The sequence below is a fragment of the Rhizobium sp. FG96 genome, assembly GCF_057808655.1.
Genome location: NZ_JBMDIL010000022.1, coordinates 1 through 56,085, shown reverse-complemented (window position 1 = coordinate 56,085; position 56,085 = coordinate 1). Strand labels below are relative to the sequence as shown.

The window sequence follows — 56,085 nt, the reverse complement described above, 5'->3', positions numbered from 1 at the left end:
GCGAGGTGGCGGATCGGAGCGCACGCGCTTATCTGTCGAGATGATGTCCAGAATCAGCCTCTTGACCATGTTGCCGTCAGCGTCATTCCCGATCGCGACGGACATCTCCTGGCGTCTGTCCTTTTCCCTGCTATGGTTTATGATGGGTGTGTTCCATAGCGTCGAATTCGGAGCGAGCAGGTACAGGCCGTCAGCGTTTCTGAGCTCCGTTGCAAAGAGGCCGATCTCTCGAACCAGGCCCTTCACACTGGACGTCTCGATGTATTCGCCTACGCGGAACGGCCGTAGTACTAGCAGCATGATCCCGGCCGCGATGTTTTGCAGCGTACCCTGGAGCGCCAGTCCGATTGCCAAGCCTGCGGCGCCGAGAGCGGCGACGATGGATGCTGTCTGCACCCCGAACTGGCCGAGAACCATGACGAACACCAAGATCAGCAATCCGTAGTGAAGAACGCTCTCAAAGAAACGAGCGAGCGTTTCATCAATCCCGTGGATTCGAGATAGACCCTTATAGGCCCATCGGCTTAAGAAGCCGGAGAGAATCCAGCCGCCGACCAGAAGGACAACTGCGCCTGCCAAAGCCAATCCGTAGTGAATGAGCAATGCTCCGATCTGCGCTAGCGCTGTTGGATTAGAAGCAACGGCCTCCGTGGTATGATTTTCCATGCAAATGTCCTGTCTTTGGAAGCTGACGGTATCGTCCTCCATTCAGCAATGTCGGCATAGCGTGGCTGGTTCCATCAAAACAGCGGCTTGCGGTACCGCGCGTTGAAGCGCCGAGGCAAAAGCGGGGTGCTTCTTTGGACTGACCCCCTGACATACATGCAAAGCAGCCAGATGCTTGACGGCGGAAACGACGCTGTTCGAAGAGCGCGTACCCAGTCCATGCTTTGATCATGTCACGCCCTTGTCACGCGACATCGCCGCGCTTTTGAGCATGATGTGGTGAGCACACTGTTTTTGGAACCGGACATGAAGCTTTCGAAAATGACCGAAGTTTATCAGCGCGGCGGCCGCGAAGAACTGATCATCGCCATAGAAATCTTTTCGGCCACAACAAAGGCAGAGATGCTTTTTGACCTGGATACCAGCCCCGCGAACAACGCCCTTCGAAGGCGTTACCCGATCCCGGCTGAGCCGCAACCGAGCGTCGAGGATTATTGTTATTAATATCTTCAAGATTGACCTGGTCGCGTCCGTCTTCACGGCGACAAATAGACCTCTCAAAAACTAATCGCCTAACGACATACCGCCGGCGGTCGGCCCCTGCCTTGCCAGGGCTCGTTTTCCGGCCATCAGGCCGCATATAAAATTGGCCAGGGGTTGCAGGACGTATTTGTTCCCGTTATGTTCCGGCTTTCCGGAGCGCCTGCGTTTGAAATCCTCCATATCGCTTCACCGAGATCAGAGACGGCTGGCAGAGACGAAAATGCGTGCGCTCTCGCACGACAATCCATTACGCGCGAAGTATGCGGCCTGGATCGCGGACCTGGTCGGGCGGGAAGCCACCGCTGCCGACAGCGCCTTGGCCAGTTTGGCTGGAAACACGGCGCCGATGCAAAACGCGGCGGCAGCGCCTGAATCGGTCGTGAGAGTCGAAGTTCCCGCAACGGAAACATCGGGGACTTCCAACCATGAGATGACATCGCTAACCGTTGCAGAGGCTTGCCGCAAGGCTCGGCGTGAGAACCAGCTTCTCCGGCAAATGCTGGCGCGGTACGACCGGTCTTAGCGACCCTAAGGCCGGTCATGCGAACCGGCCACCGCAATGACGTGGCGTATGGACATTTCGTTCAGGCCCGCTGCCAGGACGCCAGGAAGCGGCATCGTGATGCCGCCGGATGTCGCGTCTACGGGGGCGGCGTATCCTAGCGTGGGCCATTAGATCCTTCTTTCGATGCCTGTTGGGACGCTTTCTTCAGCCCACGAGCCGCTTCCTTGGCAAGCTCCTCCCGGTTCCGATCGGCAACTGCGGGATCGCTTCGCTCAGCATCGCTCGTCTTGTCGTTTTCCTTGCTCATGAGTCTTCCCTTGGGTGATTGGGGAAGCGGCGGTCTGCCTTGGAAGAGCAATGGCCGTCGCTGCTGACCTAAGCACGCCGCCGACCTTTAGTTCCCAGATTTGAGGCCGGTATGGGCAAGGTAAGACAATAGGCAATCAAAGCTTCCGAGCCGCTGCGGTTCCTGAAAATCCGAAGAGCTCAGGACTTCCGGAACGCGCCATTCACGTCCTTCGGCGCAGCTTCAGACCTTGTCGCCTCTGGTCCGGTTCGTTTCGAGGGTGCAGATCCACTGCTCGATCACAATGCCGTCGGCAAAGCTGGTGCCAATATCGCTAGTTCGTGGGCGGCATCGAGGTCACGGCACCTCTTGTCGGAAGCCCCCACGCTCCCATCTTCGGCGTGAGGCACGGGGGTGAGTGATGGAAAGTTGGCTTGGCAGTGTTGGCGTCCATATCGATCTTCTGCGTAATCTCGGTGTCCTCGTGGTCGCATACGCCCTAGCTCTTCCGATCGCATGGGACCGGGAACGCAACGAGCGAAGCGCCGGGCTTAGGACCTTCCCTCTCGTTGCACTTGCGGCCTGTGGCTTCATCCAGGCCGCTGAGACGGTCACCCGCGAAAATGCGAGGCCACAGCGCGCATTGTCGAGGGCATTATCAATGGCGTGGGTTTCATTGGCGGAGGTGCAATTCTGGTGGGCAAGGCCAGCATTAGGGGAACTGCAACAGCCGCCAGCCTGTGGGCAACGGGTGCAATCGGCGCGGCAGTTGGGCTGGGCGCCTATGAGACTGCGGTCGTGCTCTCTATTGCGACCTTCGCGACATTGCGCTTCATGACGAGCTTCAAGGTGGACGACAGGGACGCAGTCAAAATACCGAAGGACCAGCAGGACGGATAGAGTGTTCGCAAGTCGCGACTAAAGTATCCGTGTTGATCAAGCCATCTTCGGGACCCATTTCTGTTTTTTTCGCAGCAGTGCGTTAGCCAATACGATGAGCTTACGCATGATCGCGGTTATGGCGACCTTTGGCGCTTTTCCTGCGGTTTTGAGTTGGTCGTATTTGACGCTGAGATCCGGGTTGAAGCGGCAGGCAACGAGGGCCGGCATGTACGATCCGCTCTACATCCTTTGTGCCGATCCACCGGACAATGGCGGCAAATCCCTTGCGGTCATTGGCAACCTTCAGCGTTTGGCCGTCCGGCAGGCTGTGCAGATCGATATGGTCTTTCGAGATGTCCGCGCCGATGGTAATGTCAGTCATCTTTTCTGATCTCCCATGCTTGTCATCCGAGCCCGAAGCTCGGGTATCCGTTCAGGACGATTGGAAAAGATGGGGGCGATCGTACTTTAGTTCGGCCCGGCATTCGCAAGAATGGCGGCCTGCGCGTCCACGATCCGTCCCCCATCGCCGGATGAGGGCGGCTAGCCTCTCCGGCGCTTCTTTATCTCACCAAGAAGCAAGCATAAGACAAGCGCGTCAACGCGCTTCGAGTACCGTCAATAAAACAGGGGCAGCGCGAATACCGGACGCATTAGAGATTCAACTGGGGATTCATTCAGTTCGCTGACCACAAGAGCAACCCTTGGGCGGCGAGATTCCTAGCGATGCCGACCCTGTTTATCGTCCGGTTGGGCTGATGACTTCGGCGCCTTTGTCGTGAAGCTCGGTGCAGCGGATGAGACGAAGATTTCGACCTCAAGTTCTCCGCCGACCGGAAGATGAAAGCGCCCCGCCGAAGCGGGGCTTTTAGTTACTTGCAGTTTGCCTGCTCCTGCGGCGTCATCGTCGACGGATCGTGGTTTGGCGTTGTTGTCGTGTGAGCGCAATTGTCGCTGTCGGACGAACCGTTATTCGTCCCCGAATTCGTCGATGCGCCTGAATTTGTCGTGGAATTGGTGGCATTGGGGTCGAGCGCGTTCCCGTTAGAGCCATTGGCACTGGGGTTGACGGTCCCGTTGTTGCTGGAGCCACTGGTGCCCGTGCCGCTATTCGCGCCAGAGCCAATGGAACCGCTACCCGAGGTGCCGCCGGTAGCGGAGCCGGCGCCACCTGAAGCCTGAGCCATTGCGGATGTTGCAAGCCCGAGCGACAAGACTGATGCGGTGATGATCTTCATAAGCATGATTTTCTCCTTGAGCTTTGTGAAGGACATGGACTTAACCACCGTCAATCGGGCTTGTTCCTGATTTTGGCAGAAAATCCTCAGGATCACAGAAACGTCTCTGAAGCGATCAGGCAGTCCGCCACTTCGATACCGGCGCAGTGCACCTAAAAGCTAACCGGACCGGGCAGTTTTGCGATTGAAGCGATCGCGGGCAGGTGCCGGGTTCACCCTACACACTGTCTCCCAAGCATCAGCAGCCACTCGTGTGAAGCGCGCGATGCAGCCGCGGCGGAAATTGTTCTAAAATAGACCGATAATGGATTATGCTATTCAATTAGAGAGGTTTTTCTGGTTGATTGACGCGGGCGGATACGGGCAGTTTGATGGTGGGGGGCAGGAAGAGCGCGAGTGACGATTTGCTAACGGAAAACCATTCAGATACGACAGCTTCAGAAGAACATCACAGGACTCGCATACATGGCTGATATCGCCGGGATCAAAAAGTCGCTTACGGGCATCGCCGGCTTCGATGATCTGACGCTCGGCGGCCTTCCGACGGGGCGACCGACGCTCGTGTGCGGTACAGCCGGCTGTGGCAAAACATTGTTTGCCTCAACCTTTCTCCTCAACGGAGCTCGCGACTATGACGAGCCTGGCGTCTTCGTCACCTTCGAGGAACGGCCGGTTGATATCGTTAACAATGTCGCGTCGCTCGGCTTCGATGTGCAGAGCTTGATCGACGCCGACAAGCTCTACATCGAGCATATCGTCGTCGATCCATCCGAACTTGAGGAAATCGGCGACTACGATCTTGAAGGTCTCTTCCTGCGCTTGGAACTAGCGATAGACCAGGTCGGCGCAAAACGCATCGTGCTCGACACGATTGAAAGTCTTTTTTCCGCATTTACCAACCCCGCCATTTTGCGCGCGGAAATCCGCCGGCTCTTTGACTGGTTGAAGGACAAAGGCTTGACGACGATCATTACGGGGGAGCGCGGCGACGGGTCACTTACCAGGCAGGGCCTTGAGGAGTATGTTTCGGATTGCGTCATCCTGCTAGACCATCGCGTTCATAACCAAATTTCCACCCGCCGCCTTCGGATCGTCAAATATCGTGGTACCGCCCACGGAACCAACGAAATCCCTTTCCTGATTGATGAAGACGGTTTCAGTGTCCTGCCGGTTAGCACACTCGGCCTGAACCACAAGGTATCGAACGATCGTATTTCATCAGGCGTACCAGATCTCGACGCAATGCTGTCGGGAGGAGGGTTTCACCGGGCAACAAGCATTCTCATTAGCGGTGTTGCAGGCTCGGGCAAGAGCTCATTGTCGGCCGCATTTTGTAACGCCGCCTGTGAGGCCGGCGAGAAAGCCCTCTATTTTTCGTTCGAGGAGTCCGTCGACCAGACCGTCCGTAACATGCGCTCGATCGGCACCGATCTCGCGAAATGGATTGAAGCTGGAAGAATGCACTATATCGCTGTGCGGCCAACCTTTTACAGTCTCGAAATGCACCTTGCCATCATGCTGCGCGAGATCAACAAGTTCGATCCCTCTCTTGTTGTCCTCGATCCGATTTCCGCCTTTGTTGGAAGCGGAGATCCGCTTGAGGTCCAATCGATGCTGTTGCGCATGGTCGATTTCCTCAAGTCGCGCGGTACGACCGCTGTCTTCACGCACCTCATGCATTCCCAGGAAGGGGTCACGGAGACGGACGCCGGCCTATCGTCGCTGATGGACGCTTGGATATTGTTGCTCAATCGCGAGGTCGGCGGTGAATTCAACCGCGAGCTCTATCTGCTCAAGGCCCGCGGGACGGCCCATTCTAATCAGGTCCGTGAATTTGTCATGTCAGACAATGGAATCCAGCTTGTGGCGCCATATATCGGCGATGGAAGGGCGTTGACGGGGTCCCAGAGACAGGCAGAAGAGGCACGGCTTCGGAAGGCGGAGCTTGAGCGTCGGGCGGACGTCATCCGTCGGGCCGATCGGCTGAAGCAGAAACGCCGCAGGACGCTTGCCCAGATTGAGGCTCTTCAGGCAGAACTTGACGCCGACGAGGCCGAATTGAATTTCGACGCTGAGGCCGAGCGGGTCTATCTCGACCAAGCTGCTTCGGATAGGTCTGATATGGAGAAAAGCCGCCGCGTGGCGGAATGACGATGGAAGATATGGAAGACCAACCTACCGGAACGCCGAAGAAACTCACGCTTTATGTTGCGGGCCAGACCCCGAAGTCGCTGGCTGCGCTCCAGAACCTCGAACGAATCTGCGCCGAGAGCCTTCCAGGCAAGTATGTGATCGAAGTCGTTGATCTTCGAAAGTCGCCGCAGCTTGCGCGTGAGCATGGGATCGTTGCCATTCCGACGCTGGTGCGCGAACTACCAGTTCCTATCCGCAAGATCATCGGCGACCTTTCGAACACGGAGAAGGTCCTGGTCAGCCTTCAGGTGGAAGGCGAATGACGTCTACTACGGTCTCAAAGGCTGAAAGCCTGAATGCCGACCTTCGCCGGCGCCTCGAGGAGGCGGAAGAGGTCATCCGCGCTATCCGCGAGGGGGAAATCGACGCGCTGGTCGTCCGCAATGAAGCGAATGGCGAGGAAGTCTTCACCCTCGAAGGAGGCGTGGAGTCCTATCGCTCTTTCATGGAGGCGATGAACCTCGGCGCTGCGGCTTTCGACAGGTTCGGCAATCTGCTTTACGCCAATAGAGCCCTGACGGACCTTGTCGATGTTGCTCGCGACGCCCTGGACGGGCCGGTGTTGTTCACAGCGCTTGGAGCGAACGGCGCAAAGGCGCTGAGAGACTTGATTTCAGCAGCGCATCCCGCGACGTCGGCCGTCGAGGTCACGCTTGGCAGCGGCGATGGCGCAAGACACCTGCTGATAGCAGCCGGCGAAATGACGCTTGGCACAAATTCCGGTGTTGCCGTCACCTTCACCGATGTTACCGCGCGCATCAACGCCGAAAAGCGTGCCCAGGCTGAGCGGACAGCTCTTGCGATCCTTGCTTCGGCCGTCGAGGCCGTCGTGGTTTGCGACCTCAACGGTGTCGTCACCCACGCCAACGCCTCCGCATCGTCGCTTGCCGGTGCCGATCCGATCGGCTCTACGTTCGACGAGGCATTCGCACTCGATTTTAGAGGAGCGACCGGCTTGATGCAGGGCGGCGATTTTCTTGACGTCGTCGCCAGTGGCCAACCTATTCAGGGCATCGAGGCGATAGCACCGCGCAGCCGTGGCGCAAAGGACGTTCTCGTCAGTGCGTCCGCGCTGATGGTCGGCGAGGGAAGCATTGGGACGGTCGTCACACTCGTCGATCTGTCGCGCCGCAAGGCAGCTGAGAAGCAGCAGCTGCTGCTCATGGGCGAGCTCGATCACCGCGTTAAAAACACGCTGGCACTGGTCGTATCCATTTCTAACCGGACAGCCTCGACCGAGGAGACGATCGATGGTTTTCGGAAGGCATTTTCTGGCCGGATCCACGCACTGGCTGCAACCCACAACGTTCTGGCTGACCGCTCCTGGGCCTCGATCTTTCTTCGCGATATCCTTTCCACCGAGCTGGCACCTTACGTTAACGAGCTCGGCTCGCGACTTGAGATGATCGGCGACGACATCGAAATTCTGCCGCGTGCCGCCATTGCGTTTGGGCTTGTCGTGCATGAGCTCGCGACCAACGCTGTAAAATATGGCGCCCTGGCAATCGAAACCGGCAAGATCGCCGTATCCGTGGCTGCCCGTGACACATATTTTGAGGTTTCATGGAAGGAAATTGGTGGGCCTGCCGTCTCGATGCCAACCCGACGCGGTTTTGGAAACACCGTGATTACACGCAGCCTTCAATACTCGGCCAATGGCGGAGCATCGCTCGATTTTGAGACCGACGGCGTGCGCTGTACGATCAGGATCCCAGTTGAGGACGTGGTGCAAGCTTAGCCACATGCCACCTGACAATCAGGCATGTTTCCACGCTGTCGGCGCTTAGAGGTGGCGGCGGGAGAACCCGAGCGCATAATCCTCATCGCATGCGATGCGCCAGGCACTTTTTGCTTCAAGCCAAGCCCGTCCTGCAAGGGCCTTGCAGCATGAGCGCCGAAGCATATGTTAAACCGATCTTTGGAAATATGGACATGCGATGCAACATCCCGACGGTGCCTGCCTTTGAACGCTTCCGCCAAGGCACGCTTTGCACAGCTGGTATTACCGCGACTTGACGAAGGATTTCGTTTAGCGCGTTGGCTAACGGGAAGCGTGACGGATGCCGAGGACGTCATGCAGGAGGCATGCCTGCGCGCTTACCGTTCCATAGAGACCTATGTGGAAGGCAATACGCGGGCCTGGTTTTTGACGATCGTCCGTAATGCTGCTTACTCCTGGATCGAGAAGAACAGGCCCGATCGCCTGATGTCGATTGAGGACCTCTCGGAAGAAACGAGACTTAAAATCGACACCACCACGTCCATTGCTTCCACTGTGCCGACGCCTGAAGAGGCGCTCCTTGTCAAGGCACAGGCTTCCATGCTTCAGCATGCAATCGACCGACTGCCTGTACACCTGAAAGAGACCTTCGTGCTGAGAGAATACCACGGCCTGACCTATCGCGAGATTGCCGAGGTCAGCAGCCTGCCGATCGGCACGGTCATGTCGAGGCTATCAAAGGCCCGGCAAGTTCTGCTGAGCCAAATAGAGGAGGGCAGCCGTTGACCATCGACAACGAGAGCTGGATTCTTCTCAATTGCTATCATGACGGCGAGCTCTCGCCGGTCGAAGCGCTTGCGATGGAAGAGCGTCTCAGGAGAGAACCCGCACTTGCGGCATCATTTGCCGCTCTGCAGCGTCTGTCGATGCAGGCGACGCGCGACGTTCATCGCGTCCCGGCTCCTGAAAGGATGCGCGCCTCGGTCTTAACGGCGATCGGCGGTGCTGAACCTGATGAACGCACGTCTCCCGCTCGCGCCAAGCCACAGGGCCCGTCCTGGCTCGCAATCGCCGCTTCACTTGTTGTCGGAGCCGCGGGCGGTGCAGCTGCCGGTATTGTCGGCGCGACATATCTCATGACGCCGACGACAGCTGCCGGGACCGAAGAAGGCATCGTATCGGCCCATCTCCGCGCTTTGATCGCACCCCAGCCCTTCGATATTGCGTCATCCGACAATCATGTGGTGAAGCCATGGTTCAACGGTAAGACAACCGTGGCGCCAACTGCTCCTGACTTAGCCGGCGAAGGGTTCCCGTTGGTGGGCGGCCGGATCGACATCATAAGCGGCAAGGCCGTACCGGTGATGGTCTACAAGCGCAGCCGGCACACTATCAGCGTCACCGCAACGGAGGGAAGGGTACGGCAGCCTTCCCCTTCTCAGGCAATTGATGGCACGAACATCCTCTCATTCACGGGAGGCGGGCTGACATATTGGGCGGCGTCCGACCTCAACCCAACCGAACTTAGAAAGTTCACCGAGCTCTACCAGCGGCAACTTTCTGCTGCACGGTAGGATATTTGAAAAAAGTTCGCGTTGGCCGCGAATAAAAGGAGTTTCCCCTGGTTAAATCATCAGTGCTAACCGGGGAGGGGATCATGACTGCGATTGCGGCAGCTGTCATGGCGGGGGCTGCGGCGGGTTTATCAATTGCGATACCGTTCGGCCCAACGAGTTTATATCTAATAGAGCGCACGCTTTGCGACGGCGCACGCGCCGGGGTGGTGACTGGTCTTGGAGTCGCCACCGTACACGTCGCCTATAGCTGTGTTGCGCTTGCCTTGGGGATCTTCACCTACGGAGGCGCCCATGGGGCGGCGTTGATGACCATGCTCTCGGGCCTGGTTTTGACTTACTTTGCCTTACGCACATGGAGGCGGCAAATGCTGCCGATCGAAGTTCCGATCCTGCAATCGGACTTCAGAAAAATGTATTTCGATGCCATCGCGTTTGGTTCGCTCAACCCATTGACACCTGCCTTATGTGCGGCTGCACTGACCGCAATGTCCGGTGCCGTCGCGCCGGGAGGGGGCGTCATTTTCGGTGTCTTTATTGGTTCTCTAATCTGGTGGTCAGCGCTCACCATGGCGGTTTCGGCGATGCGTCAGACGATAGGTCCTGGCACCCTGCGTTTTGCCAACAGGCTCGCGAGTATCCTGCTCGCCGGTCTGGCGATCTCAATGCTTTTCCGCGGCGCTCACGATTTGGCGACAGGCGTTTTCTAGATTCTTGGGCTTTCCAAGTTTGTGTGGAGTTGAATGTGGAACGTGCGATCGCTGCAGAAATCCGCTTTGCCAGAGACAGTCTGACATCGCTTTCCCCTCATGATCGCCGTCGTCTTCTTCGAAACATCGTTGAGGCCCTCGACGCGATCCATGACGCCGCAATGGCAAGCAATCTGATCGCGGATCCGGTCGGTATCGATCAGATCATCATCAGCACGAGCCGATCCATCGCAGAACTTGCGAGGCTGGCCGACCGTGAGTTCGAAGCGGTGATCGAGGAATTCGATAGACTTTTCGCCAAACTGTCGGAAATGCTGCTGGACAAGGCTCCGCCCGCCTCGGCCGAAATTCACTAGCTACTTTGGCAAGGTATTCATACTCTTTGCTGCCCGAAATTCATGGCCCTGCTTTCTCCAGCGCCGGATATCGCAGAACAGAGCCTTCTGCCGACGGAACGCAGCTTGCACGATGTCTGAACGAAAAGACGGTTGTGCCGCCCAATGCTTCTCAAGCAGGATCACGAAATCTTTGAGGGCTCCGTACGATACCGTACGCACCGCGCGTTTGCGATCAGTTTCGGCGCGAACTTAAAACGATTCTTAAAGATGCCATGCCTAAATGCTCCGATAACACGGGGGTGGAAATGCGCGTTGTTCTTCGTTTTGTCGTCCTGCTTTTCCTCTTGCCGGTCTCGGCGATCGCTGGCAGCGATGACTGGAAAGTCGCCAAGGCAACGAGCCAGGTACGCTATACGACGGATCAAATGTCGTGGAAGGACTTAAAGTCGGGCGACATTCTTCCCAATCACGCCTGGATCTCGACGGGGCCTCGCGGAAGGGCACGACTGGTAAGGGGCGTGGAAAGCATCGCCTTTCAGCCTAACACGATGGCCGCAATCACCACCAAGCCAGCCGGCTTTTTTGCACTGCGCAAAACGGAAATCGTTCAGCAGGCGGGCGCCCTTGATCTGGAGATCGAAAGGCGGAGCCTGCCCCATACGACGGTGCAGACGCCCTATCTAGCGGCTGTTGTAAAAGGCACAATCTTCCATGTGAGCGTTGGAAGGTCCAAAGCGTCTGTGTCCGTTGATCGAGGCCTCGTGCAGGTGACCGCCTTCGCGAGCGGCCAGCAAGCCAATGTCGGGCCGCGCCAGAGCGCCATTGTCGACCGAAAGACGGGGATGAAAGTCGATGGTGCTGCCTCGCGCCCATCGATAATAGCCGTTACACCGTCCGTCGCGGTCGTGCCTGCGGTGGGAACGACCACCCTCACCGGCCAGACCGAAGGTTCAGCAGAAGACAAGGAGAAATCGGGCAAGGGATCGCAGGATACGAGCGAGAACACTGCCAACGACAGCGGGGGCAGGTCCGGCAAGGGACACAATGGCTCGACCAATAGCGGAGGCGGTAAAGACAGCAGCTCTGGCCATGAAAGCAACGGTAATGGTGGAGGCAATGGCAACAGTGGCGGCAAGGGCAATAACGGAAACGGCAGCGATAGCGGCAAAGGCAACAACAAGTGAAAAGCTTCGGTGCGACGCTTAGGCGGATCTATGACGCAGTCACTGGCCCGATCGCGCTTCGCGCCGCGCTTATCACCGTCATGCTTGCACTTCCGGTCGTCGCCCCCAGCCTGACCGCGCTAACGGCGCTCAACCAAAGGCTGATCGACAAGCGGTTTCAATGGGCGCCAAGGGAGGCCTCCGGCAAGATTGTATTCATTGCCATCGACAAGCGAACGCTTGACGAGGTCGGCGTCTGGCCTTGGCCTCGTAGCATCTATGCCACGCTTCTGGACAAGTTGACCGCCGCAAATGCAGCAGACATCTTCCTCGATATCGATTTCTCCACCCCCTCCGATGCCGATGACGATAACGCGATCGCATTGGCACTGGAGCGCGCCGGTGGAGGCGTTCTTCTGCCGATCTTCCGCCAGCAGATCGCCGCGGCCTCAGGAGAGACGGTGGTCACCAGGCCCATCCCCCGGCTCCTGTCCAACGCCTGGCCGGTATTTGCGAACGTCTCCACCGACGCCGACGGCGCGGTGCGCAATTTCGATTTAGGCAGCGCCTTCGAGGGCATTTCAACGCCATCTGCAGCTTCGGCTCTCGGCGCAAGCCCGGAGACCTCAGGGCATCGGCTGATCGACTTTTCGATTGAGCCCGGCAGCGTGCCCACTTACTCACTGGCGGATGTTCTTACCGGCAAGGTAGCAGCCGGTCAGCTTGCTGGACGTTCCATTGTCGTCGGCGCCTCTGCGACCGAACTGAAGGATATCTTTCCGGTCCCGGTGCATGGAGTATTGCCGGGACCTCTTATTCATGTTCTCGCAGCCGAGACGCTGATCCAGGCCCGCCTCCTGAGCGAAGTCGATCAAGGGCCATTGGAGCTTCTCCTCGCTGCCGCGCTGATCGTTGCCGTCCTGTCGTCGCGTTCCGTTGGATTGGCCAAGCTTTCGGCGCTCGCCTTGACATTAGGCGCCGTCTGCGAATTGACGGCCTACGCTCTCCAGAAAGATTATGCCATCGTGACAGGGACGACTGTCTCATGGCTTCTGCTCGCGCTCGCAAGCGGTCTCGCGTTGAACGAACGGGTAGATCTCGGTCAGATGATGGCGACGCTTGCAAACATCGACGCCCGCAACGCCCGCCGCCTCATGCGGCGTATCATTGCCGACAGCTCCGATGGAATTGTTGCCTTCGCTGGCGACATGAAAATCGCAGAAATCAGTGAATCTGCCAAATCGATCCTGAGAGTCGGGGCCGGCGCAAACCTGCTGAGCAGCGCAGAGCAGTCGGTGACGGCGGCGATCCGTGATCTTGCTGTTTTATACGAGGCCGATCCCGGCAGGATCCAAAGCACGATCGTAGAGTTTGTCAGACGCAGGGGTGAAAGCGAAACAAACTATGAAGCGGCGATCACCCTTTCTCCGGTCGAGGAGAAGGGATTTCGAGCGGCACCCTCGTTCGGCGGGTGCGTCATTATCCGCGATGTCACCGCCCGCAAAGCATACGAGGCGAAGCTCAAGTCGATGGCCGAGAAGGACGAGCTAACAGGGCTTTTGAATCGCCGCGAGTTCCTCGCACGCCTTGAAGGACGCGGCGGCGTAGTGGCGGTTCTCGATATCGAACGCTTCTCGGACGTGTGCGCGACTTTGGGCCGCGATGTCGGTGACAAGCTCTTGAAGGCCGTAGCTTCCCGGCTCGCCGCCAGCTTCCCAGGCGATCTGCTGGCGCGAATCGATGGCGACCTGTTCGCGATCCTGAGAGCCGGGGATGATGCCGACCCGGCGTCTCAAGCCGATCTTTTGCTGGCTCTTTTCGAGGAGCCTGTCGTCTTCGACGAGATGTCCGCCACCGTTGTCGTCCGGCTCGGCGTAGCACGCACCGAGCTTGTCGATTCGGCGAGTTCTCTGCGCGCAGCCGAATCCGCGCTTGACATCGCTAAGGAAACGTCAGGGCGCTGGTCGATCTATGATCCGGCCGTCGCGCTCCAACAAGCCCGCTCCAGACGTCTCGAAGCCGACATGAGGGGTGCGCTGCGCGAAGGGCAGTTCTTTCTGCTCTACCAGCCTCAGGTGGACCTGGCGATGGGACATTTCGTCGGCGCGGAAGCACTTTTGCGCTGGCGCCACCCTGAACTCGGCATCGTCCCACCGACGGAGTTCATCCCAATTGCAGAGTCTTCCGGGATAATTTGCGATATCGGCCGCTGGGTGCTGATGCAGGCCTGTGCGGACGCCATGCATTGGCCAACGGGTGCTGTATCGGTCAACATCTCGCCAATTCAGTTCGAGCGCGCCGATGTGGAAGGGGAAATTTGCCTTGCTTTGTCCAGGAGTGGGTTGCCGGCGTCACGACTCTGTGTCGAGCTGACCGAATCTGCGTTCCTCGACAATGGCGGCCGATCGCAGGCAAAAATGGCTGCGGTTCGCGCGATCGGTGTTTCCATTGCACTCGACGATTTTGGAACGGGTTATTCCTCTATGAGCTATCTCGCTGATTTGCCGCTCGACAAACTTAAGATCGATCAGTCATTTGTTCGCAGGATGACTGCGGACCACGGGGTCTTCGAGATCGTCAAGGCAATCGTCTCCCTTGCCCATGGGTTGGGACTGGAGATCGTCGCTGAAGGCGTCGAGGGCACGGCTGAACAAGCGCTTCTTCGCGAGCTCCATTGCGCAACCGGTCAAGGCTATCTCTTTGGCAGGCCCCAGCCACCTGATGAGATGCTCGCAGCTTTTGGCTTCGGGCCTGAGCGCAGATCAGCTTAACCTTGGATCGCCATCATCGAACGAGGTTCGTCAACCGACAGCGGCGAGTCGGGCCAGCGGTTTTGCGACGATCGGCAATGACATGAGGCGGCGATACTCCGCTTCCGGAGTGCCATAGGACTCGCCTGCAAACTGAAGCAATTTTGGTCGATCGCGGATTTCGAGGTGACTTCGAGTGGATCGTATGAGCCTTTCTCCTTCTAATACGTGAATTGCTTCCGTCACTGATGGCCTTCTGGCGCCAAGCATGATGGAGAGATATTCGTGAGTGAGGTCAAAGCCGCTCTTGGACGTACGGTCGTCCACCATCAGCAGCCATCGGGCAAGCCGCGTGCGGATGTCGAACCTGCCGTTGGCGAGAGCGGTATGGCTCACTTGTATGCCAAGGCATCGTGCAAACCGACCTGCAAGAAGATCGAGTTCGGGAGCGTCCTTCAGCACGAGCTTGAAATCGTCGGCGGCTATGGCGAGAGCAAAGCCTTCAATCTGATTGACAAGTTCATGCGGCGTGCGCTCATCGCCGAGCGCGATCCCGAAGCCTGTCATCCCCTCCCTGCCGATGAGCCCTGTTTCAATCCTGGCGCCACCGCTCCCGACGGCGATGAGCGAACCGACACAATCGAGCGGGAAGTAGACCCGGCTGATCGTCTGATGGGCAACTTCAAGAACAGCCCCCCTTGGCACGCTCATCCTGCTCAGGAGCGGCAAAAGTTCCTTCAGAGTGTGTGCGGGAAGAAGGGCGAGAAGATCGTTTTGTAGTGCCTCCTCGATCGAGACGGTTCTTTGACGCGCAACGTCCGACAAGACAAGCGCCAAACTCTCGACCTCGACGGGTTTGCGCAACACAATTTTGTCAGCGTGGCGATCGGGTAAGACATCCGGGTCGTAGCCGGTGGCGAAAATGAAAGGGATGCCGAGCCGCTCCAGCCTGTCTGCTATGGGGAAGACCATCTCGCCCGACAGATTGATGTCCAATATAGCGGCATCGAGGTCAGTTGACGCCGCGATCGCCCCCAGAGCCTCTGCAACACCTGGGCATTTCGCAGCGACGATGACATCCATCGCCGCGAGACGCTGTGCTAACTCGCTCACCATGTAATAATCGTCTTCAACCAGGAGAATACGCTTCCCGGTCAGCGCTTCGCGGCAAGTCATGACCCGGCTCCTACTGTTCGAGACTCCTAGATGGGGCAGGATTCATGGCAGGCAAGGATAGTCTGGACATATCTTCGGTTGTGGGGCTCTCCAAGCGGCGTTGCGTGTTGGCAGCCCTGCCAGTTCTGCAGCCCTGAGGTGGTGCATCTTTTTCAAGCAATCAGCGTTTAACCCTGCAAACCCTCAAACCTTGCGACAGGAAAACGATCATGACCGACATTAGAGCCAAGGGGTTCTCGTCTCGCGCGGAACTGGAACAATATCTCGAGGAACTGGAGGATGATGGTGGCCCGAGCGTCTTGGAAGACGACGACGACGAGGTTTTTCGCGCCGCCCGTAAAGAGCTCGCATGGCTTCGTAAGGAAGTCGCAGATCTCCGCGAGCAACTATCCTTTGGACATCTGCGAAGAAATGCGGTGGACGAACGGGAAAATGGCCGTTCCCTGGCGTGGGTTGCAGCGAGCGTTATCATAACCGCCATGCTGGCCAGGCTTGTGAGCCGCAGGGGCTAGAAGATTGTGGGGACCGGCTGAGCCATGGTCGAGGGGCCCATGGGCATGCAACCGGAAGTTTGGCCGTTCCCGACACTGCCAGTGCCATGGTCAATTTCGAAAATCAACATCAGCGGCTGGAACGAGCGCGCGTCCATCGCGTTTCGTCCTAACATAGAAGGAGAAAACACCGATGGATTGGAACCGCGTCGAAGGCAATTGGAAGCAGATGAAGGGCAAGGTCAAGGAACAGTGGGGGAAACTGACTGACGATGATCTTGACGTAATCGATGGAAAGCGCGACCAGCTCGAAGGTAAGATCCAGGAACGCTATGGTTACGAGAAGGATCGTGCCAACAAGGACGTTGACGCCTGGTATGGCCGTCAGACCTGGTAAGAGCTCCAGGACTTTCTAGTCGCCGGCCCTTGTGCCGGCGACTTTTGTTTAGACGATTGGAGCCAGCTGTATCGATAATCATGCTCGTTGCCAGCTGATGTTGCTGCTTTTCCTGCTTCGACGTGTGCAAGTGATCATTTAACTTCGTCGTCAACGCCGTCGACCGCCGTGGCTTTAGCCGTCACAGCCGAACCGTTCGCTGCGATGACGAATTCGATTAGCGCCCGTGACGCATTCGTCGATCGCGTCCGTGGAACGAGTTTGTTGCTACATCGTTTCGTGATCAATTCGGTTGAAACGCACGGAGTTTGATGATGGCACGCGAGAATTTAACTTGCGGGGACGCCGGTTCGACCAGCGCAAGCAAGCCGAAACGCCAATATACCGAGGGCGGCGATCCGAAACATGCGCAAATGCTAACCCGGCCAGACGCGCATGAGACCTCACACATGGATGAGTACACACTAATGATGAAGCAGGCGATGCAGGGTCGCGCCTAGCAGCCCGTGGCGCACGACGAGCGTCAGCTTCTTTGTCCCAATCTCCTGCTACTTAAACGGCGGGAATGCCAGCGAGACGATCGAAGCGAAGTCCGAAATCAATTTTGGGTGGCTCCGCTAAACACGTCGTTCTGGGACAAGTTTCCCGAACTACACTTCCGAGCGTCCTGGTAGTCCTGTCGACCGTTGCCATTGGACATCCTACAACAAATTCGCCCTGAAACGGAGAAACCCATGGCTAACGATACAAATCCAGCCCCAGCTTCAGACCCGGCCACTGCCGAAGTCGTAACAACTCCGCAAAAAAAGAAACGCGCGCCTCGCAAGCCGGCGGTGGTTTCAACGTCCTCACCAGCTGAGAAGACCAGCAGTGCCGCGACCAGCCGCGGCAAAAAGAGATCAGCCGCCAAAGCTGAAGAGGGTAATCCTTTAGCTTTGGCAGCGCCGGCCGGCCGTAAGGGTAAGCCCAAGTCTGAAGCGACCCAGATTGGTGGACGAAAGCGCACGATCTCTGCGACCGCCCGCCCTGTCGCCTCTGCGGATGAGATGGCCGATTTGCTCAAACTCGAAGAAGAGAACCAGGTGCTGCGCAAGCAACTTGGCGACAAGCTCCGGGCTGAAAATGTAGACCTGCGTAAGAAGCTCGGCGTGAAGTAATCGTCATCTGCGCTTGTTCTGGCGCAGCGTCTCACTTAGCAGCCCGGCCGCACCACGGTCCAGGCTGCTTTTCGTTGGAAGAGCGATAAGACCAGTCGTCCAGCCCTCCTTACTCGCAATAGCCGGGCTTAGACGGGTCCATGATCCGCCCAGATGGCAGAGCGGCGTCTGTCTACAGCCAATCACGTAATCCCTGACCCAAGCGAGAGATGGAGATCGGCACGCTTTTATTCGATCCTGCCGTTGTCGCCATCCATTGCCGCGGCAGTTCCTGTGCTCGCATAGCCGTCGCGCCCGTGAGGGGTGGCACGCCGATCCGTTCATGCGCGCATGATGATGCGCAACCTCGTGCGATTGAGCGCAAATCAATCGCGCACCGCCGCACGCGGCCACATCGGCAAACGAACCGCTGCAGGTTCCGGTTCAGGCCATCACCGTTGAACCCTCTCCACATCCAACCGGCTGAACCAAAACCAAAGTCGCGCGTTAGGCGGCTGGACTATTTCTAAAAGGAGATGACAATGAAATCTGCTCTATTCGCTTCCGCAGTGGTCGCTATGGCTTTTTCAGGCTCGGCCGATGCTGCCACAATGCGGCAACACCACGGCTCAAAGCATGTCAAACAGGTCGTCGCTGATCAGCCGAAGGAACGCCTCGGCACGCTCCAGTGTGAGGTGGCTGGAGGCATAGGCATGGTCATCGGCTCGAACCGTAAACTGGAGTGCTCCTTCAAACAGCGATCCGGCAAGATTGAACGGTATGTCGGGACGATTGGAAGGCTGGGTGTCGACGTGGGCGTGACCGGCAAGCGTTATTTGAGCTGGCTGGTCGTCAACACCGTGCCCACGCGTGTCGGCGACGGGGCGCTTGCCGGCAGGTATGTCGGAGCATCAGCCGGAGCGTCGGTCGGACTCGGTCTCGGCGCTAACGCCCTGGTCGGTGGCAGCTCAAAGAACTTCGCTTTGCAGCCAATCAGTGCCGAGGGCGGCGTCGGCCTCAATATCGCGGCTGGGATCGCTCAACTCAAGCTTCAAAAAGCTGGCTGAAGCCCCTGAGAAAGAAGTACTGCGCGCGGCCGCCTGCGCGCAGTTTACCTTTCAATTCTATGCTGCCTTAAATCAAAGACGCTGGAACGCGTTCGGGTCAGCACCGGGTTACCGAGACCTTGCTGCGCCATTTGTTTGAGATATCGGATTTGCAACAACTGTCAGCGTGACTTTTCCTTTAACAGAGCCGTCGATCTGTCCCGCCAGATGGAACCGGAGACTTCAATTCGAGTTAGAGCGAAATGAACGAGATGTTTGCGAAGATCGATGCGATGGATGCGGAGGCGAAACTAGCTTCCGGACTTGTCTACATTCCAGGGCTGGAGAGCGGTATCACGCGAAAGCCTGGGGCCAACGGATTTCTGTATTACCGACCCGACGGGCGTCGGATAACGGAACCTTCCGAAATAGAGCGCCTAAACGCGTTGGCCATCCCTCCCGCTTATACCAACGTCATCATTTCTACCAACCCGCTCTCCCACCTGCAGGCGATCGGAACAGATGCGCGAGGCCGACGGCAGTATCGGTACCATACCGAGTGGCATGCTGAACGTGGGAAAGCAAAATTCGAGCGGCTCGGCGCGTTCGCCGGCAGCCTTCCCGATCTTCGCGAGAGGGTTGATTTCGATCTTCGCTCGCGCGGCCTAAACGTTGACAAAGCGCTTGCAACCGTCGTGTGGATGCTCGACAATCTGTACATCCGCATCGGAAATACCGCCTATGCGCAGATGAATAACTCCTTTGGGCTCACCACGCTACGAAGCCGTCATGTGAAGGTCGAGGGCGGAAGCGTGAAGTTTCGTTTTAAGGGAAAATCCGGCAAGGAATGGAACCTTGCCCATAGTGATCGCCGGATCGCAAATGTTGTCAGAAAGCTGCAAGAGCTTCCAGGGCAACACCTGTTCCAATATGTATGTGATCAAGGCGGATGCCGCCAAATTTCCTCACACGACGTCAACGCATACATCAAGGATATCACCGGCGACGACTTTAGCTCCCGTCAGTTTCGAACATGGGGTGCAACCTGTATGGCGGTGGAGGTTCTGGCATCGCTGGAAGCTGCGACAACGAAGCGGGCGCTCGCACGACAACTCAACGATGCCGTTGATCAGGTTGCTGCCAAACTTGTGAACACCCGTTCGGTCTGCCGCTCATCCTATATTCATCCGGCGGTGTTCGAGGACTTTCAAGCTGGTACGCTTGGAGACGTCCTAAAACTGACGACTAGAAGCGCGCGGCTGCTGCAGTGGATGGATGAGGAAGAAATCAGGGTGGTGAGATGGCTAAAGAGTAGGCAGGGTGGCACGAGGACCAGCGCCTAAGCTGCGATCCACGGCTGGCGACTTTCCCGGCATTGGCGTCCTCTTTGGCTCTACGACACTGTCAACGACCAAGAGTGGTCCCCCGACCATTGTCGGCGCCGTGCCATGCTCTGGCAATTTCGTCCGTGCAGATCACGACCTGAAGGCCAGGCAGGACTTCCTGCCTGACGCCGATGCGCCGTTGCGAGGATCGCGCAGATTCCAGGCCGTTCGGCCCAAGGCCTCCGCAGCCCACGCGCCTGAGGACACTTCCATTTTGCCATCCGGGATGACGTCCCCGAAGGCCTTGCAGGTAAAAGTCACCGGCACTATTTCTTAGGCGATGACGATGCAGGGCAAAGATTGATGGCAAATCCTTATGAAACGCTCGGCGTCTCACAAGACGCGACGCAGAAGGAAATACAGTCCGCATACCGCAAGCTCGCCAAAAAACTGCATCCCGACCTCAATCCGGGTGACGCGTCAGCCGAAGAAAAGTTCAAGGCAGCCTCCGCCGCCTACGCGATCTTAGGGGATGAGGATAAGCGTGCGAGGTTCGATAGGCATGAAATCGACGAGACCGGTGGCGAGCAGGGAAAACGTAGCTACTATCGCGACTATGCATCAGGGGAGCATAGCCGCTCTCGATACCATAATCCCGGTGGGTTTGCCGATTTTGGTGATCGGGACGATATTTTCTCAAGCTTCTTTTCGGGGGCAGGGGGCAGGGGCACCGCACCGTACCCTGGAGACAATACGCACTACCGGCTGGAACTCGAGCTTCGCGAGGCTGCCAATGGCGCAAAGCGCACCGTTTCCCTGCCAGAAGGCGGCACCCTTGAGCTAAAAATCCCGGCAGGGGCTCGCGACGGACAGATCTTGCGCTTGCGGGGAAAGGGCGCCCCTGGGTACAATAACGGACCCGCGGGCGACGCCCTCGTCGAGATCCACGTTCTTCCTGACCGCCAGTTCTCTCTTGAGGGAGATGATGTCAGGATTGAGCTGCCGATTTCACTTCGGGAGGCCGTTCTGGGTGGAAAGGTCGAAGTCGCCACCTTGTCGGGGACGGTGTCCGTGACGGTTCCGCCATATTCCAGTACAGGCAGAAGGCTTCGTCTCAAGGGCAAGGGGTTTCCCAACAAGCACGGTGGCCATGGTGACCAATATGTCGTCCTGAAAATCGCTCTGCCGGCGACACCGGACGCAGAGTTGACGGACTTCATGACCCGGTGGGAAGCTGGTAAATCCCATAACCCGAGGGGCTTATAGGAGGAGGCGATGAACGATCTTGAGTACTGTCGTATCCTGCAAATCGAAAGTTCAACTCTTCAGATGTGGGTGGAGGAGCGATGGATTATCCCCGGCAGTTCTTCGCAAGCCCGTTCCTATGAGGACGTTGACCTTGCGAGAGGGCGTCTGATCCTCGATCTCATCGAAAGCATGGGCGTCAATCACGCCGGCGTTGATGTGGTCATCGAGCTCGTCGACCAGGTGCACAGCCTGCGTGAGCGGATGCGCTTGCTGATGGAAGCGATCGGCAAACAGGATCCTGCGGTCCAAAACGCCCTATGGCAGGCGCTGACCCCAATCCGTTGAGTTGGCGCGGCAATTGCTCAGTCACTCTTGCTCCTGTCGCTCTTATATTCAAACTCCGCACTGGCTGGTCGATCCATGTATCTATGCTTGAAAGCCTCTGCCTTTTCCAAGCGATCGAAGCCAACCGCAACCCAGCGAGATGCAATCATGCTGAAGTTTGCACCGATGACAAAGACATCGGTTTGCGGGAATTCGGCTCCCACATGTCAGCCTGATCAGCGAGCGGCTCGTTGCTGCTCAAGATAAAGGTGAATAGCGCCCGCGCGGCGCTACCAGAGCGGAAAGAGGCTGACGAAAAATCAGATCGGAGTGGCTGGCAGCGTCCGCTTGTGTCCCGAAGCATAATACATTGCCAGGATGCGATCCCTAGAGGTGACGCTGATCTCTCGCCCTTCCAAAAAATCATCGATCTCGTCGTATGTCACCCCGTAGGCATCTTCGTCAGGCTTAAGCGGCGCGTCCGATTCCAGATCGGCCGTTGGTACTTTCAGGACAAGGCTTTCCGGTGCGCCCAAAAACTTGGCGAGTGCCCGAACGCGACGCTTGTTAAGACCAGCCAAGGGGAGCACGTCCGCGGCCCCATCGCCGAACTTTGTATAGAACCCCATCAAAGCTTCTGCAGCATGATCGGTGCCGATAACGAGCCCGCGAGTGGCGCCCGCCAACGCATATTGTGCGATCATACGCTGACGGGCTTTGATGTTCCCCAGGTGGAACTGGTAACGATCGCCATCGACGATCCCCGGAGCGTTGCGACTGATCTCACTCATGATAGCGTCTGACGCCGGCTTGACATCGATTGTAATGACGCGATCGGGTTGAATAGTCGAGAGACAAGCCTGCGCGTCGGACTCATCGGCCTGATCGCCGTACGGGAGCCGAACCGCGATAAACTCCGCCTGATGTCCGCCGCTCCTGAGCCTGGCGACAGATTTTTGCGCCAGAAGACCTGCCGTCAGTGAGTCGACGCCGCCGCTGATCCCAAGCACGAATGACCGACCCGACGCTGCTATGCAGTAGTCTTCCAGAAATGAACATCTCCGTATTACCTCATGTTCCGCATCGAAATGTTCATGCACACCAAGGGCTTCGATGATGGATTTCTGTTCAGGCGACACTAAGCACCTCCGGGCCGAGAAACGACGGGACTTACACATCTTGAGGAGGCAAGCGAACGCTAGTAGCCTGTGCCCGCCGAGTGGGATTGACCAATAACTGCAGGTCGAAACCCTTGAACAATCAGGTGAGCTGATAGTTCCGATTTCATCGTCTTCGAAAAGCCCTCTGTCCAAAATCGCACGAAAAAAGACGCGACGGAACTTCCTCAACGGATCATGGTTCGTCCTGTCCTGGCCACTCGGCACTGTTGGAAACCGGAGGACGCTTGTGACTTGGGTCCATTTGTGCATCGACATGCAGCGAATGTTCGCGGAACCGACGCCATGGCAGGTTCCTTGGATGGCAAAGATTTCTGGCCAAGTTGTCGAGCTGGCCGGACGGTTTGCTGAACGAACCGTCTTCACCCGCTTCTTAACACCGCAACACGGTTCGCAGATGCCCGGAAGGTGGCATGAGTACTATGCCAAATGGGAGTGCATGACACGTGAAAATCTTCCCGACGAACTGCTGAATTTCGTGCCTGAACTGGGATGCTTCGTGCCGCCGGCAAGAGTTTTCACCAAGACCACATATTCGCCATGGGTGAGCGGTCATCTTCACCAAATTCTGACCCACGAACATGTCGACACTGTTGTCATCACCGGCGGTGAAACCGACGTCTGTGTTCTGGCAGCTGTGCTTGGCGCTGTGGACCTTGGATACCATGTAATCATACCGGCTGACGCGGTTTGCAGCGGAGCCGACAACACTCACGATTCAACCCTCGATTTGCTCGGCTCAAGATTCAGTGTTCAAGTCGAGGTGTCCTCGACCGAGCAAATCCTATCCTCAATGCGTTGATGCGAGGTACGGTCGAGAGCTGTGTTGCCGCACGGTCGCGTGAAAGTCCACACGTTGACGAAAGGATCTGTCCTATCGTCGCCGAGCTGGAGCGGACGCCGCTGAGGGTGGGTTCCCATTGACGCGGTGGAACCATCTCCTTCTGAGTCGGCTAGGCCTTACGACAAAGGAAAGTTCAAAATGTTTGTTTCCTCGCCGGTCAAGATCAGAAGCATTGCGATCAGGTTTGACGGGTCGGATCGCTGGCACAAAGCGGTCTCCGTCACAGATCTTGCGGAGCTCCTATTGTCGAGAAGGTGGCCGAGATCATCAGACGACGCGATGTGGCGCACAGCACTCGTCGCCTGCCTCGCTTCCCAACGGAGCGAGGCGAAGGCCGGCAAGGCTCGCAAGGCGTTCATCAAAGCTGCGCTGCGTGCTGCGCTTATCGTCAAGGCCGACACCCGGGTCCATTGATCCTCGCGGCCTTGCGGTACGGCACGTGCGTAGAGACAAGCCGCGCTGATAGCCAGATGCTTGCCGCCACGAACGTGCTCGTTAACCGTGGTCTTGACTTGGACGATCGCATCGCCTTGAGACAGGATCCCCAATGAGGGGTCCGGCACGGAACATCCTGCTCCCTTGTTCATTTCAGAAGCGCTGCAAGCAGTATGGAGGATCAGATGGCTGACGAAAGCGTGACAACATATGTCGACCGCCTCTTGCGCGAAGGGTTTGCCGTGGACGTCACGGAAAATAACGTGATCCTCATTCTAGATCCTGCCGACGCTTCAGGCTTGCTGGATGCGCGCGACCCGGCACGCGGAATCGATTTGACGATGCACAAGGATGCCGTCATTGCCTATCTTAGGCAAATTGGTCGGTCGGTGTAGTCGAAGAGTTGCCGACCGTCGCCGGACAAGCTACCAGTTCTCGTTGTGGGGACCTCGACGGTATCTGGGGTATTTTGAACCTCCACCGCGATAGGAATAGCCATGCTGGACAACCTATTTGATACCAATCGAAACGCGGCTTTAAGAAGACCGACGAACCGGCTGGCGAAACCACCGCGCACGCGAAATTCGCTATCGGCTTGACGAGCTCGGCCTGATAAGCTTTTGCAAGACGACCGGGGAAGGGACGCCACGTGGTGACGCCCCGCTGCGTAATTTTGTTGTCACAACGCTTGGCAATAAGACCTTCTAGTAGCGAGGCACGGAGACGTATCAAGGCGGTGCTTACCGCCACCACTGAACGCCCCGATGGCGTAGATCGGCCAGTTTGTTCCGAAGAAACCGTCAGCAGGTATCGCCGAACCATGAGCCGGCCCACCGTCATGGAGACGGCTGTGAAAATAGAGGGGATCGAAGGGCTTCTCCGGGCTGATGTACAAAAACGTACAATGGGTGGCGGCGACTCAAACGCAGTTTCATATTCTATCGATGCTTTCGATTTTTCAAAACAAGCTACTGGCGCTCTTGCCAGCGGAGGATAGGCTAGCGCTCGCTCCTCTTCTAAAGCGCAGGAAGCTTGCCCGCCACGACCTTCTGTTGAGGGCGCAAGATCATGTGGACAACGTCATCTTCATCGAAGACGGCGTCGTGTCGATTCTCGCCCAGGATCGTCCCGGACTGGACGTTGAAGTTGCAATGATCGGACGGGAGGGCATGATCGGCGCCCAATTGCTCCACGGTGTCTTTACCACTTACATGCCGGTCAAAGTTCGCATTGAAGGATCGGGATACGAGATCGCTGCTCCTGACTTCATCGCATTTTCACGCAAGAGCGCACGGTTTCGAGACCGCATTTGCCGTTATCTTGAATGGCGCCACGTGCAGATGGGAATGATTGCGATGAGCGGGCGCCAAGGTGACATCCCACAAAATATTGCCCGTGTGCTGCTTATGCTACATGATCGCTTGGATGGCGACAGCATCCCCATAACCCATGAAGAGCTTGCGCGCCAAGTTGCCGCTCACCGTCCAGGCGTCACGATAGCCCTGCATCTCCTGGAGGGAGAAAGATTGGTCCGAGCCAATCGTGGCAATATTTTTATCAACGACCGACCGGGCCTGGAAACGCTGGCCGGCGACTTCTACGGCATGCCCGAAAACGCCTGGTTTGAAATATTGTGTGGTCCTTCACCTGGTCCGGTGCTCGCTGACTAAGTCAAGCTGCAATTGCGGCCATTCCCGAGGATGCCCAAGCCGGTCGCTAGCCTCGTTCAAAGGCGTCGCATGGCAGGGAGCTGACAGAAATGACTACCCTATCGTCTTCCTTTCCATCCACGCCATACTAAACGTTATTTCGCCCTAGGAAAAAGGACAGCGCCCCTGGCCCTCACTGCGTCTTGGTTGATCTCCATCTGGCTCAGTCGATCCGTGTCGACAAAATCTTCGCTCTTGCCGCTGATGTCGAACGGGCGGCAGCTCGCGCGCGCTTGTCTCGCTCCCTGCCACTGTGGCCATGCCTGAGCGTCTCTGCCGTCCGGTCTATGTGCTAACCCGTCAGCTATTTCCCCTGAACTGAGCCACGGAATCGATTATAGCTCGTTCTCGGCAATGGATCCAAGACAGACGAGTGATGCAGCAGTTCGATTTTTTTCCAGATGAAAGCGAGGCTTCCGCGCTTGGCCCGCGGCGGCGGCGGGCAGTGAATCGGGCCCCCGCTATGACGAACTGGTTCGCCAACTGGAGGCGACTGGTCGCTATCGCGTCCTCAGCAAGCTAGAGCCGAGACCGATAGCGCCGGATCCACGAGCGGGCTTTCCTATGAGGGGCGTCATCGTTGATGCCGAGACGACTGGGCTTAACCATCGCGAAGACGAAGTGATAGAAATTGGCATCGTCAGCTTTTCATTTGACGCGCTCGGAGCAATCGGCGACGTCACTGACGTCTACGGTGCATTGCACCAGCCGACGAAGCCGATCCCGAACGAAATCACCCGGCTCACCGGAATTACTAACGACATGGTGGCCGGCCACATTGTCGACCCCCATCGACTGCGATCGCTGATCGAGCCCGCGGATCTAATCATTGCGCACTTTGCGGCGTTCGACAGGCCATTTCTGGAAGCTTTTTCGCCTGTATTCCACCGAAAGGCCTGGGCCTGTTCGGTGTCGGAGATTGATTGGGCTGCCCGCGGTTTCGATGGTACCAAGCTCGGATACCTGATCGGGCAGGCGGGCTACTTTCACGAGGCTCATCGAGCGGTCGACGACTGCTTCGCGCTGCTGGAGATCCTTGATCGTGGTCACGGTGAAAGCGACAGTTCGCCTTTTTCGGAACTTTACCGGTCGAGCCAGCGCCAGCGCGCGCGTATCATTGCTGAACACAGTCCGTTCGAGATGAAGGATCAATTGAAGAAGCGTGGCTACAAATGGTCTGACGGAAGTGATGGCGGGCCGAAGTCATGGTGGACCGAAGTCGACGAACAGGCTGTGCAAGAGGAGATCAATTATCTCCGCGCGGAGGTTTACGGGTGGGAAGACGCGGACCCGCTCGTGACATACACGACCGCTTTCGACCGTTATAAATAGAATCCGATATCGAGAGGGCCCACCTGACAGGCGTCAGGACATTGGCGGCGGCTATCCGGTCGCTCACAATCCAAAAAAATGCAACCGGATAGCCACCATCGGACGGATGGTGACTCGGATATTGATGATGGCTAATGCTGTCCGGCTGGAGCCGACAGGAGCACTCTAACGGCCCCAAAAAGTCCATTGCATGCGCGGGCGGTCCGAAACAAAAACTACTCAGCAGCTTGCCGAAGAGAATGTCCTTCAAGTGGCTCGACAAGCGCAATGATGTCGAAATCACTTGTCACGTAATGCTCTTCGGAACCGGGAATCGCTAGGGTCCAGAAATCCGGATCGTCGCCAAAAACCGTCGAGACTTGGACGATTGTTGTCTTCCCCCCGGTGTGCTCCTCGGAACGAGCCCAATAGAAAGCTTCAGGCACCAGACTCTTCATAACGCCTACTCCCCACAACAGCTTGGACTATATCAAAAATTACGAGAATGAATACCCCGACCTACGACAATCCCCAAGCACCCTCGGTTTCTCTCGACACCCAAGCGCTCCCAAGCAGGCCAGCTTCCTTGACACCGCATGGCAAGAGCATGGGGAACATGACTGACAGGAATTGGCAAATGGCGGCGCTGGTCCACATTGAAGACACGGCTTGGGAAGCCCGTTTCAGGTTGCGGCCTGAGGTTCCTCGTCGATGATCTTATCTAGGTGGTCTCATTCGGGTGGATTTCACGACCTGTGGCTCTGGCTCCAGGAGCGGCACTATGGCCCCAGGCCAGGAGATTGCTTACGAGCGGATCGTCAGTGTCGAAGACGAGGATGATCCTGCTATGGGAAAATCAATCGAGATTGGATGCGGATCGGCAAAGACTGTTTGAATAATTGAGCTTGCCCGCGCAAATGTCGGCGAGGGGGCGCGGTTCTGTTATCAGTAATTGCGTGATCGACCCGATGGAAGAGAAATTCCCCGACTACCCGGACGGGCGGAATGCTCAGTTCAGCGCAAACATCGGTCATTGGCTGCGGACCCCTTGGAAATGGATTGCTAGCGCCTTTTTTTTCGTTCGATACTGCGCCTGCATAGTGAACTCTTTGCTAGCTTTTTCAAAGGGTAAACCGAGCGGACCGCCATTGAGAGCCGTGCGCAAGGGCTTATCGCGCTATAAATCCCCGACCGGGCCTTCCCGATCTCGTCAATTCCTGTCTTCAAGGAACGCGTGTCGGCGCCGTTGGTAGCACTCGGCTCGACGTCTCCTGCACTGGAACCCGCGACTGATGGAAACCGTGAGCAGCGTGGTCGTTACCCGGATCACTTCCATCAAAGAGAGAAAGTTGGCTATGCCTCCCAAGGGCGAAAGTTTCCGATTACGATACAATCCATCCTTGCTGGCCAGCGGCATCATTGACCAGCGTTGAAGCTCAAGCTCCGTCACGTAGCAGAGACCAGCCGTCAGAGCCGCGGTTGAAACAACGCAAATCGCGATGTCAGACTAAGGTCCGGATCGGCATTAGACTGAGGTCCGTGGTCAGGAACAGCCTGCATTGATGGTGGTTTGTCTGGCAGCCTCAAGTCTCATCGACAAGGCTTTCGCTTCGACATTCAATGGAGGAAACCTACATGTTCAAGACAACCAGCATCGCCTTCGCGGCAGCCCTGCTTGCAAGCACCGCTTTTGCCCAATCGTCCAGTACCGTCGGTACGGGCGGCTCATCGGCTGGCGGAGGAACTTCGAGCAGCACGGTTGGGACCGGCGGAAGTTCGACAGGCGGTGATTGTCCGGCGGGCTCGGCCAACTGCCCGTCTGGAAGCTCCTCGACAGTGGGAACCGGCGGTTCATCTGCCGGCGGCGGAACGTCAAGTAGCACCGTCGGTACGGGTGGCTCTTCGGCTGGATCTGGTTCCGGATCGTCGACGGTGGGCACCGGCGGTTCGTCTGCTGGTGAGGGAGCGTCCAGTAGCTCGGTTGGAACCGGCGGGTCCGCTACGGGCACGGGCGATGCAGGTTCCGCTTCGTCCGTCGGCACAGGGAGCTCGTCGGCCGGCAACGGGGAGAGCGGAAGCTCCGTCGGCACCGGCTCGAGCCAAGCAGGCTCTTCCCATGACAACAACGGTAAGAAAGGCTGTGCGCCCGGTCAGATGAAGAAAAACGGTACCAGCCACTCCTGCTAACTGCAACGGCCGGCGCCTTTGGACGCCGGCCATCTCCGTTGGAGGCACCAAGATGACTTCTACATTCAGAACTCTTATCGCGACCGCGGCTATGGTCACCGCAAGCTGCGCTGCCGCCGAAGAAATCAAACTAGCCGACGGTACCAGCTGCACCTTGACTGAGGAACACTCTGGGTCGACCGGCATGTCAACCACAGTGACCGCCGGAAATGGCCAGGTAACGGCGTCAACGACAAGCCGGGGCGGTTCGACGAGTTCCTCTTCTGCGTCAACCTCCTCAGCCGGGTCCGGCAGCGTCAACAGTTACTCGAGCGCGAGCGTAACGCGACCAGACGGAACCGTCATCACAAAGCGCTCGGACGGTACCTGCTCCATCATAAAGCCCGGCAAATAGTAGGAGACGATTATGAAAAGGCCAGAATTATTCAGCGCGATCGCACTCTCATTCCTGTTGGCCACCGTGCATGCGACGGCACAGGACTGCAGCGCGGCAGGAACTGTTGCGACCGGTGGGAGCGCAAGCGCCGGTGGAACGTCGGCCAGTTCGCTTGGCACTGCTGGATCATGTCAGACGGACGGCGGCACAAGCTCATCTGTCGGTTCTGGGGGCAGCGCTACGGCAGACGGCGGAAGGGCGATGAGCAAGACCCACGTGAATGACAATGCAGATCGGCTCAAGGCGCAGACGAAATCCCAAGCTGTCGACAAGGGCAGCTTTAGCAAGTCAAGAACCCAAACCACAACGAATGGCGACACGCTTCAGAGCACGACGCGCACCATGTCGCATGAACCGGGACAGAAGCCCGTCAAGAACACAACGCAGCAGAAGATAGTTCTGCCTGAGCAATAAGCCTAGAAAGGATGATCGAATGAACAACTTGATCTGGCTTGTCGGTGCAGTCGTCATTATCCTGGCCATACTGAGCTTTTTGGGACTGCGGTAACACCGCACGCTGAACCTCGGGGCGGCCTTACTTCGGGCGCCCCTCGCCTATTGTGCGAAATCGTACGAAAGCAGAAAGGTGCTGACACCCCGCCCGTCGGCAGATAGGGTACGGCGATAGCTTATCTGCCCATACGGAAGCTGCCCACGTGGAATTTCATACTGTTCTCATTTTGGAGAACGAAGCGTTCATCGCGATGGACATCGAAGAGATCGCCTCATCGCTTGGAGCGAAATCCGTCACAACCTTGGACAACAGAGCTGCGGCGATCACATGGCTCGTGGCGCACAGTCCAGATATTGCAATTGTAGACCCTCTGTTGAACGATGGCGTCTGCAGCGATGTGGCGGCTTTACTATCGGCGAGGGGAGTTCCCTTTGTCGTTTACGCGGGAGCCGAAGTTGTCGGAAAAGGTTCTGAAGCCTTTGCAACGGCTCTGTGGGTTGGGAAACCGGCAACGCCTGAAGCCTTAAGGCAAGCAATGCTCGAGGCAGGCGGCGGACAATCGCTCCGCTGAGGATTCGCGCGGGTTCCCTATATCTCGGTCCACCCCTTAAGGGCTACTCGGATGACCCTGAAGTCGCCGTCGTCAGCACCAGGTGTCGGTAGCACGCAATGGTCCACTCGAGACGCTGGAGTGCTCCCAACGGGAGCCCGGCAATGCTGCCACAGGAGGTGTTGCCCGAACCGTGAAGAGCTCGTGAGGCCGTGCCCCGGCACTGCCGATAAGCCCCGCCGCCGGGCTCCAGCACAAGCACGCTCGGCCGGAGCCTCTCCATGTCTCAGGCAACTGAGTTGGGAGATGCGAAATTCCCCGACGCAGGCGCGGTTTCTTCGAGACCCTCGGTCTGGATGTCTGACGTATCGGCCGACGCGGATGCGTCGGCCGATTCTCCGACAGCAACCCCGAACGTCGCCACCTGCACCATCAACTCCTTGGCCTTCTGTAGCGCGGTCTCATCGTCGAGCTGGCCTGCAGCGACCATCTGTACGACGATGGATTCACCGCCTTCTCCGTTGAACGCCACTCTGAATTTGCCGTCGCTCTGCTCTGAGATGTTCGTACTTGTCACTTCCATATTGTCCTCCTGTTTTTTTGCAATAGTGCAAGATGCTGCCCGATAAAGTGCGATCGCGCCTTTGCAGACGGCTCCGCCCTGTCGGGCGGAGATCACTCAACAGGCGGCGAAGCTTTCCCAAGCTTCAAAGACGGCTCGCGGCCCCACACCCGCAACTTTCCGAGTTCTGATAGAAACTCCGTCGCCGATTTAGGATCACTGAGCGCAATCGTACCCTCATCAAGGGACTGTGAGATACCTGCCTTGTCGAGGAGGGGGAGCGCAGATTGGTCGTAGCCGATATATTTGCAATGCTGGAAGGCGTCTGCAACAAAATCCCGTGCGGTCGCCTCCTTGACAAGGTCATCGATCGCCTGGTGTGAAGCGAGCACGGCGACAGCGTCGAAAAGCACCGAAGGACCGCCATCAATCATACGATGAGCCTTCAACCAGGATCCGTCCGATGCCTTCACCCCGCCGACTTTTGGCGCAATAAGTTCCACGATCGCCTTTTCCTTGCCAGCGGCCTTGATGATTGCCTGAAGCAGCTTCGCATCGGTGCCGTCAGTGACCAGGACTCCGAGCTTTCTACCCTCGAACCGTTTCGGGCCGCGCTTCACGATACTGAGTGCCGGCGAAGGATCGAGGTCCTGACGGGTGGGCAGCGCCGCTTCTGCTGGTTTTGGCATCGCCTCGAACCCCAGCTTTTCTGCCACCGTGGATGCGAGGGTTTCGTCGATGTTGAGTAGGTGAGAGACCATCCGCTCCCGGATCGCCAGCGTCTCGACCTTGCTCAGTTCGAACGTTAGCGCCATGGCGATGTGGCGCTGCTCAGCGCCGGTCTGGCTGACGTAGAACTGCCGCGCCTGACTGTAATGATCGGCAAAGCTTTCTGGACGCAGCCGGACCTTCTGTCCCTGCTCCTCCGCCGAAAAATGCCGATATCCGCGCGCCGGCGATTCCCTTGGCCCTTCGTCGAACGAATTCGGCTGATAGTTGGCGCGGCCGCTTGGATTTCGCATCGCCATATGCCCGTCCTGCTGAAAAGTGTGAAACGGGCACTTGGGCGCATTGATAGGCAGATGCGTGAAGTTCGGTCCGCCTAGCCGCTTAAGCTGGGTGTCGAGATATGAGAAGTTTCGACCCTGTAGGAGCGGGTCGTTGCTGAAGTCAATGCCTGGAGGGACGTTCTGCGTCATGAAGGCAACTTGCTCGGTCTCGGCGAAGAAGTTGTCGGGCATGCGGTCCAGTACCAGGCGGCCAATGGGGCGCACCGGAAGAACCTCCTCCGGAATTATCTTTGTCGGGTCGAGGACATCGAATTCGAAGCTGTCGGCAAAGTTCTGGTCGAAGAGCTGCACGGCAAGCTCCCATTCAGGGAAGTTACCTGACTGGATCGACTGCCACAGGTCGCGACGGTGGTAATCGGGGTCGGCGCCATTGATCTTGACCGCTTCGTTCCAAGCAACGGACTGCAGGCCGAGCTTCGGCTTCCAATGGAATTTGACGAAGGTGGACTGCCCGTCTGCATTGACGAAGCGGAATGTATGAACACCGAAACCTTCCATGAAGCGGAACGAGCGTGGGATGGTCCGGTCCGACATGATCCACATCACCATGTGCATGCTCTCGGGCGTCAGGCTGATAAAATCCCAGAAAGTGTCGTGAGCGGTCTGCGCCTGGGGAAAAGCACGATCCGGTTCCTGCTTTGCAGCATGAACCATATCGGGAAACTTAATTGCATCCTGGATGAAGAACACCGGAATATTGTTTCCGACCAGGTCCCAGTTGCCCTCTTTTGTGTACATCTTGACGGCGAAGCCACGTACATCGCGGGCAAGGTCCGCGGAACCCTTATTGCCGGCGACAGTCGAGAACCGGACAAAAACCGGAGTCTTTTCTCCAGCGCGCTGAAAGAGGTCGGCGCGCGTGATATCAGCGAGCGACTCATAAGTTTCGAAAAAGCCGTGGGCACCATAACCACGTGCGTGGACGACACGTTCGGGAATCCTCTCATGGTCGAAATGGAAGATTTTTTCCCGGAAATGGAAATCGTCGACTAAAAGCGGCCCCCGCGCTCCGACCCGCAGGGAATTCTGATCATCGGCGACGGGAGCGCCCTGCGAGGTCGTCAGCACATCATGACCGTCCTCAGCGAACTGGTGAAGCTCGCCACCGGCTCCGCGATGAAGCTGTTGGTCATGAATGGTCACGGTTGATCCTGAACGGTCGGTTTTCGTGGCGCGCTTGGCCATAGGGTGGTCCTTCGAAAGATGAGCAAATTGGTGGGCCATCTTGAAAGACGGCCCTCGAGGCAATCACTTGGCCGAGGCTGTGCCCATAGCCTTGACATTCGCCTGCGACCCGGCGAGCGCGGTCAGCTTTTCGTCGGTGGCCACTTCCTCCGCGAGGTTTGCTTCAAGGAGCGCAACGGCGTCCTTCAAGCCGAGCTGATTGGCCCATGCAATCAGGGTGCCGTAGCGGGCGATTTCGTAGTGCTCGACTGCCTGGGCCGATGAAATGAGCCCGGCATCGAGGGCGTCAGAACCGTTGTATTCCTCGATAATCTCTTCACCTTCGGCAATAATTCCTTGGATCGCTTCGCAGGTCTTGCCGCGGGCGGGCTTGCCGAGAAATTCGAACACCTGTTCAAGCCGCTCGATTTGGCCTTGAGTTTCATCGCGATGGTGCAGAAATCCGGACTTTCCTTCTTCCGACTGAGCGGCCCGCGCCATTTTCGGCAATGCTTTCAGAATCTGCTTTTCGGCGAAATAAATATCCTTCAACGTGTCGAGAAAAAGGTCGTCGAGGGTCTTTGTCTTTGCCATTGTTAGTCCTCCAGAACTGGCTTCCGCGGCCGCAATCGCCCCGGCCTGAGATTTCGCAGCACCAAACGGCACAGCGCTTCCACAATGTTTGCTCGCTGACGTTGTTCCGGTACTGAAGCGTACAAAGGAATGGAAAGGTGCAGCCAAATACACATGATCTGAGCGCGACAGCGCCACCTCACGTGGCAAACACGCCAATTATTGGTGACGCGCTGCTGCACGAAGACAAACAATGGCGCACGCGAGGCACGCCGGGGGGGCCTTGGCATCAAAAGCTAGTTGGCGGCCTCGATCCGGCTGCCACACAGGAAAGGGGCGGGAGATCGCGATTTTCCGCGTAGAGGCCGCCAAGGCGGCCGGTGCGGCGCTGGATGGGGACTGGTACCGGTCGCCCGGGCGACAGAAACAGCGGCGGCTCTCCGCTGAATTGTCGCTGGGCTCGCAGACACCGCTTTGCTCTTCGTCTTTTGCCTGATGCTTTCGGCGCCGTGCGGAACTATCTGCCTCCGGCAGCGTAGATGTACGAACATCGGCATTGGCAGTGGAACGGCAGACGGAGACATGAAATGACAGACAGCAAAGTCCGACCAACTCTTATAGCTGAAGGCGCCCGCCTGGGAGAAACCGTGCCGCGGGCGGTGATCGATAGAGCGACCGCCTCAGTCGGAATACCGCCCGAGCCGGGCTTTAACGCGGGGGAGGAAATTGACATCATTCGAAAGCGGCTGGAAGACCTGCGTCAGCAGCTTAACGCCGCTTCTGATATGGTAAGAGGTGGCGCTCGTCAGGGAGCGCGGCAAGCGGAAGCGGGGGTAAAGCTTTACCCGATGTCTAGCCTTTTGGCCGCAGCCGCAGCAACGGCAGCATTGACGCTCGCAATCGTCGGCCTATCCCCTAGATCGCGCCGCTCGCGTTACGAGAGAGTCTTTGACGATTTACGCGGCCTTTATGACAGCGCTTTTGAACGTCTGTAGCCGAAGTATATTCGGACAGGCGAGACTGCCTGTGTCAAGCAGGGTCGCACCTCCTCAGTATCATCTTTCGGGCTTCTTGGCGTTTCTTGCCGTGAAGATCGATGTGACGTTCGAACCGAAAACCGCGCGAGCGATGGAAGCGTCCTCTAAATCGGACGTTCGGCGTCTCTGTCGCTCCCGAAGGAGCTCCTGGCGCGGCTGGAAGAATGCCGGCCTGTCAAGCGGTGACAGCCCGAATTCTCGTTCGATACGATCAGCCAATTCGAATGCCGCAAGCCCGAGTCGGACGTACTCGCTATTCCGCTTTTCGAAATATTTCTCGTCTGACGTCTGCGTTTGGAGATGATCCAGTGCGTGACTGACGTTTCGCGTTGAATTGGGCATTCTGATGAGAGCTTCTTCCAAATCCGTCCCGAGGATAGACCAATCTATATCCGCGGGAAGTGCGAAAATCGGTTCGTCAGTATGCATGAAGTAGTGCTCCGGATCGTCCTCATCGAACTCCGGCTTGTCGAAGGCAGCCGCGTGGCACGCGATTGCAAAATCATCCAAGAGAAGCAGAGCGCGCAATGCTGTACGCGCCGCAGCAATTGGTGGGCGACCCCAGTTCCAGCCCCCTAGCGCCACTAGCCCGACAGCTATAACCGCAACCAGCGAAGCTCCCGTCAGGAAACCGACAATCAGACCCGAGATTGGAGACGCGAGACTTTCCAAAGAATCCTACCCTATTTTTCCTCAACGATGCATCTGCCCTCTTATCACGAGAGTAGCATGAGTCGGCGAGATGGTCAGTTTGCAACTCAGACATCTGGACAGCAAGGCGGTAGAGCCCCGGGTACGGGATCGCACCAAGCTGGGGCGACGAGGCAAAGGGATGTCATCCCGGACAATCTCTGCCGGCAGAGGCCGGCCCAAGCCTTGTCGCGTTGTCCTCGCCAGGCTGCAAAATTTCCGTCTGCATCACCAAGCAGTCAACGCCGCTTCAGTAAACGCCCCAGAACGAAAGGCCTCAATCTCGATCGAGATGTCCTTCCGCCGCCTTGTGAAGATATTGGGCGCAGATCAGCCATCCCTTGAGTGGTCGCAAAAGCGACATGCATGCCGCAACGGTCAGCGGCAACGTTGACAGCAAGTGCACCCAAATTGGCGGGTTAAAGCTGAACTGAAGCCAAAGCGCAAAACCGAGCGCGGGAACTGCAACAACGCTCATGGCAAAGAACGCGGGGCCGTCGGCGGGGTCTGCGAAATCGTAATCGAGCCCGCAGATTTCGCATGACGGTGCAAGCGACAGGTAACCGCGAAAAAGGTGGCCGCGTTGGCAGCGTGGGCATAACCCCCTCAAGCCCGCATAGATCGATATGGTTGCTATGTCACGATCTGGTTCCATGACCTTCGCCTTTGCTAACGCAAACGAACCGCAGTTGACGGCGATGGTTCCAGCCAGACCAAACGTGAACCAAGACGCTAGTCTATCCGTATGACGTCACGAAACCTGATGACGTCCAGTACGCTTCCCTTCTCGTCAGCGATTTCGAACGACAACCCGTCGATCGGCTGATTATGCAAAACCATTTCGGCAACCATTTCTCGTGCGGCGCGCCGCGCTTCGCATCTCGCGTGGTCTAGGGAGGGCAAATCCATACCTTCTGCGTCCGTTTCCCGCTCCCGGTCGGAGCTGATATTGAAATAGAACATCATCTTGCCACCTCAGGCTCAATAACGGTGAGGGGCCCTTTGCTGTTCCATAAGCTAGCACCTGATCGCGGACACAGCCTCGCTCAGTCAACAGCAGCGCGGACAACAGCTACCGGCAACACTCCTTTCGATCCGTATGGAGCGCCTGCGGTGTCTACGGACATCCGCGCCATGTGAGACCTAGGTCAACCGGGGGATCAGAGATCCTTCTTGATGCTCAATCGAAGCGCAGCAAAAACAAAATGCGTCGCGCTCGCGCGCGACGCATTGTCTTCATGGGTAGCAACATGAAGGTCGCTCTTTCGGGCCAGACCATCTCGGCTTGCACCAACGAGGGGCAGACCGAGTGACACACCGTAACCACGCTGGCGATCAATGGTTCCCGAGCGAAAGACTTCTTCTGATCCGCGACGTCTACCTTGATCATGTTGTGCTGCATCGATCTTAGGTCTTCGTGCGATCCCATCGCAAAGCCGATGTGGCGACCTTGCCGGACCGCAGGGGCCAACGTCGCATTGTAACAATCGGACGTAAGCGCCGAGATAGGCAAGGCAGCTCGAAGATGAACCCGGCGTTACCCACGGCAACGCCGGGTTGTGAATTACTTGTTCAGATCTGTTGCCATCTTGAGGTGATGCTCGAGTGCAGGGCGCGTTTTGGCTGCCCAGGCCTTCAGTTCGGGGTTGTCACCTTCCTCCCCATATCGCTTGAAGAGATCGACGGCATCTTCGTGCACATCCTGCTGATCAGCGTGATACTGCTTCGTGAAATCGTCGCCGTTAAGTTTCTTGAGGTCATCGAGCATGCTTTGCTGTGCCGAACTCATTGCAGCTGGGATGGTGGCCTTCACCTTTCCTCCAGAAACGAGTGCCTTCAACTCGTCCGACGTCTTTGTGTGATCAGCTACCATCTGCTGCGCAAAACTCTTGGTCGCAGCATCCTGTGACTTTTCGGCGGCGAGTTTGCTGGATTCAATTTCGAACATGTCGCTCCCTGCGGCTTCGGTGACGAAGTCTTCGGTTTTGGGGGCGACACCCATTACTGAATTGACGCCCGTCTTTTCTGCTGCCGACTGGGCGAGGACGGGCGAGGCGAACAGGACAGAAAGTCCGGCAATGGCGAGGGCGTGCTTCATCATTTGCTCCTATGTGTCGATATAGCAGTAGCCAAACTTCGAAATGGATCATCTGTTCCAAGGGTCAGCGGTTTCGTGCAGTCAGACAGCCCAGCATATCTCGATTGATCGGAGCAACCTGCGCCGTTGCAGGTTCAAGGCCCATGCGGCCACCTGCGGAAGCGAGGAGCGCGAGCCGAGGACTGCGCACCCTCCGGCTTCAATATCTACGCCCCTTGGGAGGGTCGCGCATATAAACTGTTGAGAGCCTTGCATGGCACGGGGCCGCATACGGGAGGATAGAATGGATACGCCTTCGATCGTTGGCTATTGCGCATCCGCGTGTTCGGTCATTAGCTTTGTGCCCCAGGCCGCAAAGGTCATCCGCACGAGAGACACCGCGGCGATTTCGGGGTGGATGTACGCTCTGACAGTTACCGGTTTCGCGCTGTGGACGGGCTTCGGTGTCCTTCGCGGCGAGCTTCCAATCATTCTGACCAATTCGATTTGCTTCTGCCTATCTGCATTCATCCTGACCATCAAGATGATCGGGCATCGGTAACATGCAGGTTACGTCGGTAAAGCATCATGATGTGTTCGCGAGAAAGGGGAGTTTCGCCGGCTGGCCCGCAAACTACGGCATGTGGTTGTGGGAGAGGGAAGCTCTTGTCGTTTTTGCGGTTGGAGTTCTTGGAGACCAAGGCAGGCTACATGCTCGCGACAAGCATAGCGACTGCCTGCCAGTTCAGAGCCGGAGCCTCGACGGAGGTAGGACATGGCGATCGGAACCTTTCTGCGGGATCGTGCCCGGCGGCCGCAGCCTGTCGGCGAACGAACATGTGGATCAATCACTCCGGTCCGGTCCAAGGATAGACCTACTCCCGTCAAGCAGCCAGTCGTCCAGAATGGATTTCCAGGATCCGGAAGTCGTAGTCATGGCAGCCCGCACAGGCATCGATGGAGGCGCTGAAAGCTGGTTCTATGTCAGCCGCGACAGGGGACGAAGGTGGAGTGGGCCTCACGCCTTTACTGGCCTGCATCAAACCGGGGTTGCGGCCCGAACTGATCTGATCGCGATCGACCGCAATCATGCACTGTTCATGCTTAGCCGTTCCAAGAGAGACGGCAACGAAGGGCAGTGCATGTGCGTTGAGACGATCGATGGAGGGTTAAGCTTTTCTTGGAAAAGCGATCTTCCATTCGATGGTGACGGCTATGCCATCATGCCCACAAGCGTACTGCCAGATCGTTCCGTTTTGACTGTCGTTCGACGCGGCCGCGGTATCGAGGAGGGCGGATGGCTTGAGGCCTTTCGGTCAATGGACTACGGAAAGACTTGGGAGCCGCTGGGGGTAGCACTGGGCCTGGCGGTAATCCTGGCGCCTTGGTCGCGATAGGCAGCGGTGAATATGCCTTGCTCTATGGCTACAGGGGCAGCCCCGCCGGCATAAGAATGAAGCGCACGACGAATGGCACGCATTGGTCGGTGGAAAGCATTATCCGGTCGGATGGCCTGCTGCCTGATCTCGGTTATCCTCGTGCGGTAAGCCGACAGGATGGCAGCGTACTGACCGCTTACTATATGAATCGCGGCGAAGAAGGCTTCATATCGTCTTCAACGATTTTCCTTGCCTAAGACCGGGGCGGGTCGTATCGGCGGACACCGGCGCCGGTTGAACAGTCGGAGCGGTCATCGATTGGTGCGGTGAGAGGCGACAAGTATTGGTTTGAGCGCGCGCGGCGCTGTTTATGGAACCAAAGCATCCTGATCGCCGTTGCAGCGCAAACAGGAATGGTTGGCGCGATGACGGGCAGGCAGATATTGACGTACATGCTGATTATAGTTGGTATCAGCGCCGCCGCGTACCTTCTATACGAGACATTCAGCGAATACTCGTTGCGGGAGGTCATCGGTTCCGTTCGAGAGATTCCTGCTCAGAACCTCGCCCTGGCGATGCTCTTTGCCTTCGGTTCATATATTTGCCTGACCGGTTTCGACTGGGCAGGCGTCCGTCATGTTCACAGCGACCTTCCTTACCCGAAGATCGGCTTGGCATCCTTCATCGCGCTGTCGATTGGCCAAAGCGTCGGCTTTTCGGGGCTTAGCAGCGGCGCACTGCGATACCGGTACTACGCGCGTTGGGGATTGAGCACCGAGGATGTCGCCAAAATCGTTCTCCTGTCGGGCGTTACAGTCGGTGTCGGCATGGCAATGCTATCCGGCATCGTTTTGACATTGAACCCTGCAGACGCCAGTGCGGTGCTCGGTCTCAGTGAAGCAGCGGTGAGATCGATTGGCATTGCAAGTATAGTCGCGGTGGCGGCATATCTCCTGCTTGCTTCCTTTCTAAGGACCCCGCTGCACATCCGCTCATGGACATTCCAGATGCCGACGCTACGGATTGCCGCCCTCCAAGTGATCGTCGGGACAGTCAACTTTGCACTGGTCTCCGCATGTTTGCGCGAAGTGATGGCAGTGGGCGGCGATGTCAGCTATCTCAAGGCCGCGACCGCCTTCACCTTGGCTAATATCGCTATTCTCGCCACGCACGCTCCAGGCGGCCTCGGCGTCCTGGAGGCCACAGTCACCCATGTAATGGGAGACCAGGCCTCAATTGGATCACTTGTCGCCTTCCGCGCGATCTATTTCTTCATTCCTTTTTTCATTGGTCTTCCTCTGTCGCTGATTACTGAAGCAGTCTTTCGCGCCAACAAGAGAAATCGAAGCCCGGTGATAGCAGAAATCGAGCGCGCGTCGGCCTGACTGTATTATTCCGACGCCATGCTGGCCTTACGCGCGCGACAGTCGACTCGCTTCGAACCGAGCCAGATTAACCGGTCGCAAACACCGTCACTTTGAAGACTTTGCCAGTCGGTCCGCGAGGTCAGAGGCACTGCGATCCAAAAAGCGGTCGCTGACCCCGCCGCAAACCGGGCATAGAACGAACGCGAAATCTGGTCTTACTGTGCAACCGCTCTGACTTCGATGCTGGAGAGTGCCTCAGTCAAGCCATCATTAGCAGGTTGCTTTTTGGCGCATGAGAGATACCCATTTTGAAATTCAAATGTGCCGGTCTGCTTCAATGTCCGACCGAGGTAGTTCATCACCTCCTCGCGCCGGCTGATACGAGGGTCGGTGATCGGGATCGTTATATCCTGATCGTATACAACGACCGTTTAAGGAATTGTCGTGCCTATCTGCGGTTGCCGAAACCCAGAGGCGCCCGACATGCGGATAGTCCGGTTGATATTCGGCCGGGTAGGCGTGATTGGTAACGTTGCTGTTCGCCTCGCTCAGGCCGGTCAGTACGTTGATCATGACACTCTCTGGAGCAGCCTCGTCTTCGCATCGACAGGTGCGCCGGTCAGATAGATGGTCTCCTCGCGGCTGCCGTCGCTCGTTTTTAGTCCGGCCGAGATCGATGGCGATCGACGGGAGAAGAAGCGCCTCGGGCGCCGGCCAGGGGAGGGGGCTTGCCGTCGCGGCCAGTGCCCAGGCTTGAAGATAGGACAGATCCGAGGTGAGAGCCCTCAGCGAATTGGCGCCCATGCCTTCGTTGACGAGATGACGAAGGGTTTCGACGTCCTGGTCGGTCAGTAGTTCTGCGGGCTCGTCGCGCCGCTCGATCGGCAGGACCGCGGCGATCGTATCGAGCTCGCTGGCTCGGCGATCGACGGCACTCATCTCGGCATTCCGTTTTCGTCGTAGAACTCGTCGTGGTTTGAGCTGGCGCCGGGCGGCGCGCTGGCGCGCCCTTCCGCTGCGAGCGCCCGGAGGTCATCCATGGTTCCTGCGGCCTTCGGGATCGCGGTCAGCTCCGCGATCGGTATGCCGCCCCGGCAGATCACGAAGACCTCACCACGCAGCGTGCGTTCAATCAGTTCGTTAAACCGCTCGGTAGCCTCGTTCACATCAAATAGGATAGGCATTCATCTTTCCCCTGTCCGAAACGTGACATAAATACTGGAGCGACCACGGGGGTGCCGGCTAACCGGTAACTCGAGTTGCGTGGACCGCCACCGCCCGGGATTACAAAACTTCCGTAAATTCCGTATATTCCGTATATTCCGTAAAAAGGCAGTTCTCACATGACTTCTACAGTTACGGCGGCCACGGTCTCGAAAAATTTCGGCGCCTATCAGGATGCCGCCGTCCGTGACCCGGTGATCATCACCAAAAACGGGCGCCCGAAAACGGTCCTGATCGCTTACGAAGATTACCTGCGGCTGACGAAACGCGAACGGCGCGTCGAACTGACCTCCGCCATTGGCGACGACGACCTTGCTGCGATCGAGCGTCCGAGATGGATGAGGCGCTCGATCATCTCAATGCTGAGGTCCTGACGGGCAAGCATGCTGCCGACTGAACCAAAAGTCGGCTGGCTCTTTCGCTACTCGTACCTCTGGCATTGGCAGTTTCTCGAAGGTCGCGAAGAGGGCGACAAGGATCGGCCGGTGCTTGTGTTGGCGATGGTTGCGCATGTTGACGACGGCAGACCGGCCGTGCGGGTACTCCGATTTTCCATACCCCACCATCCAACCCTGCGGACGCAATCGAAATTCCGCTGGCAACCAAACAGCGCCTGGGCCTCCATGACGACCGCTCCTGGATCGTCTTGACCGAAAGCAACCGGTTTGTTTGGCCAGGACCGAATATCCGGCCGCTCAACACTAACACGGGCTACCACGGCCCTTTGCCTCCCGCGCTGTTTGCCGAGGTCAAACGCCGGTTCGTCGAGTTGGCCCGCGCCCAACGTCACCAAGCGGCCGCGCGTAGCGAATAGCTGATTCAGCTTCAATGTTCGATCCCCGGGGCTGTCGAGGCGGCCCGGCGCGTCTCTGCGCCGGCGCGATCTTCAGCGATTTGCGACACGCAAAAAGCCGAGCAATTGCAGCGCTCGCAGGCGCGCCTCGAAAGCAATCACCATCGATAAGGGATACTTATCGATGGTAGACAGTTCCGTTCAATACGCTCATAGCCGACCCCAGGCTTTGTGAATGAGGCCCTGGATTTCGAAATTGACCGCATCCATACATTGACGGCACGATCGTAGGTTTCGCGTGTGAAATTCGAACGATCTAGTTCATAAAGTGTGCGCTTTGCCAGTCCGGCGTCAGAGATGGCTGTGGTGTTCACCATCGGGCTGGTGAGCATCTCCTCTGCCAGGAGCGATTGCATGAAACCCATCATCTGGACTTGTGGCACGTCGGATGGCTCATAGCCGGTGATCAGATAGCGCAGCCAGTCCATCTTGACGTTCGCCCCTGCCCGCTTGATTGTCTTCTTCCCTTATCGAACTGATCTCGGCACTTTAGGCTTTTGAATTTTGCTTGTCGCGCGTCCCGGTAAAAGAAGGGCTACAAGGAAAAGCTATCTTGCGCCACCCCACTCCCTCCACATTCCGAGAAAGGTATGCGCAGATCGGTCCGGCCTCAGGATCGGCAATCATCTAGATGGCGCACCCAGATGGCGTTTTTCGACGATCTGAACGGGTGATGCCCCATGTCCTTTTTGAATGACCATTTCCTGAAGCTTTGGTATATCCAGTCCGCAAAGCAGCCGCGGCCGTGGCAGTACCTAATGCGTCAGGAGGCGTGCATGCTCAACCAAAACATCGATCCTGCGCTTACCAGCGCATGCGATCTTGAGCCCATCCACATCCCGGGGGCAATACAAGCCCATGGCCTCATGCTGGTGTGCGACGCCTCTATGACGTGTATCGGCGTAGCAGGACGGCCCGAAAGGTTTCTTGCGTCTCCCGCGCTCGGTAAATCTCTATCCGAGGTTTTGGGTTTAGATTTAGAGGGGCTCGCCCATAAGCTCCGCGCCGGCGCTCTTTCGGTTCTCGGTCGCATCGAGGCGCCTTGCGGGCCACTCAATGCCGTGGCTTACCGGTCTGGAAACTATCTGGTTGTGGAACTTGATCGAGCAGAACGAGATACCGTACAGGCAGTGCCGTTCCTGGTCGAACTGGACGCCGCTTCCTCAGCCTTCGAGAAGACCAGCAAACTCGAGGAACTCTGCAAGGCCGCCGCTCAAGTCTTTCGGGAGATGACTGGTTTTGGACGCGTGATGGTCTACCAGTTTGTCGACGATGATGCCGGCGTGGTTGTCGGGGAAAGCATCGACAAGGATTCATCGAGTTTCATGAACCATTACTTCCCTGCTTCCGATATTCCCAGACAAGCGAGGGCACTTTATGTTCGCAACCGCGTCAGGGTTATTCCCGATGTCTCTTACGAACCACAGCCCATTCACTCGATCACAACGGACTTACGCGAACTCGATTTGAGCGATTCGACGCTGCGAAGCGTATCTCCAGTCCATCTGCAGTATCTGCGCAACATGGGGGTTGCTGCCTCTGCATCCTTCTCAATTATTAAGGACGGGGTTCTCTGGGGGCTGATTGCCTGCCATCATCACGAACCGCGCGAAATTCCGTTGGCCGTGAGGATGGGCGGACAAGCGCTGTCCAACGCGCTGGCCAGGCAAATCCGCGCCAAGGAAGAGGCGGCCCAGTATCGCGAGCGCATTCGAAGCCGCTCGCAGGAAGATACAGTGATCTCCCTTCTTGGTAGTGATCGATCACTTGAAGACTTCTTCAGTGACGGTGGCGCGGAAATCGCCCGTCTTCTCGCGGCCGACGGATTTGCCGCGGTCCAGGGAACCGAGCTCTTTACCTATGGAGCTTGTCCGGATCCGATCGACGTGCGCGAGATCGCGAGCTACGCGCGCGTGCCGGCCGCCACGCAGCCGATCGCAACTGCAAGTCTGTCTCGCCTTTTCGAGGCGGCCATCGCATACCGGGATCGCGCCAGCGGCCTTCTTGCGGTGACGATGTCGACGGAAGTCCCGACAATTCTCATGTGGTTTCGGGCCGAACACGTGGAGGTTCTAAAGTGGGCCGGGAACCCGCATAAGGACGTGCCACTGGAAGCCGGTGCAACGCTGACACCGCGCGCGTCCTTCGAGGAATGGTCCGAGAGCGTCCGGGGAAGGGCGAGGCCGTGGAGTCACGCTGAAGAGGACGTTGCGTCGCGCATTGTCAAGCTTATGCTGGAGCATCGGAATAACCACCGCCTCCGCGAGCTCAATCGCGAGCTGACAACCACTTTGAAGGAAAATGAAAGCCTCCTCGTTCAAAAAGACTTCCTCATGAAGGAAGTCAATCACCGAGTACAGAATTCGCTGCAACTCGTATCAGCATTTCTAGGCATGCAAGGCCGTGCGACCGTTAACGACGAGGTCCGCGTCAGCTTGAACGAGGCTCAGAACCGTTTGAATGCGGTCGCTCTCGTGCATCGTCGGCTTTACCAGGACGGCAGCCTGGAAATCGTCGATCTCTCACGCTATCTCGAGAATCTCTTATCTGACATGTCCACAACGATGGACAGGAAATGGTCAGAAAGCCTCGATGTAGATTTGTCACCCATTCTGGTCTCTACCGATCGCGCAGTCAACATTGGCCTCGTGTTGACGGAACTTGTCATCAATGCACAAAAATATGCCTACGGCGGCGACGCGGGGCCGTTGCTGATCAAACTTGAACAGCACCGGAATTCGTTGCGTCTCATTGTCGCCGACCGCGGGAAGGGCAAGTTACCCAAGGGGAGGAGTGGCTTTGGAACCCGCATGCTTGCTGCGATCATTGATCGCCTTCAAGGGAGCATTGACGAGGAGCCAAATGGTCCAGGGCTGCGCGTTGTGGTGACTGCCCCGGTCAGGGCTCCTTGACAGACATTCAACCGGCGCGATGGATGTCTAAAAACTAGCCGTGCCCCTCGGACGTCCTGGTTGCACCTTGGCTCGGCGTTGAAGGCGCCCGGGTCGAACTTGGGAAGGTCGGGCTTGCATCCGAAGTTTTCTTGGAGCCGGTCCGTTCAACAACCGGTCGAGCTCGCGACACCTCGCATGGTAAAAAGGCCGAATCGGGGTGGACAATTCGCGCCCTTCCATGCGGCAGCTTGCCGGACAAACTCGATCATCGGTCACAAAAAGCAGCAACCATAGTTACAGCGAACAAAATTTTGATCCAGGCGTGACTGGGCACGTACATGCAAGTGGGAAGCGCCGGTGAGAAACAACGATGTTTGCAGGAACGGCATTAAAGCGTATGCCTCGCGTGCACGTGAGGAAGCAGAGCATGGAAGGCCAGGAGCCTGAAAACGATCAGACGAGATTGAAAAGACTGCTGGAGGCGGTGGCGCAGACGCGCGATCCTGCAGCATTTGAGGAGCTTTATAAGCATATTTACCCTCGGTTGCGATCGCATATGCGACGGCTCGCCAAGGATTTCGTGATTGCCGACGAGCTCGCCCAGGAGGTTATGCTTGCGGTATGGCGTAAAGCTGAACAGTACGATCCCGCGCGGGGTCAGGTATCGACTTGGGTCTTTAGGATTGCTCGCAACCTCTATATCGACTCTCTTAGGCGCCGGATGCCTGAGTTGGACGAGAATGATCCTGCCTTCGTCCCGCAAGAGGAGATTGCGGCCGATCGAGCGATTATTAATGCTCAGGACGCGCAGGCGTTGACCAGAGCACTTGGGTCTCTAAAGGATGAGCACCTTGAAGTCCTGCGGCTTTCATATTTCGAGGAAATGCCGCACTCCGCGATTTCTTCATTGCTAGGTATCCCGCTAGGGACAGTGAAATCAAGAATTCGAATGGCATGCGAGAAACTAAGATGGGCACTACAGCAGAGCCGATAATCCGACATCATCTCGAAGACGAGATGCTTATGCTCTATGCCGCCGGCAGGCTGTCCGAAGGCTGGAGTGTTGCTGTTGCGACACACCTTGCGCTTTGTCCCTCATGCCGTGGCCGCGTTGGGGTCTATGAGGCGATAGGCGGACACTTTCTGGACAATGAAGAGCCTATTGAGGACGATGATGCGGTTGCTGAGAGCTGGTCACGCCTAAAAAGCCGTATCGAAAATGAAGAGTTTCCCAACGTTGTGACACTTCGCCGGCCGGCAGGTGACAGGTTGCTACCGCAACCGCTTCGATCGTATGTCGATCGCGCTGGAGGGCTTAAATGGAAGACGCTGGGAACGGGCGGCGCCGCGCAGATGATCGTCCCAACCGAAGATAAAAGTACAACCGTGCGTCTGCTTCGTATCCCTGCAGGCCTGCCGGTCCCGGAGCATACGCATCGTGGCGACGAGCTCACTCTTGTGCTTGCTGGAAGTTTCTCGGACCAATTTGCGACGTTTAGACGTGGCGATGTGGAAATGGCTGATCCCGATGTGTTGCACACTCCGCGAGCCGGGCATGGACAAGACTGCATTTGCCTGGCGGTTACCGACGCACCACTGAAGTTTTCGAGCAGGCTACTGCGCTTGCTGCAGCCCCTCTTGGGTATCTAGACTAGCTCTATCGAACCAGTTGGAGTTCGGGCGGGAGCAATTCGAAAGGCGCGGCTGCATTTCGAAGACAGATTGCCAGGTTGGCCAATTTGTCTTCAGCAATAGCGGGTCTCCCGTGAAGGTTTCGCCGTTTGGAGGCGGCAATCACGTGGTTCGGAACGAAGACCACTCGGCTGGCGTTCTGTCACATAAGTCGCAATTTCCCCCAGGAGCAAAGTGATGACGACAGCCACCCCTGTGCGCTACTCAGCGGATCTCGAACAGATCAACCCTAACGAGCAGGAAGTGGTCTCCGGTCTTAATGACGCCTTCGACGTCATTCTGAAACGGACTGCTGAGGACTATGGCCACGCCGTCCGGTCCGTGCATGCAAAGGCACACGGAATCCTTAAAGCCAAGATGATTGTCAGGGACAACCTACCTGCCGAACTCGCCCAGGGCCTTTTCTCGCGTTCGGGCAACTACGACGTCTATATGCGGATGTCGACGAATGCCGGCGACATTCTGCCCGACGCGATTGCACTTCCGCGCGGACTCGCCATGAAAGTCGTCGGCGTCGAAGGCCCGAGGCTTTCCGATGCGGCCGGCTCGACCCAGGACTTCGTGATGGTCAACGGTCCGGTTTTCCAGGCGCCGAATGCGGAAAAATTCCTCGGCAATCTGAAGATGCTCGCCAAGATAACAGACCGGATGGAAGGGACAAAGGAGGTACTCTCTAGCGTTCTCCAGACGGTCAATAAGGGTCTTGAGGCGGTCGGCATATCCAGCCCGGCCATGCAGTCGCTCGGAGGTGCTCCGAATGTCGATCCGCTTGGCGAGACCTATTTCAGCGTTACGCCGTTTCGGTACGGCGACTATGTCGCTAAATTCCGGCTGAAGCCCGTATCGGTCGGCCTCACGGAATTGATGGGCCGCGAGATCGATACCAGCGTGAGCGAAAATGCTATCCGCGAGACGGTCCAGGCGGAGATGCGAGATATTCGCGCGCAATGGGAATTTCAGGTTCAGCTCTGTCGCAACATTGAAGATCAACCGATCGAAGACCCGACCGTCGAGTGGGACGAGACGGATGCGCCCTTCGTCACGGTCGCGATCGTTAGCGCCGGGCCGCAGGATAGCTGGAGCGACGAGAAAGTCGATGAGGTCGATGAGCGGATGCGCTTCAGCGTCTGGACGGGCTTGGCCGCCCACCAGCCGCTCGGCAACATCAATCGCGCGCGCAAGGCGCCTTACGAACATTCCGCCCAGTTCCGGCAGGGGTTCAACCGCTGTCCGATCCACGAGCCACGTTGAGCTTATTTCTAATTCGGGTCGCGCACATCGAAAGACCGGAGATACCAGCCATCCGCCAGATTGACGTTCGCGACCGGCTGCAAGGTGAGCAGACTCGCCCCGGCTTCAGGCCAAGCAGCAATCCGCCAACTCTGAAGAAGCAGAAATCCTCGCTCACGGCGCCCCAACCGTTCGCATTTTATTAAACATGTCGGCAAATACTCCGCTTCGAGGGGCAATCTAAATGTGGATACGCGAGTTCCTCTCGTGACCACGGAGCGGAGACTGCCATGTACCAACCTACGGTTCTCATCGTCGAAGATGAATTCCTGATTCGGATGATGCTCGCCGACACCCTTCTCGACGAGGGCTACGATGTGGTCGAGGCCGCCAACGTCCTTGAAGCCGTGGCCGTCCTCGGACAACGGAAGATCGACGCCGTCATCACGGACGTCGACATGCCGGGCGGCCTGAGCGGTCTCGATCTCGCAAGGATGATTTCGACGAGCCACATGAACGTACCCGTCATCGTCGCTTCGGGCGGACATCGGCTCCAATCTGAAGAACTCCCCGGCGACGCCGTATTCATACCTAAGCCATACGGCCTGGACGTCATTACGGCTTTGGTCGGGGACATGACCGTGGGCACGGTACATAAGCTCGTGGGCTAGCAAGGGCACCGATCCTACTTGTCGGGAAGCCGACGTTCAGATCGCGTTGCGGTAGAACAGTTGTCCGTTACGGCCGCCGGGACAAACCCTTAATCGACGCATTACACCTCCTCCCGCGCAAAGAAGACTGTAGGAAGTCATGCAAAATGTCCGCAGCATTTTGAAAAAACACAATGAAAATACGGAAAATGGGAACCCATTCCTATCTGACCTGAAACGCATTCGTAAAATGTTCTAATGCCTAACGCGCAGAAATTGCTTAAATATTACCTGGTGCTTATGGAATGCGTTGCTATTGGCTTTCCCGGCACGATGTAATGCCAGTCGACTTTGTGATCCTTCGACCAGGCGAGGATCGCATTCGAGGTGAATTCCGTGCCGTAGCACATCGGGAATCTTGCTCTGACAGAGCCGGCGGCGCGCGTAGCCGTGTGTAGCGGAGCGCGCCGCCGGCGGTGGTCATGGCCGGTCAACAGGTCTCTAAAGTGAAGTTGTCGAGGCAACACTTTGGAAACGACAAGCCATGACCAAATATCTTTCTACTCCCACAAACGCCGTGCTGGTAGCGATTGATATGTCGAAGCACCGTCAGGAGGTCCTTATCGAGCGGCCCGAAGGTGGCCGGCGCCAGCGTATGTCGGTGATGGCGACCAAGGATGACTATGATCGCACAGCCGCTCACCAGTCCCTGGATTGCCCGCCAAGCCTCGTCGAAAGGGGGCAGCCTGAGGAGCTGCCCCGCGCTTTTATCGCATCGACTTGAATGCCGCCCGTAGTTCTTCGGCGAACAGCTGCGGCTGTTCCCAGGCGGCGAAATGTCCACCCTTGGCGGCCTGATTGTAGTAGACCAGCGTCGGGTAAGCCTGCTTGCTCCAACTTTCCGGTGCCTTGTAAATTTCCTTGGGAAAGGCCGTGATGGCAACCGGCACCTTAATGTCCCTGGTCTTCTGGGTCTCGGAGCTGAAGTTGTTGTTGTTGTTTTCCCAGTAGAAGCGGGACGACGATGCGCCGACGTTGTTGAGCCAATAGAGGGTGATGTCGTTGAGCATGTCGTCGCGAGATAGCACGCGTTCCGGCACCCCATCGCTATCGCTCCACTGAGCGAATTTTTCATAGATGAAAGACGCCAGACCAGCCGGCGAGTCAGACAGCGAGTATCCGATGGTCTGCGGACGGGTGACCATCATTGCGCCGTATGCAGCGTTCCTGCCAAAGAAAGTGCTCAGGGACTGGTAAGCCTCCTTTTCGTCGGGCGCGAGGGAGGCCGGTGCGGGGTCGCCTGCGTTGATGCCCTTCATCAGTTCGCCAGGGACGGTGGCGGGCATGTTCAGGTGAATGCCGCGAAGGCCTTCAGGGGCTTGGCGTGCCAGAGCATCGGAAATAACCGATCCATGGTCGCCGCCCTGCGAGACGTAATTCTTGTATCCGAGCCGCTTCATCAGGACGTCCCAGGCCCTGGCGACACGATCCGGACCCCAGCCCAGTTCCGTTGGCTTTCCGGAGAAGCCGTGGCCGGGGATCGAGGGAATCACCACATCGAAGGCATCTTCCGCCCGACCGGCGAACGCGGTGGGATCGGTCAACGGGCCGATGGCCTTGATAAACTCGAATTGGGAGCCGGGCCAACCGTGCGTCAGGAGCAGGGGAAGGGCGTTCGGATGGCGCGAGCGAACATGGATGAACTGGATATCGACGCCGTCAATTGTGGTGATGAATTCCGGAAGGTCGTTCAGCTCCTTTTCAGCCTTCCGCCAATCATAATCGGTGCCCCAGTACCGAACCAGTTCCTGAACGCGTGCGAGCTGGATGCCCTGGGAGATGTCGCCGACGGTTTCCTTGTCCGGCCAACGGGTCTCGGCGATACGCTTGCGCATGTCGTCGAGCTGGGACTGTGGCACATCGATCTTGAAAGGGCGAATACTGTCGTCCGATGTCTTGTCGGCGGACGTCGTAGTGATTGGCTCGGCAGCCTTTGCATCCTGCAGGGCCACCACCGGCAGCAGCATGATCGAGCCCAGCGCAAATGCGAAAGCACGGCCGGTTGTCGAGTTTCGGCGGGACAATGTTCTGATAGCAGTCATGATGCCTCTCCTTGGGTTATGTCGTGGTGACGACACTTGGCGGAGGGGGTGTAGGGAACCGGCGTATCTGGCTTGTTTCTGAAAAATGCGAACTTGTATCGGGAACGTTGGTCACGGCTCTGAGATACGATTTGGTACAAGGTCTCAAAGATTTGAGGCCGTTGAAGTCCACTCCATGGACGAAGGCCTGGATTAGGCGCGAGTTCCGTCGTCAAACAGGCCAAATGCGCTGGGACGATCCTGTTGCTCGCCGTGCTGTCTCCACCTGCGAACGCGCAACAGGTCCGAGCCAGACCGATCTCGACGTAAGCCGAGCGTTGGAAATTGCGGCCAACGGGAATGCCCGTGATGTTGCAGGTTGAGGTCAATGTCACCTCCGCACCAAAGGCTAGTAAGGGGCGAGCATGCCCAAGCACTGCGTCCGCCATCTCCGCATGTCGGAACTCCAGATCCACGCTTGTCCCGAGACGAATGCGAGCTTGCTCTGGCATGGCCGATGATCCGCCGAGCACTGCAAATCTTTTGAACCTGGAACGACTTGTAGGACCTTTGCAGAGAGGAGGCCGGCCCCGGCCCCTATGTCGAACACCGTCAACTTGGCACAGGTCTGCCATTCTTGGTTAACTCCAGGGCGGTCCCGTAGAACTTATCGAAACAGGGGATCAACCGTCGGCGCAGGCTGTCGCACCCTTCGGCGTCACGAGAAAACAGAGTTGATGCTGCAGCGTCGTTCTTAATCATCCCAGGTTCCTCGATATCGTCTTGTTACTGGCCATGTTGTTGCCGGGTGATGCTCGGGTTGAGCGAGTAAGTGGCAGTAGCAATGCCCGTAGAAAGTATATGCCCCCTCATGGCCTTCGTGACTGTCTCGCCGTCGAACACACCACCGAGGCCGAGAGAAGGTACGTCCAGTGCGAACACTTGCAGTACGTACCGATGTGGGCGCTCATCATTCACTGGCGGGCAAGGGCCATCATAACCACCGTACGTCCCAGCCATTTCGGCGTCTGACGCGAGAAAGCTGGAATAGACGTTAGCGCCCCTGCGTCCGTGCGCTGTTTCGCCAACTGGTTTGCCGTGCGGAACCAGGCCCGCGCTTTCAATCCCTTCCGCAAGCGACCGCAGATCGGCGGGAATGTCTACGAGAACCCAATGAAAAACCGACACACGGGGATCATTGCGGTGGATCACGACGCCGGACTTGTTGATTTGGCTGAAGTCCTTCGGCACATCGGGGTCCGTCATCAGTAGGACGTAGGAGCGCGTGCCGCCCGGTCCTGCGGACCAGGTAACTGGTGGGCTGATGTTGTTTCCAGAGACAGTAGACGGCGCGCAAAAGGCGGCCTTGTCGGGCAAAAGTCCAGCCTTGCCAAGACCAGGAATCGTGACCTTGAGGCCGATAATGTCGGATGATCCAGCCGCCGTTGTGGCAAACGCTGCAATGAAGGCAGCGCTCATTGTTCGCAGGTAGTGGTGCATAGTGGTTATCCTCACTGTTTCTATTGGTGAGGATACCGATGCGCCTGCGAAAATCTGGACCCGAACCGATCAGCTTTGGGCCGGATTCAGTCAGGCAGCCGCGTTTGTGACCTGTGTAACCGTACCTCTGACGGTGTCGCACCAAAGCGCTGCTGAAAGTGCTTCGAAAAGTGCGAACGAGATTGATAGCCAGTCGCCGCTAGCGCCTCGGCAACGGATGCGTCACGGTCGTTCAAGATGGTGAAGGCAGCTTTCATACGCTCATCTAGCAAAAGGTGCTGAAGCGAATGGCCCTCCGCGCTGAGGCGGCGGCGAAGGGTGGCCTCAGACATCGAGAATTCCGAAGAGACTGCTGCCGTGGTCCACGGGAAGTGCAGGCGGTGGCGAACGAGGAGACGCACAGCCTCCACCACTGAACCATCCACATATTTCGGCGTCAGCGAAATCGCGCCCTGCTCAGCCAGTATCAGCAGCACCTCAAGCAAGCGGTGCTCTGCGACCCTGCGGGAAACTCGCGTTTGATAAGACAGGGCTTCGGCCGCGTGGAGAAGTGCGGAGCAAAGGTCGTCTGTCAGCAGAGGCTCCCGTAATCGTAGCTCCTGGTTCACGAACTGTGGCCACAAGCGTGCGGCCTCTATGATCAGAGCGCGATCAAAGCGCACGAAGAGGGCTCGATAAAAGCCGGATTTATGATCTGGTTCATTGACCACATCGACATGCTCGTTGGCATTGAGAATGAAGGCGTCGCCGCTTCGATAAATTCGGTGCTCGGTACCCGAGACAATGTCCTTAGTACCTTCCAGGAGCACGACGAGCCCCGCCGTAGGCATTACGAGACGGTTTAGCGTCTCGCGTACACGAGTGACGAAAGCGGAGATCACTGGAGGATGGCTTTCTCCCTCAACGGCTATGCGTGTGTCTTGCCTGGCAAACTTGAGCAGCCTGCCCACGTCAGCTGTCTTGCTTGGCACAATCACTACTGCATCACTCATCGCATCTCCTTCTTCCCGAAGAGATTTACACCCGGGCGAAGGGCGAAGAAAGGGTGGTTCAGAGCGGTTCGGTGGGTTGTGGCGGAACGAATTTTAGGTTCGCGCCGATATTATCGAAGCCTATTGGTGGTTGGCATCCCATCCGCCCCTTGGAAATTTAGCCGCCGTGACACGAACCGTCAGCCGACATATCGTACAGTCTTTCTAGAAGTCTGATGGGTGTAACTCGGTTGTGGATGGAGCAACAATCTACGAGACGCCCCGCGAGTTGGCTATGCTTGTCGGGATGGCCTCGTATGGCGAGACAAAAATCCGTTTGTAACTTTGCCGGCTGGCAAAGATTGGCACGACATCGACCTGTGCCTTTGCGGCATCGATATCTCGGCTTCTCGGCGCGACTTGAATTCAGTGTGAACGGATGACAGCGGACTGGATGGAGCTGAAGATCGTTCGGTGATGTCGGATGTAGCCCTATTGCCGAGGAATTCGCACTGCTTATGCAGGAAGGCCCTGATTAGCCAGGGCCGTCTGATGTAGAGGAACGCCGCCGGTACGGCTATCCTTCGGCGGCCACTGTCATTTGACTGCGGAATTCCCACCATTCGCGTAAAGCGGTGAACCCATAACAAAGCTCGACATGGCAAGGAAGAGGGCGGCATTTGCGATTTCCTCGGGTTGTGAGATCCGTTTGATCGCGTGCAGCCGGGCCGCCCCAACGCCCTGGCAGCAGTAATCCGCCGTGATACCCTTCACCAGACCCATCAGGCCGCCTTGGCAGTGGCACCGGGGAGCCCGACGCTCGTGCCAACAACGCTCGATTTAAAGATGATGCTGCCGCCTCCAGTCTGATGCATCGCCGGAATTTAGATACGGCTAGCAAAGGAAAGCATACGTCAGCGTTGTCGAGACGGTATTCTGCCATTCCGTCAAGTCGACCTCGGCCAGCGGCTTTCGGGGGCCGATGAAAACCGCGTTGTTGAAGGCGATGGCTAACCGTCCGAAGGACTGATGCGCCAGTGCTACCAGCCTGTCATGTTGTCTCCGGCAGGCCGACGTCGCCAGGAACTGCATCAGCTGTCCCTGCTAGAGCACGAATGCTGTCGAACACATGGCCGAGCGCTGCTGTTTTTCTCCGATTAAGCACAACCGCCGCACCCTCGGCGCTGAACAGCAATGCGGCCGCGCGGCCGATACCTGACGATGCACCCGTGACAATAGCTACCTTGTTTACAAGCAACCCACTCGTGGCCTCCATTGTTGAAGGACGAAGGATATCAATGCTGGTGACCCTCGCCGTCACCCGTGTCATGCGGGACCGGAGACGGAGCGCCGCAAATCCTTCAATGACGCTGAGTGAGATTGGTCGACCGGCAGGTCGAACGTATTGTGGCCAGATGTCCTCGAAGACCGTGCGCTTTCGTACGAAATAAAATGAAAGCGGAACGTCTTCGCTGCCTGGTCATTCATCTTCTGAGATCGCGGCTGTGTCAACCGGACGCGACGGGGATGGTGAACGCAGCGGTTTTTCCGGTTTCTCGCTGCGGGCAACGAAACGCCAGGCGAGCACCCAACCTGTCCGACCGCGATCTCTACCTGTTCCTTAGGAAAACCGATTGGGGTGGCTTGTGCAAAGTGTTAATGAGAATGCAGAAGCTCCGCTTCTTCAGGCGATTGTCGAGTGGTTTAGCTTCTACTCGGTACCTTTCGAAGAAGAGGTAGCAAACGTTCTGTGTGATCGAGCCATTATGCTCTACAACCAAGGTGCCAGCGGTTCAGAAATCACCGAACACCTTCTCACACATTTTGTAGGCTTAGTTTCCACTAAAGCAAACGCGCCTACGTCTTCCGCACTTCATTAAGCGCACGGCGAGCGGCTCAGCGTTGATGTACGAGAAAGGTGGCCTTGCGCACGGTGCGCGAAACGGTCAGGCGCTCGGTCTCGCGCTGGCGCAGAAAGCGTTGAATCGGCGACGATGGCAGCATGATTGTTAATGACACAGCCACCCAATGGCTTCCACTTGTAGAATTCGCTGGGTAACCGCGAAGCGCAAAGCGTTGCTATTACTCACACGGCAGAGCAGGTGTCGTCGGTGAATGGGCTCCCCGTAACAGCTTACCATTCCGTCGCTAACGTTGGCTTCCAATGCCCTCGGGAACCTCCAAGGTCTGGCCAAGTTTTCCCGTAAGCCTCCGGTGAAGGCCACAGGTCAGGCAGCTTGAGCTTCTGACGCTGGC

54 protein-coding genes and 7 pseudogenes (1 of these 61 only partly in view) are annotated in these 56,085 nt (G+C 57.3%); 40 read left to right on the top strand and 21 right to left on the bottom strand.

The genetic code is table 11. The features are described 5' to 3' along the window. A protein-coding gene (locus tag ACODR6_RS30850) for a mechanosensitive ion channel family protein (RefSeq protein ID WP_489026301.1) crosses the window boundary here: on the bottom strand, positions 1-666 show its 5' portion. 144 nt of this gene lie to the left of the window's left edge; 666 of the gene's 810 nt are visible here — the first part of the coding sequence; its start codon is at positions 664-666; the stop codon falls past the left edge of the window. A 306-nt stretch (positions 667-972) separates the two neighbouring features. On the opposite strand from ACODR6_RS30850, the gene ACODR6_RS30845 reads away from it, so the two are divergent. Further along, positions 973-1,170, top strand: a complete 198-nt coding sequence (locus ACODR6_RS30845) for a hypothetical protein (RefSeq protein WP_413708920.1) — start codon at positions 973-975, stop codon at positions 1,168-1,170. Positions 1,171-1,868: 698 nt separating this feature from the next. On the opposite strand, the gene ACODR6_RS30840 is transcribed toward ACODR6_RS30845, so the two are convergent. Next, a complete protein-coding gene (locus tag ACODR6_RS30840; RefSeq protein ID WP_199629683.1) occupies positions 1,869-2,021 on the bottom strand; it encodes a hypothetical protein in 153 nt (50 codons plus the stop codon). Positions 2,022-2,421: 400 nt separating this feature from the next. Here ACODR6_RS30840 and ACODR6_RS30835 point away from each other — a divergent pair. After that, positions 2,422-2,900: pseudogene (locus ACODR6_RS30835) on the top strand (MgtC/SapB family protein). 36 nt (positions 2,901-2,936) lie between these two features. Here ACODR6_RS30835 and ACODR6_RS30830 read toward each other — a convergent pair. Both ACODR6_RS30830 and ACODR6_RS30825 read right to left on the bottom strand, forming a co-directional pair. Further along, a pseudogene (locus ACODR6_RS30830) lies at positions 2,937-3,113 on the bottom strand (IS110 family transposase); the annotation flags it as partial. 641 nt (positions 3,114-3,754) lie between these two features. Next, entirely contained in the window at positions 3,755-4,126 is a 372-nt protein-coding gene (locus ACODR6_RS30825) for a hypothetical protein (RefSeq protein ID WP_413708921.1), read from the bottom strand. 459 nt (positions 4,127-4,585) lie between these two features. Between ACODR6_RS30825 and kaiC the strand changes: the two genes are divergently transcribed. The 9 genes from kaiC to ACODR6_RS30780 all read left to right on the top strand — a co-directional run bounded on the left by kaiC (position 4,586) and on the right by ACODR6_RS30780 (position 14,589). Next, positions 4,586-6,271 (top strand): circadian clock protein KaiC, encoded by a 1,686-nt coding sequence (gene kaiC / locus ACODR6_RS30820; RefSeq protein WP_489026299.1) that lies wholly within the window; start codon positions 4,586-4,588, stop codon positions 6,269-6,271. An 11-nt stretch (positions 6,272-6,282) separates the two neighbouring features. Then, the gene (locus tag ACODR6_RS30815) at positions 6,283-6,576 is read left to right on the top strand and encodes a circadian clock KaiB family protein (RefSeq protein ID WP_246777753.1); all 294 of its coding nucleotides are present in this window, start codon (positions 6,283-6,285) and stop codon (positions 6,574-6,576) included. After that, positions 6,573-8,051 (top strand): sensor histidine kinase, encoded by a 1,479-nt coding sequence (locus tag ACODR6_RS30810; protein WP_203431577.1) that lies wholly within the window; start codon positions 6,573-6,575, stop codon positions 8,049-8,051. Before ACODR6_RS30815 ends, ACODR6_RS30810 begins: the two co-directional genes overlap by 4 nt. A 225-nt stretch (positions 8,052-8,276) precedes the next feature. Next, positions 8,277-8,819, top strand: a complete 543-nt coding sequence (locus ACODR6_RS30805; RefSeq protein WP_489026296.1) for a sigma-70 family RNA polymerase sigma factor — start codon at positions 8,277-8,279, stop codon at positions 8,817-8,819. After that, the gene (locus tag ACODR6_RS30800) at positions 8,816-9,607 is read left to right on the top strand and encodes an anti-sigma factor family protein (protein ID WP_489026294.1); all 792 of its coding nucleotides are present in this window, start codon (positions 8,816-8,818) and stop codon (positions 9,605-9,607) included. Before ACODR6_RS30805 ends, ACODR6_RS30800 begins: the two co-directional genes overlap by 4 nt. A gap of 83 nt (positions 9,608-9,690) precedes the next feature. Beyond that, positions 9,691-10,317 (top strand): LysE family translocator, encoded by a 627-nt coding sequence (locus ACODR6_RS30795; RefSeq protein WP_489026292.1) that lies wholly within the window; start codon positions 9,691-9,693, stop codon positions 10,315-10,317. A gap of 35 nt (positions 10,318-10,352) precedes the next feature. Next, positions 10,353-10,673: a hypothetical protein gene (locus ACODR6_RS30790; protein WP_489026290.1), complete on the top strand. Its 321-nt coding sequence runs from the start codon at positions 10,353-10,355 to the stop codon at positions 10,671-10,673. A 287-nt stretch (positions 10,674-10,960) separates the two neighbouring features. After that, entirely contained in the window at positions 10,961-11,839 is an 879-nt protein-coding gene (locus ACODR6_RS30785) for a FecR family protein (RefSeq protein WP_489026288.1), read from the top strand. Beyond that, positions 11,836-14,589, top strand: a complete 2,754-nt coding sequence (locus ACODR6_RS30780; protein ID WP_489026286.1) for an EAL domain-containing protein — start codon at positions 11,836-11,838, stop codon at positions 14,587-14,589. The genes ACODR6_RS30785 and ACODR6_RS30780 overlap by 4 nt, the downstream gene beginning before the upstream one ends. A gap of 30 nt (positions 14,590-14,619) precedes the next feature. Here the strand turns inward: ACODR6_RS30780 and ACODR6_RS30775 are convergent, their stop codons facing one another. Continuing rightward, entirely contained in the window at positions 14,620-15,744 is a 1,125-nt protein-coding gene (locus ACODR6_RS30775; protein WP_489026284.1) for a helix-turn-helix domain-containing protein, read from the bottom strand. A 209-nt stretch (positions 15,745-15,953) separates the two neighbouring features. On the opposite strand from ACODR6_RS30775, the gene ACODR6_RS30770 reads away from it, so the two are divergent. The 7 genes from ACODR6_RS30770 to ACODR6_RS30740 all read left to right on the top strand — a co-directional run bounded on the left by ACODR6_RS30770 (position 15,954) and on the right by ACODR6_RS30740 (position 21,732). Continuing rightward, entirely contained in the window at positions 15,954-16,256 is a 303-nt protein-coding gene (locus ACODR6_RS30770; protein WP_203431573.1) for a hypothetical protein, read from the top strand. Positions 16,257-16,428: 172 nt separating this feature from the next. Continuing rightward, a complete protein-coding gene (locus ACODR6_RS30765) occupies positions 16,429-16,632 on the top strand; it encodes a CsbD family protein (protein ID WP_112716043.1) in 204 nt (67 codons plus the stop codon). A gap of 734 nt (positions 16,633-17,366) precedes the next feature. Continuing rightward, positions 17,367-17,789 (top strand): hypothetical protein, encoded by a 423-nt coding sequence (locus tag ACODR6_RS30760; protein WP_489026282.1) that lies wholly within the window; start codon positions 17,367-17,369, stop codon positions 17,787-17,789. A 521-nt stretch (positions 17,790-18,310) separates the two neighbouring features. Beyond that, positions 18,311-18,835: a DUF992 domain-containing protein gene (locus ACODR6_RS30755; RefSeq protein WP_489026280.1), complete on the top strand. Its 525-nt coding sequence runs from the start codon at positions 18,311-18,313 to the stop codon at positions 18,833-18,835. Between the two features lie 242 nt (positions 18,836-19,077). Further along, positions 19,078-20,157: a DNA topoisomerase IB gene (locus ACODR6_RS30750; protein ID WP_489026278.1), complete on the top strand. Its 1,080-nt coding sequence runs from the start codon at positions 19,078-19,080 to the stop codon at positions 20,155-20,157. Between the two features lie 342 nt (positions 20,158-20,499). Continuing rightward, positions 20,500-21,405: a J domain-containing protein gene (locus ACODR6_RS30745; protein ID WP_112716051.1), complete on the top strand. Its 906-nt coding sequence runs from the start codon at positions 20,500-20,502 to the stop codon at positions 21,403-21,405. 9 nt (positions 21,406-21,414) lie between these two features. Continuing rightward, a complete protein-coding gene (locus ACODR6_RS30740; protein ID WP_112716053.1) occupies positions 21,415-21,732 on the top strand; it encodes a chaperone modulator CbpM in 318 nt (105 codons plus the stop codon). Positions 21,733-22,031: 299 nt separating this feature from the next. Here the strand turns inward: ACODR6_RS30740 and nadE are convergent, their stop codons facing one another. Further along, a complete protein-coding gene (nadE, locus tag ACODR6_RS30735) occupies positions 22,032-22,889 on the bottom strand; it encodes an NAD(+) synthase (RefSeq protein ID WP_112716179.1) in 858 nt (285 codons plus the stop codon). A gap of 229 nt (positions 22,890-23,118) precedes the next feature. Between nadE and ACODR6_RS30730 the strand changes: the two genes are divergently transcribed. The 5 genes from ACODR6_RS30730 (at position 23,119) to ACODR6_RS30710 (ending at position 27,209) form a co-directional block, all read left to right on the top strand. Next, positions 23,119-23,691 carry a cysteine hydrolase family protein gene (locus tag ACODR6_RS30730; RefSeq protein WP_489026275.1) on the top strand — a complete coding sequence of 191 codons (573 nt, stop codon included), beginning with the start codon at positions 23,119-23,121 and terminating at the stop codon, positions 23,689-23,691. A gap of 180 nt (positions 23,692-23,871) precedes the next feature. After that, complete coding sequence (locus ACODR6_RS30725) at positions 23,872-24,147, top strand: DUF982 domain-containing protein (protein WP_112716059.1); 276 nt, start codon at positions 23,872-23,874, stop codon at positions 24,145-24,147. A 206-nt stretch (positions 24,148-24,353) separates the two neighbouring features. Continuing rightward, positions 24,354-24,563 carry a hypothetical protein gene (locus tag ACODR6_RS30720; RefSeq protein ID WP_489026273.1) on the top strand — a complete coding sequence of 70 codons (210 nt, stop codon included), beginning with the start codon at positions 24,354-24,356 and terminating at the stop codon, positions 24,561-24,563. 492 nt (positions 24,564-25,055) lie between these two features. Then, positions 25,056-25,838 (top strand): Crp/Fnr family transcriptional regulator, encoded by a 783-nt coding sequence (locus ACODR6_RS30715; protein WP_112716061.1) that lies wholly within the window; start codon positions 25,056-25,058, stop codon positions 25,836-25,838. Positions 25,839-26,348: 510 nt separating this feature from the next. Next, positions 26,349-27,209: a 3'-5' exonuclease gene (locus ACODR6_RS30710; protein WP_489026317.1), complete on the top strand. Its 861-nt coding sequence runs from the start codon at positions 26,349-26,351 to the stop codon at positions 27,207-27,209. Positions 27,210-27,424: 215 nt separating this feature from the next. On the opposite strand, the gene ACODR6_RS30705 is transcribed toward ACODR6_RS30710, so the two are convergent. Continuing rightward, positions 27,425-27,646 carry a hypothetical protein gene (locus ACODR6_RS30705; RefSeq protein ID WP_489026272.1) on the bottom strand — a complete coding sequence of 74 codons (222 nt, stop codon included), beginning with the start codon at positions 27,644-27,646 and terminating at the stop codon, positions 27,425-27,427. Positions 27,647-28,823: 1,177 nt separating this feature from the next. On the opposite strand from ACODR6_RS30705, the gene ACODR6_RS30700 reads away from it, so the two are divergent. From ACODR6_RS30700 to ACODR6_RS30685, 4 genes are all read left to right on the top strand, one after another. After that, on the top strand, positions 28,824-29,375 hold the full coding sequence (locus tag ACODR6_RS30700; RefSeq protein ID WP_112716067.1) for a hypothetical protein: 552 nt from the start codon (positions 28,824-28,826) through the stop codon (positions 29,373-29,375). 52 nt (positions 29,376-29,427) lie between these two features. Continuing rightward, on the top strand, positions 29,428-29,769 hold the full coding sequence (locus tag ACODR6_RS30695; RefSeq protein WP_112716069.1) for a hypothetical protein: 342 nt from the start codon (positions 29,428-29,430) through the stop codon (positions 29,767-29,769). Positions 29,770-29,778: 9 nt separating this feature from the next. Next, entirely contained in the window at positions 29,779-30,225 is a 447-nt protein-coding gene (locus tag ACODR6_RS30690) for a hypothetical protein (RefSeq protein ID WP_413709013.1), read from the top strand. Between the two features lie 242 nt (positions 30,226-30,467). Continuing rightward, positions 30,468-30,836 carry a response regulator gene (locus ACODR6_RS30685; protein WP_112716073.1) on the top strand — a complete coding sequence of 123 codons (369 nt, stop codon included), beginning with the start codon at positions 30,468-30,470 and terminating at the stop codon, positions 30,834-30,836. Positions 30,837-31,101: 265 nt separating this feature from the next. On the opposite strand, the gene ACODR6_RS30680 is transcribed toward ACODR6_RS30685, so the two are convergent. The 3 genes from ACODR6_RS30680 to ACODR6_RS30670 form a co-directional block, all read right to left on the bottom strand. Continuing rightward, the gene (locus tag ACODR6_RS30680) at positions 31,102-31,398 is read right to left on the bottom strand and encodes a hypothetical protein (protein WP_130279517.1); all 297 of its coding nucleotides are present in this window, start codon (positions 31,396-31,398) and stop codon (positions 31,102-31,104) included. Positions 31,399-31,490: 92 nt separating this feature from the next. Next, positions 31,491-33,632 (bottom strand): catalase, encoded by a 2,142-nt coding sequence (gene katE / locus ACODR6_RS30675; RefSeq protein ID WP_489026269.1) that lies wholly within the window; start codon positions 33,630-33,632, stop codon positions 31,491-31,493. Between the two features lie 63 nt (positions 33,633-33,695). Further along, positions 33,696-34,205 carry a YciE/YciF ferroxidase family protein gene (locus tag ACODR6_RS30670; RefSeq protein ID WP_112716079.1) on the bottom strand — a complete coding sequence of 170 codons (510 nt, stop codon included), beginning with the start codon at positions 34,203-34,205 and terminating at the stop codon, positions 33,696-33,698. Positions 34,206-34,771: 566 nt separating this feature from the next. Here ACODR6_RS30670 and ACODR6_RS30665 point away from each other — a divergent pair. Beyond that, a complete protein-coding gene (locus ACODR6_RS30665; RefSeq protein WP_449098986.1) occupies positions 34,772-35,179 on the top strand; it encodes a hypothetical protein in 408 nt (135 codons plus the stop codon). 60 nt (positions 35,180-35,239) lie between these two features. Here the strand turns inward: ACODR6_RS30665 and ACODR6_RS30660 are convergent, their stop codons facing one another. The 4 genes from ACODR6_RS30660 to ACODR6_RS30645 form a co-directional block, all read right to left on the bottom strand. After that, on the bottom strand, positions 35,240-35,893 hold the full coding sequence (locus ACODR6_RS30660; protein ID WP_112716083.1) for a hypothetical protein: 654 nt from the start codon (positions 35,891-35,893) through the stop codon (positions 35,240-35,242). Between the two features lie 295 nt (positions 35,894-36,188). Then, entirely contained in the window at positions 36,189-36,566 is a 378-nt protein-coding gene (locus ACODR6_RS30655; RefSeq protein WP_112716085.1) for a DUF983 domain-containing protein, read from the bottom strand. 77 nt (positions 36,567-36,643) lie between these two features. Beyond that, on the bottom strand, positions 36,644-36,877 hold the full coding sequence (locus ACODR6_RS30650; RefSeq protein ID WP_203431562.1) for a DUF6894 family protein: 234 nt from the start codon (positions 36,875-36,877) through the stop codon (positions 36,644-36,646). A gap of 598 nt (positions 36,878-37,475) precedes the next feature. After that, a complete protein-coding gene (locus tag ACODR6_RS30645; protein ID WP_112716091.1) occupies positions 37,476-38,009 on the bottom strand; it encodes a DUF4142 domain-containing protein in 534 nt (177 codons plus the stop codon). 283 nt (positions 38,010-38,292) lie between these two features. Here ACODR6_RS30645 and ACODR6_RS30640 point away from each other — a divergent pair, with 283 nt between their 5' ends. The 4 genes from ACODR6_RS30640 (at position 38,293) to ACODR6_RS30625 (ending at position 40,752) form a co-directional block, all read left to right on the top strand. Next, positions 38,293-38,550 carry a SemiSWEET family sugar transporter gene (locus ACODR6_RS30640; protein WP_112716093.1) on the top strand — a complete coding sequence of 86 codons (258 nt, stop codon included), beginning with the start codon at positions 38,293-38,295 and terminating at the stop codon, positions 38,548-38,550. A 373-nt stretch (positions 38,551-38,923) separates the two neighbouring features. Beyond that, positions 38,924-39,385: a hypothetical protein gene (locus ACODR6_RS30635; protein ID WP_489026265.1), complete on the top strand. Its 462-nt coding sequence runs from the start codon at positions 38,924-38,926 to the stop codon at positions 39,383-39,385. Between the two features lie 56 nt (positions 39,386-39,441). Beyond that, positions 39,442-39,624, top strand: a complete 183-nt coding sequence (locus ACODR6_RS30630; protein WP_489026263.1) for a hypothetical protein — start codon at positions 39,442-39,444, stop codon at positions 39,622-39,624. Between the two features lie 168 nt (positions 39,625-39,792). Beyond that, a complete protein-coding gene (locus ACODR6_RS30625; RefSeq protein ID WP_112716181.1) occupies positions 39,793-40,752 on the top strand; it encodes a lysylphosphatidylglycerol synthase transmembrane domain-containing protein in 960 nt (319 codons plus the stop codon). 621 nt (positions 40,753-41,373) lie between these two features. Here the strand turns inward: ACODR6_RS30625 and ACODR6_RS30620 are convergent. Both ACODR6_RS30620 and ACODR6_RS30615 read right to left on the bottom strand, forming a co-directional pair. Next, positions 41,374-41,673, bottom strand: a pseudogene (locus ACODR6_RS30620) (integrase); the annotation flags it as partial. Beyond that, a complete protein-coding gene (locus tag ACODR6_RS30615; RefSeq protein ID WP_112716097.1) occupies positions 41,670-41,918 on the bottom strand; it encodes a type II toxin-antitoxin system Phd/YefM family antitoxin in 249 nt (82 codons plus the stop codon). The gene ACODR6_RS30615 and the pseudogene ACODR6_RS30620, both read right to left, overlap by 4 nt. A gap of 159 nt (positions 41,919-42,077) precedes the next feature. Between ACODR6_RS30615 and ACODR6_RS30610 the strand changes: the two are divergent. Both ACODR6_RS30610 and ACODR6_RS30605 read left to right on the top strand, forming a co-directional pair. Next, positions 42,078-42,355: pseudogene (locus tag ACODR6_RS30610) on the top strand (type II toxin-antitoxin system Phd/YefM family antitoxin). Then, positions 42,342-42,772: pseudogene (locus tag ACODR6_RS30605) on the top strand (plasmid maintenance toxin (PemK-like)). Before ACODR6_RS30610 ends, ACODR6_RS30605 begins: the two co-directional pseudogenes overlap by 14 nt. 189 nt (positions 42,773-42,961) lie before the next feature. On the opposite strand, the pseudogene ACODR6_RS30600 reads toward ACODR6_RS30605, so the two are convergent. Further along, positions 42,962-43,272, bottom strand: a pseudogene (locus ACODR6_RS30600) (plasmid partitioning protein RepA); the annotation flags it as partial. A 315-nt stretch (positions 43,273-43,587) separates the two neighbouring features. Here ACODR6_RS30600 and ACODR6_RS30595 point away from each other — a divergent pair. The 6 genes from ACODR6_RS30595 to ACODR6_RS30570 all read left to right on the top strand — a co-directional run bounded on the left by ACODR6_RS30595 (position 43,588) and on the right by ACODR6_RS30570 (position 50,061). After that, positions 43,588-45,723 (top strand): histidine kinase dimerization/phosphoacceptor domain -containing protein, encoded by a 2,136-nt coding sequence (locus tag ACODR6_RS30595; RefSeq protein ID WP_246777746.1) that lies wholly within the window; start codon positions 43,588-43,590, stop codon positions 45,721-45,723. A 409-nt stretch (positions 45,724-46,132) separates the two neighbouring features. Then, positions 46,133-46,699, top strand: coding sequence for an RNA polymerase sigma factor (locus ACODR6_RS30590; RefSeq protein ID WP_165402643.1), 567 nt, complete (start codon positions 46,133-46,135; stop codon positions 46,697-46,699). Then, positions 46,675-47,355, top strand: coding sequence for a ChrR family anti-sigma-E factor (locus ACODR6_RS30585; protein ID WP_130279511.1), 681 nt, complete (start codon positions 46,675-46,677; stop codon positions 47,353-47,355). The genes ACODR6_RS30590 and ACODR6_RS30585 overlap by 25 nt, the downstream gene beginning before the upstream one ends. Before the next feature lie 219 nt (positions 47,356-47,574). After that, positions 47,575-48,648, top strand: a complete 1,074-nt coding sequence (locus tag ACODR6_RS30580; RefSeq protein ID WP_489026260.1) for a catalase family protein — start codon at positions 47,575-47,577, stop codon at positions 48,646-48,648. 269 nt (positions 48,649-48,917) lie between these two features. Next, a complete protein-coding gene (locus ACODR6_RS30575; RefSeq protein WP_148195159.1) occupies positions 48,918-49,298 on the top strand; it encodes a response regulator in 381 nt (126 codons plus the stop codon). 523 nt (positions 49,299-49,821) lie between these two features. Then, complete coding sequence (locus tag ACODR6_RS30570; RefSeq protein WP_489026259.1) at positions 49,822-50,061, top strand: hypothetical protein; 240 nt, start codon at positions 49,822-49,824, stop codon at positions 50,059-50,061. Here the strand turns inward: ACODR6_RS30570 and ACODR6_RS30565 are convergent. The 4 genes and pseudogenes from ACODR6_RS30565 to ACODR6_RS30550 all read right to left on the bottom strand — a co-directional run bounded on the left by ACODR6_RS30565 (position 50,045) and on the right by ACODR6_RS30550 (position 55,105). Beyond that, positions 50,045-51,379, bottom strand: coding sequence for an epoxide hydrolase (locus tag ACODR6_RS30565; protein ID WP_130279509.1), 1,335 nt, complete (start codon positions 51,377-51,379; stop codon positions 50,045-50,047). The two genes, ACODR6_RS30570 and ACODR6_RS30565, sit on opposite strands and share 17 nt — an antisense overlap. Positions 51,380-52,144: 765 nt before the next feature. Next, the gene (locus ACODR6_RS30560; protein ID WP_489026257.1) at positions 52,145-52,858 is read right to left on the bottom strand and encodes a YbhB/YbcL family Raf kinase inhibitor-like protein; all 714 of its coding nucleotides are present in this window, start codon (positions 52,856-52,858) and stop codon (positions 52,145-52,147) included. Positions 52,859-52,944: 86 nt separating this feature from the next. Then, positions 52,945-53,850 (bottom strand): helix-turn-helix transcriptional regulator, encoded by a 906-nt coding sequence (locus ACODR6_RS30555; protein ID WP_489026255.1) that lies wholly within the window; start codon positions 53,848-53,850, stop codon positions 52,945-52,947. Between the two features lie 576 nt (positions 53,851-54,426). Next, a pseudogene (locus tag ACODR6_RS30550) lies at positions 54,427-55,105 on the bottom strand (SDR family NAD(P)-dependent oxidoreductase). Between the last annotated feature and the right edge of the window lie 980 nt (positions 55,106-56,085).

Excerpts from the sequence above, each read along its gene's own strand:
- ACODR6_RS30585 (WP_130279511.1), top strand. The coding sequence starts at position 46,675 with ATGGGCACTACAGCAGAGCCGATAATCCGACATCATCTCGAAGACGAG.
- ACODR6_RS30640 (WP_112716093.1), top strand. The coding sequence starts at position 38,293 with ATGGATACGCCTTCGATCGTTGGCTATTGCGCATCCGCGTGTTCGGTC.
- ACODR6_RS30755 (WP_489026280.1), top strand. The coding sequence starts at position 18,311 with ATGAAATCTGCTCTATTCGCTTCCGCAGTGGTCGCTATGGCTTTTTCA.
- kaiC (WP_489026299.1), top strand. The coding sequence starts at position 4,586 with ATGGCTGATATCGCCGGGATCAAAAAGTCGCTTACGGGCATCGCCGGC.
- ACODR6_RS30785 (WP_489026288.1), top strand. The coding sequence starts at position 10,961 with ATGCGCGTTGTTCTTCGTTTTGTCGTCCTGCTTTTCCTCTTGCCGGTC.
- ACODR6_RS30705 (WP_489026272.1), bottom strand. The coding sequence starts at position 27,646 with ATGAAGAGTCTGGTGCCTGAAGCTTTCTATTGGGCTCGTTCCGAGGAG.
- ACODR6_RS30655 (WP_112716085.1), bottom strand. The coding sequence starts at position 36,566 with ATGGAACCAGATCGTGACATAGCAACCATATCGATCTATGCGGGCTTG.
- ACODR6_RS30590 (WP_165402643.1), top strand. The coding sequence starts at position 46,133 with ATGGAAGGCCAGGAGCCTGAAAACGATCAGACGAGATTGAAAAGACTG.
- ACODR6_RS30775 (WP_489026284.1), bottom strand. The coding sequence starts at position 15,744 with ATGACTTGCCGCGAAGCGCTGACCGGGAAGCGTATTCTCCTGGTTGAA.
- ACODR6_RS30630 (WP_489026263.1), top strand. The coding sequence starts at position 39,442 with ATGAAGCGCACGACGAATGGCACGCATTGGTCGGTGGAAAGCATTATC.
- ACODR6_RS30725 (WP_112716059.1), top strand. The coding sequence starts at position 23,872 with ATGTTTGTTTCCTCGCCGGTCAAGATCAGAAGCATTGCGATCAGGTTT.
- ACODR6_RS30700 (WP_112716067.1), top strand. The coding sequence starts at position 28,824 with ATGTTCAAGACAACCAGCATCGCCTTCGCGGCAGCCCTGCTTGCAAGC.
- ACODR6_RS30665 (WP_449098986.1), top strand. The coding sequence starts at position 34,772 with ATGACAGACAGCAAAGTCCGACCAACTCTTATAGCTGAAGGCGCCCGC.
- ACODR6_RS30595 (WP_246777746.1), top strand. The coding sequence starts at position 43,588 with ATGCTCAACCAAAACATCGATCCTGCGCTTACCAGCGCATGCGATCTT.
- ACODR6_RS30840 (WP_199629683.1), bottom strand. The coding sequence starts at position 2,021 with ATGAGCAAGGAAAACGACAAGACGAGCGATGCTGAGCGAAGCGATCCC.
- ACODR6_RS30765 (WP_112716043.1), top strand. The coding sequence starts at position 16,429 with ATGGATTGGAACCGCGTCGAAGGCAATTGGAAGCAGATGAAGGGCAAG.
- nadE (WP_112716179.1), bottom strand. The coding sequence starts at position 22,889 with ATGTGTAAGTCCCGTCGTTTCTCGGCCCGGAGGTGCTTAGTGTCGCCT.
- ACODR6_RS30635 (WP_489026265.1), top strand. The coding sequence starts at position 38,924 with ATGGCAGCCCGCACAGGCATCGATGGAGGCGCTGAAAGCTGGTTCTAT.
- ACODR6_RS30570 (WP_489026259.1), top strand. The coding sequence starts at position 49,822 with ATGACCAAATATCTTTCTACTCCCACAAACGCCGTGCTGGTAGCGATT.
- ACODR6_RS30575 (WP_148195159.1), top strand. The coding sequence starts at position 48,918 with ATGTACCAACCTACGGTTCTCATCGTCGAAGATGAATTCCTGATTCGG.
- ACODR6_RS30555 (WP_489026255.1), bottom strand. The coding sequence starts at position 53,850 with ATGAGTGATGCAGTAGTGATTGTGCCAAGCAAGACAGCTGACGTGGGC.
- ACODR6_RS30680 (WP_130279517.1), bottom strand. The coding sequence starts at position 31,398 with ATGGAAGTGACAAGTACGAACATCTCAGAGCAGAGCGACGGCAAATTC.
- ACODR6_RS30580 (WP_489026260.1), top strand. The coding sequence starts at position 47,575 with ATGACGACAGCCACCCCTGTGCGCTACTCAGCGGATCTCGAACAGATC.
- katE (WP_489026269.1), bottom strand. The coding sequence starts at position 33,632 with ATGGCCAAGCGCGCCACGAAAACCGACCGTTCAGGATCAACCGTGACC.
- ACODR6_RS30750 (WP_489026278.1), top strand. The coding sequence starts at position 19,078 with ATGAACGAGATGTTTGCGAAGATCGATGCGATGGATGCGGAGGCGAAA.
- ACODR6_RS30565 (WP_130279509.1), bottom strand. The coding sequence starts at position 51,379 with ATGACTGCTATCAGAACATTGTCCCGCCGAAACTCGACAACCGGCCGT.
- ACODR6_RS30815 (WP_246777753.1), top strand. The coding sequence starts at position 6,283 with ATGGAAGACCAACCTACCGGAACGCCGAAGAAACTCACGCTTTATGTT.
- ACODR6_RS30825 (WP_413708921.1), bottom strand. The coding sequence starts at position 4,126 with ATGCTTATGAAGATCATCACCGCATCAGTCTTGTCGCTCGGGCTTGCA.
- ACODR6_RS30625 (WP_112716181.1), top strand. The coding sequence starts at position 39,793 with ATGACGGGCAGGCAGATATTGACGTACATGCTGATTATAGTTGGTATC.
- ACODR6_RS30760 (WP_489026282.1), top strand. The coding sequence starts at position 17,367 with ATGGCTAACGATACAAATCCAGCCCCAGCTTCAGACCCGGCCACTGCC.
- ACODR6_RS30810 (WP_203431577.1), top strand. The coding sequence starts at position 6,573 with ATGACGTCTACTACGGTCTCAAAGGCTGAAAGCCTGAATGCCGACCTT.
- ACODR6_RS30740 (WP_112716053.1), top strand. The coding sequence starts at position 21,415 with ATGAACGATCTTGAGTACTGTCGTATCCTGCAAATCGAAAGTTCAACT.
- ACODR6_RS30795 (WP_489026292.1), top strand. The coding sequence starts at position 9,691 with ATGACTGCGATTGCGGCAGCTGTCATGGCGGGGGCTGCGGCGGGTTTA.
- ACODR6_RS30720 (WP_489026273.1), top strand. The coding sequence starts at position 24,354 with ATGGCTGACGAAAGCGTGACAACATATGTCGACCGCCTCTTGCGCGAA.
- ACODR6_RS30615 (WP_112716097.1), bottom strand. The coding sequence starts at position 41,918 with ATGCCTATCCTATTTGATGTGAACGAGGCTACCGAGCGGTTTAACGAA.
- ACODR6_RS30715 (WP_112716061.1), top strand. The coding sequence starts at position 25,056 with ATGTACAAAAACGTACAATGGGTGGCGGCGACTCAAACGCAGTTTCAT.
- ACODR6_RS30560 (WP_489026257.1), bottom strand. The coding sequence starts at position 52,858 with ATGCACCACTACCTGCGAACAATGAGCGCTGCCTTCATTGCAGCGTTT.
- ACODR6_RS30845 (WP_413708920.1), top strand. The coding sequence starts at position 973 with ATGAAGCTTTCGAAAATGACCGAAGTTTATCAGCGCGGCGGCCGCGAA.
- ACODR6_RS30645 (WP_112716091.1), bottom strand. The coding sequence starts at position 38,009 with ATGAAGCACGCCCTCGCCATTGCCGGACTTTCTGTCCTGTTCGCCTCG.
- ACODR6_RS30770 (WP_203431573.1), top strand. The coding sequence starts at position 15,954 with ATGACCGACATTAGAGCCAAGGGGTTCTCGTCTCGCGCGGAACTGGAA.
- ACODR6_RS30695 (WP_112716069.1), top strand. The coding sequence starts at position 29,428 with ATGACTTCTACATTCAGAACTCTTATCGCGACCGCGGCTATGGTCACC.
- ACODR6_RS30650 (WP_203431562.1), bottom strand. The coding sequence starts at position 36,877 with ATGATGTTCTATTTCAATATCAGCTCCGACCGGGAGCGGGAAACGGAC.
- ACODR6_RS30670 (WP_112716079.1), bottom strand. The coding sequence starts at position 34,205 with ATGGCAAAGACAAAGACCCTCGACGACCTTTTTCTCGACACGTTGAAG.